49 protein-coding genes, 1 tRNA gene and 1 other RNA gene (1 of these 51 only partly in view) are annotated in these 57,671 nt (G+C 61.4%); 36 read left to right on the forward strand and 15 right to left on the reverse strand.

The window, feature by feature from the left end; translation table 11 throughout:
* Positions 1-634, reverse strand: partial view of a tyrosine-type recombinase/integrase gene (locus tag AC1RNA_RS08255; protein WP_492950766.1) — the 5' portion only. 8 nt of this gene lie to the left of the window's left edge; 634 of the gene's 642 nt are visible here — the first part of the coding sequence; it begins with the start codon at positions 632-634; its stop codon lies off the left edge, out of view.
* Positions 634-1,302: a site-specific integrase gene (locus tag AC1RNA_RS08260; RefSeq protein WP_492950767.1), complete on the reverse strand. Its 669-nt coding sequence runs from the start codon at positions 1,300-1,302 to the stop codon at positions 634-636. Before AC1RNA_RS08260 ends, AC1RNA_RS08255 begins: the two co-directional genes overlap by 1 nt.
* Before the next feature lie 849 nt (positions 1,303-2,151).
* Here AC1RNA_RS08260 and AC1RNA_RS08265 point away from each other — a divergent pair.
* From AC1RNA_RS08265 to AC1RNA_RS08275, 3 genes are all read left to right on the forward strand, one after another.
* Complete coding sequence (locus tag AC1RNA_RS08265; protein ID WP_492950768.1) at positions 2,152-3,279, forward strand: tetratricopeptide repeat protein; 1,128 nt, start codon at positions 2,152-2,154, stop codon at positions 3,277-3,279.
* A 125-nt stretch (positions 3,280-3,404) separates the two neighbouring features.
* On the forward strand, positions 3,405-4,361 hold the full coding sequence (locus tag AC1RNA_RS08270) for a tetratricopeptide repeat protein (RefSeq protein ID WP_492950769.1): 957 nt from the start codon (positions 3,405-3,407) through the stop codon (positions 4,359-4,361).
* Positions 4,362-4,774: 413 nt separating this feature from the next.
* On the forward strand, positions 4,775-5,431 hold the full coding sequence (locus AC1RNA_RS08275) for a hypothetical protein (protein ID WP_492950770.1): 657 nt from the start codon (positions 4,775-4,777) through the stop codon (positions 5,429-5,431).
* Between the two features lie 316 nt (positions 5,432-5,747).
* On the opposite strand, the gene AC1RNA_RS08280 is transcribed toward AC1RNA_RS08275, so the two are convergent.
* The 5 genes from AC1RNA_RS08280 to mnmA form a co-directional block, all read right to left on the reverse strand.
* A complete protein-coding gene (locus AC1RNA_RS08280) occupies positions 5,748-7,469 on the reverse strand; it encodes a site-specific integrase (RefSeq protein ID WP_492950771.1) in 1,722 nt (573 codons plus the stop codon).
* 276 nt (positions 7,470-7,745) lie between these two features.
* Positions 7,746-7,822 (reverse strand) — tRNA-Met (locus AC1RNA_RS08285).
* Between the two features lie 96 nt (positions 7,823-7,918).
* A complete protein-coding gene (locus AC1RNA_RS08290) occupies positions 7,919-8,281 on the reverse strand; it encodes a hypothetical protein (protein WP_492950772.1) in 363 nt (120 codons plus the stop codon).
* A 54-nt stretch (positions 8,282-8,335) separates the two neighbouring features.
* Entirely contained in the window at positions 8,336-8,974 is a 639-nt protein-coding gene (locus AC1RNA_RS08295) for a class I SAM-dependent methyltransferase (RefSeq protein WP_009337168.1), read from the reverse strand.
* Positions 8,975-8,989: 15 nt separating this feature from the next.
* Positions 8,990-10,171, reverse strand: a complete 1,182-nt coding sequence (gene mnmA / locus AC1RNA_RS08300; protein WP_492950773.1) for a tRNA 2-thiouridine(34) synthase MnmA — start codon at positions 10,169-10,171, stop codon at positions 8,990-8,992.
* A gap of 249 nt (positions 10,172-10,420) precedes the next feature.
* On the opposite strand from mnmA, the gene AC1RNA_RS08305 reads away from it, so the two are divergent.
* The 11 genes from AC1RNA_RS08305 (at position 10,421) to AC1RNA_RS08355 (ending at position 22,154) form a co-directional block, all read left to right on the forward strand.
* Complete coding sequence (locus AC1RNA_RS08305) at positions 10,421-12,046, forward strand: flagellar hook-length control protein FliK (RefSeq protein WP_492950774.1); 1,626 nt, start codon at positions 10,421-10,423, stop codon at positions 12,044-12,046.
* Between the two features lie 9 nt (positions 12,047-12,055).
* Positions 12,056-12,793: a flagellar hook assembly protein FlgD gene (locus AC1RNA_RS08310; protein ID WP_048755682.1), complete on the forward strand. Its 738-nt coding sequence runs from the start codon at positions 12,056-12,058 to the stop codon at positions 12,791-12,793.
* Positions 12,794-12,965: 172 nt separating this feature from the next.
* Positions 12,966-13,241, forward strand: coding sequence for a CtrA inhibitor SciP (gene sciP, locus AC1RNA_RS08315; protein ID WP_002714638.1), 276 nt, complete (start codon positions 12,966-12,968; stop codon positions 13,239-13,241).
* Between the two features lie 171 nt (positions 13,242-13,412).
* Positions 13,413-15,020, forward strand: coding sequence for a flagellar basal-body MS-ring/collar protein FliF (gene fliF, locus AC1RNA_RS08320; RefSeq protein WP_040297689.1), 1,608 nt, complete (start codon positions 13,413-13,415; stop codon positions 15,018-15,020).
* A 3-nt stretch (positions 15,021-15,023) separates the two neighbouring features.
* A complete protein-coding gene (gene fliG, locus AC1RNA_RS08325) occupies positions 15,024-16,115 on the forward strand; it encodes a flagellar motor switch protein FliG (RefSeq protein WP_009337163.1) in 1,092 nt (363 codons plus the stop codon).
* Positions 16,115-16,756 carry a FliH/SctL family protein gene (locus tag AC1RNA_RS08330; RefSeq protein ID WP_009337162.1) on the forward strand — a complete coding sequence of 214 codons (642 nt, stop codon included), beginning with the start codon at positions 16,115-16,117 and terminating at the stop codon, positions 16,754-16,756. The genes fliG and AC1RNA_RS08330 overlap by 1 nt, the downstream gene beginning before the upstream one ends.
* The gene (fliN, locus tag AC1RNA_RS08335; protein WP_009337161.1) at positions 16,753-17,112 is read left to right on the forward strand and encodes a flagellar motor switch protein FliN; all 360 of its coding nucleotides are present in this window, start codon (positions 16,753-16,755) and stop codon (positions 17,110-17,112) included. The genes AC1RNA_RS08330 and fliN overlap by 4 nt, the downstream gene beginning before the upstream one ends.
* A 58-nt stretch (positions 17,113-17,170) precedes the next feature.
* Positions 17,171-18,547, forward strand: a complete 1,377-nt coding sequence (gene flbD, locus AC1RNA_RS08340; protein WP_492950775.1) for a sigma-54-dependent transcriptional regulator FlbD — start codon at positions 17,171-17,173, stop codon at positions 18,545-18,547.
* A gap of 281 nt (positions 18,548-18,828) precedes the next feature.
* The gene (pabB, locus tag AC1RNA_RS08345) at positions 18,829-20,931 is read left to right on the forward strand and encodes an aminodeoxychorismate synthase component I (protein WP_492950776.1); all 2,103 of its coding nucleotides are present in this window, start codon (positions 18,829-18,831) and stop codon (positions 20,929-20,931) included.
* Positions 20,928-21,734, forward strand: a complete 807-nt coding sequence (locus tag AC1RNA_RS08350; protein WP_492950777.1) for an aminotransferase class IV — start codon at positions 20,928-20,930, stop codon at positions 21,732-21,734. The genes pabB and AC1RNA_RS08350 overlap by 4 nt, the downstream gene beginning before the upstream one ends.
* 18 nt (positions 21,735-21,752) lie before the next feature.
* On the forward strand, positions 21,753-22,154 hold the full coding sequence (locus tag AC1RNA_RS08355) for a carboxymuconolactone decarboxylase family protein (protein ID WP_492950778.1): 402 nt from the start codon (positions 21,753-21,755) through the stop codon (positions 22,152-22,154).
* A 58-nt stretch (positions 22,155-22,212) separates the two neighbouring features.
* On the opposite strand, the gene AC1RNA_RS08360 is transcribed toward AC1RNA_RS08355, so the two are convergent.
* Complete coding sequence (locus tag AC1RNA_RS08360; RefSeq protein WP_009337156.1) at positions 22,213-22,428, reverse strand: CsbD family protein; 216 nt, start codon at positions 22,426-22,428, stop codon at positions 22,213-22,215.
* Positions 22,429-22,802: 374 nt separating this feature from the next.
* On the opposite strand from AC1RNA_RS08360, the gene AC1RNA_RS08365 reads away from it, so the two are divergent.
* Genes AC1RNA_RS08365 through AC1RNA_RS08380 form a run of 4 tightly spaced genes read left to right on the forward strand, consistent with a single transcriptional unit; the run spans position 22,803 to position 28,901 of the window.
* On the forward strand, positions 22,803-25,067 hold the full coding sequence (locus AC1RNA_RS08365; protein ID WP_048756856.1) for an acyl-CoA dehydrogenase: 2,265 nt from the start codon (positions 22,803-22,805) through the stop codon (positions 25,065-25,067).
* Positions 25,067-26,350, forward strand: a complete 1,284-nt coding sequence (locus AC1RNA_RS08370) for an acetyl-CoA C-acetyltransferase (RefSeq protein ID WP_492950779.1) — start codon at positions 25,067-25,069, stop codon at positions 26,348-26,350. Before AC1RNA_RS08365 ends, AC1RNA_RS08370 begins: the two co-directional genes overlap by 1 nt.
* A 9-nt stretch (positions 26,351-26,359) precedes the next feature.
* Positions 26,360-28,441 (forward strand): 3-hydroxyacyl-CoA dehydrogenase NAD-binding domain-containing protein, encoded by a 2,082-nt coding sequence (locus AC1RNA_RS08375; RefSeq protein WP_492950780.1) that lies wholly within the window; start codon positions 26,360-26,362, stop codon positions 28,439-28,441.
* A gap of 22 nt (positions 28,442-28,463) precedes the next feature.
* The gene (locus AC1RNA_RS08380; protein ID WP_492950781.1) at positions 28,464-28,901 is read left to right on the forward strand and encodes an acyl-CoA thioesterase; all 438 of its coding nucleotides are present in this window, start codon (positions 28,464-28,466) and stop codon (positions 28,899-28,901) included.
* Between the two features lie 33 nt (positions 28,902-28,934).
* Here the strand turns inward: AC1RNA_RS08380 and AC1RNA_RS08385 are convergent, their stop codons facing one another.
* Both AC1RNA_RS08385 and AC1RNA_RS08390 read right to left on the reverse strand, forming a co-directional pair.
* Positions 28,935-29,456 carry a transglycosylase SLT domain-containing protein gene (locus AC1RNA_RS08385; protein ID WP_009337150.1) on the reverse strand — a complete coding sequence of 174 codons (522 nt, stop codon included), beginning with the start codon at positions 29,454-29,456 and terminating at the stop codon, positions 28,935-28,937.
* Positions 29,457-29,652: 196 nt separating this feature from the next.
* Complete coding sequence (locus AC1RNA_RS08390; RefSeq protein WP_492950782.1) at positions 29,653-31,203, reverse strand: DUF4403 family protein; 1,551 nt, start codon at positions 31,201-31,203, stop codon at positions 29,653-29,655.
* A gap of 124 nt (positions 31,204-31,327) precedes the next feature.
* Here AC1RNA_RS08390 and AC1RNA_RS08395 point away from each other — a divergent pair, with 124 nt between their 5' ends.
* On the forward strand, positions 31,328-32,536 hold the full coding sequence (locus tag AC1RNA_RS08395) for an extensin-like domain-containing protein (RefSeq protein ID WP_492950783.1): 1,209 nt from the start codon (positions 31,328-31,330) through the stop codon (positions 32,534-32,536).
* A gap of 6 nt (positions 32,537-32,542) precedes the next feature.
* On the opposite strand, the gene AC1RNA_RS08400 is transcribed toward AC1RNA_RS08395, so the two are convergent.
* Positions 32,543-32,710, reverse strand: a complete 168-nt coding sequence (locus tag AC1RNA_RS08400; protein ID WP_009337144.1) for a hypothetical protein — start codon at positions 32,708-32,710, stop codon at positions 32,543-32,545.
* Between the two features lie 137 nt (positions 32,711-32,847).
* Complete coding sequence (locus AC1RNA_RS08405) at positions 32,848-33,477, reverse strand: TetR/AcrR family transcriptional regulator (RefSeq protein WP_009337143.1); 630 nt, start codon at positions 33,475-33,477, stop codon at positions 32,848-32,850.
* 137 nt (positions 33,478-33,614) lie between these two features.
* On the opposite strand from AC1RNA_RS08405, the gene AC1RNA_RS08410 reads away from it, so the two are divergent.
* Positions 33,615-34,853, forward strand: coding sequence for an HlyD family secretion protein (locus AC1RNA_RS08410; protein ID WP_492950784.1), 1,239 nt, complete (start codon positions 33,615-33,617; stop codon positions 34,851-34,853).
* 18 nt (positions 34,854-34,871) lie between these two features.
* Complete coding sequence (locus AC1RNA_RS08415) at positions 34,872-36,458, forward strand: DHA2 family efflux MFS transporter permease subunit (protein ID WP_492950785.1); 1,587 nt, start codon at positions 34,872-34,874, stop codon at positions 36,456-36,458.
* Positions 36,459-36,521: 63 nt separating this feature from the next.
* Here the strand turns inward: AC1RNA_RS08415 and rnpB are convergent.
* Together rnpB and AC1RNA_RS08425 are read right to left on the reverse strand one after the other, a co-directional pair.
* An RNA gene (gene rnpB / locus AC1RNA_RS08420) (RNase P RNA component class A) lies at positions 36,522-36,946 on the reverse strand.
* 96 nt (positions 36,947-37,042) lie between these two features.
* Complete coding sequence (locus AC1RNA_RS08425) at positions 37,043-37,816, reverse strand: N-acetylmuramoyl-L-alanine amidase (protein ID WP_009337137.1); 774 nt, start codon at positions 37,814-37,816, stop codon at positions 37,043-37,045.
* A gap of 494 nt (positions 37,817-38,310) precedes the next feature.
* Between AC1RNA_RS08425 and rsmH the strand changes: the two genes are divergently transcribed.
* The 11 genes from rsmH to murB all read left to right on the forward strand — a co-directional run bounded on the left by rsmH (position 38,311) and on the right by murB (position 51,657).
* Entirely contained in the window at positions 38,311-39,312 is a 1,002-nt protein-coding gene (gene rsmH, locus AC1RNA_RS08430) for a 16S rRNA (cytosine(1402)-N(4))-methyltransferase RsmH (RefSeq protein WP_492950786.1), read from the forward strand.
* On the forward strand, positions 39,309-39,719 hold the full coding sequence (ftsL, locus tag AC1RNA_RS08435; protein ID WP_009337133.1) for a cell division protein FtsL: 411 nt from the start codon (positions 39,309-39,311) through the stop codon (positions 39,717-39,719). The genes rsmH and ftsL overlap by 4 nt, the downstream gene beginning before the upstream one ends.
* Positions 39,716-41,455, forward strand: coding sequence for a peptidoglycan D,D-transpeptidase FtsI family protein (locus tag AC1RNA_RS08440; RefSeq protein ID WP_009337130.1), 1,740 nt, complete (start codon positions 39,716-39,718; stop codon positions 41,453-41,455). Before ftsL ends, AC1RNA_RS08440 begins: the two co-directional genes overlap by 4 nt.
* A 76-nt stretch (positions 41,456-41,531) precedes the next feature.
* Entirely contained in the window at positions 41,532-42,974 is a 1,443-nt protein-coding gene (locus AC1RNA_RS08445; RefSeq protein ID WP_492950787.1) for a UDP-N-acetylmuramoyl-L-alanyl-D-glutamate--2,6-diaminopimelate ligase, read from the forward strand.
* Positions 42,971-44,407: a UDP-N-acetylmuramoylalanyl-D-glutamyl-2,6-diaminopimelate--D-alanyl-D-alanine ligase gene (locus AC1RNA_RS08450; RefSeq protein WP_492950788.1), complete on the forward strand. Its 1,437-nt coding sequence runs from the start codon at positions 42,971-42,973 to the stop codon at positions 44,405-44,407. The genes AC1RNA_RS08445 and AC1RNA_RS08450 overlap by 4 nt, the downstream gene beginning before the upstream one ends.
* Before the next feature lie 9 nt (positions 44,408-44,416).
* Complete coding sequence (gene mraY / locus AC1RNA_RS08455) at positions 44,417-45,502, forward strand: phospho-N-acetylmuramoyl-pentapeptide-transferase (protein WP_009337124.1); 1,086 nt, start codon at positions 44,417-44,419, stop codon at positions 45,500-45,502.
* Positions 45,503-45,506: 4 nt separating this feature from the next.
* Positions 45,507-46,904, forward strand: a complete 1,398-nt coding sequence (gene murD, locus AC1RNA_RS08460; protein ID WP_492950789.1) for a UDP-N-acetylmuramoyl-L-alanine--D-glutamate ligase — start codon at positions 45,507-45,509, stop codon at positions 46,902-46,904.
* A 78-nt stretch (positions 46,905-46,982) separates the two neighbouring features.
* Positions 46,983-48,134, forward strand: coding sequence for a putative lipid II flippase FtsW (gene ftsW / locus AC1RNA_RS08465; protein ID WP_009337122.1), 1,152 nt, complete (start codon positions 46,983-46,985; stop codon positions 48,132-48,134).
* Positions 48,135-48,156: 22 nt separating this feature from the next.
* Entirely contained in the window at positions 48,157-49,260 is a 1,104-nt protein-coding gene (murG, locus tag AC1RNA_RS08470; protein WP_492950790.1) for an undecaprenyldiphospho-muramoylpentapeptide beta-N-acetylglucosaminyltransferase, read from the forward strand.
* A gap of 76 nt (positions 49,261-49,336) precedes the next feature.
* Entirely contained in the window at positions 49,337-50,743 is a 1,407-nt protein-coding gene (murC, locus tag AC1RNA_RS08475) for a UDP-N-acetylmuramate--L-alanine ligase (protein WP_492950791.1), read from the forward strand.
* On the forward strand, positions 50,740-51,657 hold the full coding sequence (gene murB, locus AC1RNA_RS08480; RefSeq protein ID WP_492950792.1) for a UDP-N-acetylmuramate dehydrogenase: 918 nt from the start codon (positions 50,740-50,742) through the stop codon (positions 51,655-51,657). The genes murC and murB overlap by 4 nt, the downstream gene beginning before the upstream one ends.
* Positions 51,658-51,663: 6 nt before the next feature.
* On the opposite strand, the gene AC1RNA_RS08485 is transcribed toward murB, so the two are convergent.
* Positions 51,664-52,437 (reverse strand): bestrophin-like domain, encoded by a 774-nt coding sequence (locus AC1RNA_RS08485; protein WP_492950793.1) that lies wholly within the window; start codon positions 52,435-52,437, stop codon positions 51,664-51,666.
* A 161-nt stretch (positions 52,438-52,598) separates the two neighbouring features.
* On the opposite strand from AC1RNA_RS08485, the gene AC1RNA_RS08490 reads away from it, so the two are divergent.
* The 4 genes from AC1RNA_RS08490 (at position 52,599) to ftsZ (ending at position 57,630) form a co-directional block, all read left to right on the forward strand.
* Positions 52,599-53,525, forward strand: coding sequence for a D-alanine--D-alanine ligase (locus AC1RNA_RS08490; RefSeq protein ID WP_492950794.1), 927 nt, complete (start codon positions 52,599-52,601; stop codon positions 53,523-53,525).
* The gene (locus AC1RNA_RS08495; RefSeq protein WP_492950795.1) at positions 53,492-54,466 is read left to right on the forward strand and encodes a cell division protein FtsQ/DivIB; all 975 of its coding nucleotides are present in this window, start codon (positions 53,492-53,494) and stop codon (positions 54,464-54,466) included. The genes AC1RNA_RS08490 and AC1RNA_RS08495 overlap by 34 nt, the downstream gene beginning before the upstream one ends.
* Complete coding sequence (gene ftsA / locus AC1RNA_RS08500; RefSeq protein WP_009337115.1) at positions 54,463-55,785, forward strand: cell division protein FtsA; 1,323 nt, start codon at positions 54,463-54,465, stop codon at positions 55,783-55,785. The genes AC1RNA_RS08495 and ftsA overlap by 4 nt, the downstream gene beginning before the upstream one ends.
* Positions 55,786-55,866: 81 nt before the next feature.
* On the forward strand, positions 55,867-57,630 hold the full coding sequence (gene ftsZ, locus AC1RNA_RS08505) for a cell division protein FtsZ (protein WP_492950796.1): 1,764 nt from the start codon (positions 55,867-55,869) through the stop codon (positions 57,628-57,630).
* Positions 57,631-57,671 lie beyond the last annotated feature (41 nt).

Here is a 57,671-nt window from a genome sequence, read left to right on the forward strand (position 1 = left end):
TTGATTTTGTTGTCTTATGCGGGTTGAGCGGTTCGCTCATAACGGTCTGGTTGCAGGTTCGAGTCCTGCCGGGCCCACCAACAATTTCAATGGTTTGCGAGGTGTCTATGGTGGAAGCGTCCCGCTTCGCCAACGATACCGCCAACGAAACGTCCTGCCGACGATAACCGATCGACCTCGCGGCCTGTTTGAGGTGGCTTGGGTGGTGATGCCCATAAACGCGGTCGAGCATCTCGACCGACATACCGAGAAACCCAGCTGCCTCCCATTTGTCGATGCCGGCTTGCATCAGCCAGGTCGCGGCGGTGTGGCGCAAGGTGTGAGCGGTCACGTGGCCATCGAGGCCTGCCCGCGCGGCGGCGCTGTTAAACGCGGTCTTCACCGATGACCTGATCGGTTCGCCGTTCCACTCCACGACAAAATCACGAATGATGCGCTCGTCGCGCCAGCGGCGCAGATGCGCCAGCAGTCGGGGTGGAATGGGCACCGGCGGCTGTCGCTTCTTGGTCGCCTGCCGGCCTTCTGCCAGCCAGTAAAAGATGCCGTTGTCGAGATCGACGAATGACCGACTTTCGCCGCGCTTGATCGACGCTGTCATCACGGCGTTGGTGCGCGTGCCGGTATAAAGTGCCATCAGAATGAACCGCGCCAGATGTCGAAGTGGCCGTCGATCTGTCTCGACCAAGGTGCCTTTGTTGGGACCGCGGTGAACAGTCTGGTACTCGCGCGCGCGCCAGCATACGTCCAGCATACGTAAAGCAACCGGGCTACTTCATCGCGGGTTAGCCATCGGTCGCGAGCTTTGCCCTTCGGGGGCAAGACGACCCGAACGATCCCGCGGTGATACCCTTCTTTCGCATGATGATTGATGGCGGCGCGAAGGTCTTCAAGATCACGGCGTGCCCCACCTTCCGACCCGATGTGCCGCGCATATTCGCGGCAGGTCTCGCCGTTGATCTCGGAAAGTTTTTTGCCACCCCAGAACTCGTTAAGGCGTTCGAGACGACCGAATAACTTTGTAGCGGATGGATGATCAAGGAGCCTTCGATCATCGACGTAAATCGAGATCACGTCGGCGATGTCGATGTCTTCGATGTCGTTACGTTGCTGCTTTGGCTGGTGTTTCGCGGCGAGGTACGCCGCGAGGCATTTCTCTGCTTCTGCAGTTTGGCTCTCAGAGCATCTTGTGGCGAACTGCTTGCCTCGGTCAAGGATGACCCAAGTTGCTGGTCGAAGCGAGCCACCGCAGTCGCGATGCTCTGATCGCAGCCAGAGTCTTGGTCGTTGTGCTTTACGCGGCATAATTCTCTCATCCTCCGAACGTGATTTATCGTCGAGTAATCTTTCCCCGCGACCTGCTCGATGATGAGCCGTCCGCGAGCAGCTTCTCTGCGTAAGCCGGAAGGCGTCATCTGCCGTCAGGGAAGGTTAATGCGGCAAGGACCGACAGGCGCATAGGCGCATCTGGATCAGTCTGAGCCAAGGCTTCGCGATGATTACCGCTCGCTTTAGGCATCAGCGTCGTCCCCGCTGCGGGACTGGAGCATCCTTAGCGGCGTTGATGTCGAAACAGCGACTCCGAGACTTTCTGATGAGCCTAACGCGCGGTCAGTCGCCTTCAAGTCGTAATGCGACGTGCCGGAAATAAGGGGAGGCGTCCGGCCAAGTCGCACCCATTGGGAGAATGGGCTGGGGGACAACCCACAGTATGCCGCCGCTTGCGCGCGGGTCCGTAATCGGGGGCACTAAAAAATCAGCAGTAGATTGCTGCTATCCAATCCGCTCCACTGATAAACATTTAGGGAAAGGCTATCCAGTTTGCCACTAATAAGGAGGATGAATGGGTGCACGGCGAGCCGCGCATCTATCGTAGGCCGGTGACCAATGGTCGGTGACTGCAAGATCTACGCAATTTCTTACATATTATTCAGGTTGGTGACGCGCCATCCAATTAAACCTTTAAGAAAAATGCCTCGATTTCGGAAGCCTCGCCTCAATGGGAGTCTCGGTAAATAAGTATCGAAACTTCATTGAGATGGCAAAATGGGCTAGATGGCATCATACTTCGGAGGCGCTCGATCGAGCGAAACAAGAAGATTATTGTGCCTCGCGGCTCTCATCCCGCTGGTGGTATCGCTTCCGGTCGGGGAGTTGAAGGCTGAGACACCTGGCATTCAAGTAGCCGATTGCTCTATCCGTTCATTTGAGTACGGAGCTAAAGAGGCGGTCCAATCTTGCTCTAAGAAGCTTGAGCGTTCCGATCTTTCGGACAGCGAAAGAGCCGCGGCACTCAAAATAAGAGCTCGGTCGTTGCATAAATTAGGCCGCGTAGATGATGCCATCTCTGATTACGATCAGGCCATTAAATTGACCCCGGGCGACAAGGAATTGCTCGCTCGAAGAGGCTGGTGTGCTGTCGACAAACGGCAGCCGCTCCGAGCAATTCAGATGGCCAATGCGGCGCTCAAAATCGACTCCAATTACAGTGAAGCGTATGGCCTGATCGGTGCTGTCCTGGCTAGCCGTGGAAGAGATTCATTCAGTGAAGCGAAAAGCGCCTATGACCGAGCGATTGAATTAGATCGACTCAATGTGTTGGCGCACTTCAACAGGATGCAGTTATTCAAAGCCAATGGCATGCTGCCCGAAGCGCTGAAGGAGTCAGAGGAAATCTTGTCTCTGCCTGCTGAGGCGATAACAAAGCCAAACGTTGTCACTTACTATAAAAAGGGCACGACATTCCGTGTTTCTGTTTCGCTTGATCATGCCGGAATGCTCAGACAAGCAGGGCGTATCGCAGATGCTCGTGCGTCATATGATGAAGCTGTCCGAAAAGACCCGAGTGAGCTGACCTATTCGTGGCGAGCCAATTTCCTCTTGGAGAACTCAGAGCCCATAAAATCGGTGCAGGATGATTTGGATAAGGCGCTCGTTTACGATCCAAATTATTGGTTCGCTATTGAACAGCAGGCTCGCGTCTTTTTCTACACCCAACGCTACGATGACGCTCAAAGCGAGATGGCTAGGGCGATCAGTTTATTCCCAGAGAATGGCTTCATGCACTGGTCGAGAGCTCTTTCGCTAAAGAAGCTATCGAGGACAGAGGAGGCTTCGGCCGAAGCTGTTGCTGCGTTCAAAGTCGATCCAGGCTTCATGTTCAAAAAAATTAAGATGCTGAGGTCAAACGGGCTGCTTCCTGAAATTTCTGACGATCGAGATCCTCGTCCGCTTCTCTATGATGCAGCTCAAGCTTGTATGTTGGATGATCAATGCGGATGAAGAAAAGAGCCCGACATAACCTTGCGCAGTACGTCATAGTTACTTTGGCGGCGCTAATTATGCCGGCACATGCCGAGGCTCCCCCGAGCGCAGGGTATTTTTACTTTCGATCTACATCGTGCGTCATGGCGAAGTACAACCATACGCCGCCTTGCGAATTGCCGGTGCTTGCGGATGGTATGGACGCTTCCCAACGAGAAGCGGCAAGACGTAAGCGGATTGACTATTACATTGATCTCAACCAGTTCGGCGATGCGCTGAAGGAAGCATCTGAACTCTCAGTCGAAATGCCGAGTGATTCCAAGATTCACTTGCTGGTGGGACGACTTGCTATGTCGTCCGGGAATCTCGAACTTGCGCGAGTTGAATTGGAAAAGGCCGATTCGCTAGAGCCAAACGATGCAGACACACAAGCGTCTCTGGCTCTTCTATCAAGTCAGCTTCCGATGGAGGAATTGCGCGAGTTCGACAAGATTGTCGCTTCTCATCCGCAGCATACCTTTTCACGCTCGCAACGGGCCACGCTTCTGATGCAGGTAGGGCAATTTTCGGAAGCGGTCAAAGATTTAAACTATCTGTCTGCCAGAAACCCTAACGACATGGGGTTAATCGAGCGTCGTGCTATTGCGAATATGGGCAATGGGGATTCCGCAAAGGCAGTGGCTGATTTTCAAGTCGCGATAGGGCGAGAGCCCAATCGCTTCGATCTGAGATTAATGCTCGCCGCCGCATACGAGCGGATGGGTAAAGATGAAGCCGCCTTGGGGGAATATAATGCGGTATTGGAGACGGTGGACGGCCATCGCAAGTACGCGTTCAATGGGGACCAACTTTCGGGCCTCTATTTGAATAGAGCGCTCATACTACGCAAAATGAACCGCTTCGATGAAGCCGGCGATGATGCAGTGGAATCGGTAAAGCTAGCCAATAAACGCTCCATCCTGCGCATTCAGCTCTTGCTAAGAGATAACGGTTTTCCGGAAACGGCGCTTAACGGCCAACCATCGCTGGAGATGTCGCATAACATACACGCATGTTTTCGCCTGAACTCGTGCTTTGAGAAGTTGAGCGATCCTCTATGACGGAGCATTTGTTCAAACTAGCTAAGTATAGTAGCCAATAAACGAAGTGCGCTTCCTTCAAGCGCAAACTGTTTCGTCATCGAAAGTTGTTATTGGCGCGTATGTTTTTACGCTAACATACTGGTGATCGCCCGCGGCAGAGGACCGCACTGCGATTTTGCTGGCCGCAGATGGTGGGACGCCTGCTGTGTCGGCTTTTGGCGCTAGTTAGATGCTCTTGCCAGCCCATGAATCAACGATAGCCGTGATGGACGTCGGTTCAAATGCGAAACTGTTTCGCATTTGAATGATGGCAAGATGCACACTATCACCGAATCAGATCTGAGGATTTCGTTGAATACGTAGTTGATTTGATATTGCTCCAATGTGCGTAATTAGCTGGCGCATCGTGCTTCAGCACATTGGAATCTCGCATGATTGATGAGGACAGTTTCGACTATCGGACGATTCGAGAAGAAACGCGCGATGAACTTCGTCACTTGGCGACAAGATTGAGACTTGCGCTAAGAATGACGACGGAGCAGGCCGCAAAGATCGGTGGGATGCTGCGTGAAGCTAAAAATATTCTGCCCCATGGTCGGTTCGGGACCTTTTGTTCTGACGCGCTGGGTTTGGATCGGCGTCTGGCTCAAATATACATGAACTTGAACAGGTTCGTGGAGCGGGTCGGGCAGGATGTAGCGAGGGATTTGCCACTCGGCATTGCTCAAAGGCTCGCGGCGAGAAACGCTCCGGAAGCAACCGTATCAGCCGTCGTGGCGTCTGTGAAAAGTGGTCAGCGAGTGACGCAAGCTTCAGTGATGGCGCACATAAATGCTAGTCCGGATGCGGCTGACGCGGCTGAAGCTCAAGACCGAATTGAGAGGTTGATTGTAAGCCTTCGGGTAGTTGACAGAGACATTCGTATCGAACTCGCTGCATTCCTTGGCTCGGCGGGTCACGTGTCGATTGCCACCTTCGCTGAGCGCCTGGTTCAGGATTTAGTGGTCGAGAGTACATCTCTAGCGCCGATGGAATCCCAAGGTCGCCTGTTTCTCGAAGGAACCAACGATTGGGGCTCAAAACCATAAGGTCATAATGCTCGAATAAGAGCGCCGAGAGCGGCTTTCCAGAGCCAAGGAAAAACCTTCCGAAGCGCCTGCCACATTTCATCGCCGCCGCTCGCGTTTTGAAATTGCTCTGATATCGCGCGTTGAGTGGCGGCGGAGTTTGCAAGTTCTCCCCCCGTTACATCCCCCATTTTGAAACGTATTTCAGACGTTTTGTAACATTTTTCATAAGCCCAAAAAACCTTCAGACTTACGTTTCATGAGCTGAGATTCTTGTTTCAAAAGATCAGACAAAAGTTTCAAGGTTTTTGACGGGCTGGATGGCAGGTTCTCCAACTCAACTTGGCTGGCCTGTGAGCCACGGTTTCAGCACGATCAACTCGCCACGATCTGACTTTTCTTTGGCGGCCAGAAGGATTTCGCTGATTTTGCAGATAACCGGTGAATCGAGTGCAGCGATCAAGGCCTCCGACTGCTTTTCTGACAGAGAGTTCTTGCGCCCGTAACGCGAACTGGCAGGGCCAGCATGCCCCAGTATCCGATCGCGCGTGCGTTGTGCGATGGCTTCACTGTCCAGCGCCTCCGCCATCAGATGACGGGTGCTGTACAATGCAATGTCGGCGCGCGTGATTTCCAGAAGCGGTTTAACGTATTGCCATGATTTTGTGATGGGTTGCCCCCATCTCAGTTCGCCGGTCGATTTTTGATAAGGCTTCCATTCGGGAAACAGCCGGTCCGTACCTAGCGCAGATAATTCGTCGGCGCGCTGGAGCAGACCAAGGTCGATGAGGAGCGGATGAATCGGAACAATCCGGTCCGACGTGCGCGTTTTCAGCTGACGCAAATCTTTAATTGCGACGCGACCACTGCGCGGGTCGAATGGCCGTAAGTCGAAAAAATAGAGTCCGTCGATACACACGAGATCGTTGCAGCGGATCTGGCCGACTTCGCCGGCTCGCATGCCAGTCAAGGCGAGAATGAGGTAAGCCCAATACAAATGACTTTGAACAAAGTAGTTGCCTTTGGTCCAAATCCGGTGATTACCGCCGCAGCCGGTAAACAAAGCAAGGCGGAAGAGCCGGACCAATTCATCAGTGTCGAAGGCGTCGCGGCCGATCGATGCGAAATTTTCTGGACTAATGAACGCCATGTCGGGATTTGGACCTGTGTAGATGTTCTTAGACTTTGCCCACTTGAAGAAAGCTTCGATTTGCGCGTGATATTTTTCAATGCTCCTCGCAGTCAGGCGAGTCAGTTTCTCCCACCCGTGATCCCGGGCATAATTGTATCGCGCCAACAGGCTCTCAGTATGATCTTGAGGAATTTTGTTCCGCTTTGGAATATCGGGCAGCGCTTTTTCGATGCGATCGAAGTCATCTTCTGTAAGCGACCCGATCAAGGGGTCGTTTAGAAAGTCGATCATGAATGAAAGCACCGGACCATAGTTCCCGCGGGTGCGATCGTCCGGTTTTCGTTTTTTTTTGTATGCGTAAAATTTCTCGATGACTTCCGAGAGTCGTAGTGAAGACTGGATTTCAACTTCGTTGATGGCCAAGGGCGTTATTTCAACTTCCGAAGACTGCGCGGGTACTAACGCATGACTTTCCGCGCTCTCCGTAATGAATGGTTGAAGTTCGGGTGGAATATCCGGATAGCGCGATGATGCGGTGGGTACGGGTTCAATCGGTGTGCGAGGAGCGGTCGAGGTGGCAGCCCAGCCATTCGCCAAGGCTTCAGTCGCTTCGCTGCGGCCGCGCTCGTATTCGCGGCGCCGGGCAATGATGGCAAGTTGCGCCTCTGAAGCCTGGTTCTGACGAATGAATTCGCACCAGGCTTCGGCGAAGTCCGGAAAATTGTGACTGTAGAGGTATTGGCGTTCCCGGCAGCGGGTGATGAAAGTGCGCACTTGATGTTCGAACGCCTGACGATCGGCGAGGGTGCGCTCATCGTCGGGTTGACCAAGGCTGGTGAACCGATTTAACCGGCCCAGCAGAATAAATCCAAGAGAGTCGAGATCCGGCGCGTTAACGATCTCAATGGCCCACGCAAAGCTACTCATCAGACGCCTCTTTGCTTCCGCATACACTGACGTCTTCAATGAGGCCCGCAAAACAGAGCGCTCGTAAAGCTCGGATGCAAATCGGCCCAAACGTATCTGTAGATAATATCGGCCGCCCTCGCGGCGGGTGAGATAGGGAGCTCGCGCCATCGTGCTTTCGTCCTTTCGGGGCGCGATTGGCTGTGTGACATCACTGGGGGATGTCACACAGCGATCTCGAACCCCTGATTGGGCGAGTGCGATGAATTTCAAGGATTTTTGGAAAGCCGACGAAGGTGGTAGCGAGAGAGGGACTCGAACCCCCGACCCCAGGATTATGATTCCCGTGCTCTAACCAGCTGAGCTACCTCGCCAAAATCCGCATGGCCGATGTGACCGGCCACCCGCGAATGGCGCATATAAAGAGGGAGGCAAATGGCTGTCAAGCAAGAGAAAGCTCCGAAAACGCATCATTTCGGCCGCACGTTCGGATTGCCGCCCGGACTGCCGGGCGGAGGGATCACCGGCATGGAACTGCTGGGTGGGTTTGGAGTCGGCGCGTGCATCTCGGGGTCGACGCCAGCAGGAGGGCACAGCACCCCGTCTGATTGGGCGAGCGTGTCGCCGAGCGGTCTGCCAGTTTCGCTCTTCGGATTCGACGACTGGACACGGCCTTCTTTCGGCGAAATCTGAGTAGGTGCGCAGCCGGTCGTTGCACGATTAGGATGGGGCGGTGCCGTCTGCGCCGGCGGTGTCGCGGGTGCAGGTGCGGCCTGGGCAAACATGCGTGCAGGCATGGCCGCCAGCACACAGATCATCGCACCGAAAGTCATGGATATCCGCATGACGGCTGAACGATTCCGGCCCGCGGATGTTCCGGCGCGAAGTCAGAGCTTGCGGTAACGGATCAGGGAAAAATGCCCCATCGGCGGCATTGGTCGCCGCTCGATCAGATCGATGCCGCCGTGGCGGGCTGCCCAGTTGACGAGGCGTGCCCAGGGGAACTCGGGCCGCCAGCCCAGCCGCCGCGCCAGCGGCGCGAAGGCCAACTCGAAAAGTTTGCGAGGGCCGCCTTCCGCGCCGATGTGGTTGACGAGAATGAGCTCGCCGCCAGGCTTCAGCACGCGCACGAAATCATCGAGCGTGGCTTCGGGCTCGGGCACGGCGGTGACGACATATTGCGCGACCACGGCGTCGAAGGTGCCGTCCGCGAATGCCAGATGCTTGGCGTCCATCACCGACAGGGCTTCCACGTTGGTCAGGTTGAGCGTCCGGGCGCGTTCGCGAGCTTTGCGGAGCATAGGCTCCGAAATGTCGACGCCGCAGATTTTCGTGGTGCGCGAATAGTCGGTCAGCGACAGGCCGGTGCCGATACCGACATCGAGGATACGTCCGCCGATCTGGTCGGCCAGTGCGATCGTGGCTTTGCGTCCGGCATCGAAGACTTGCCCGAAGACGAGATCGTAGATCGGGGCCCAAGCGGCATAAGCCTTCGCCACTCCGGCGCGATCGATGTCGTTACCCACGATGGTTCGAAACCTCTAGATCGCGGCGGAGGCCGCAAGGTGCTGGAAATCCGTTTTGTCGCCGTGATTGAAAGCGTGCGTGATGAACCCGCCGCCGAGCACGCGCGCCTGCCCTGCCGGTGCATCGTAGAACACGCAAGCCTGTCCGGGCGAGATGCCTTCCTCGCCGGCGAGAAGTTCGACTTCGCAATGATCGCCATTCATCCGCAGATGGGCCGCCTGAGGCGGACGGGTCGAGCGCACCTTGATGTAGAGATCGCGACCTTCGGTTGCCGCGCGCTCGAATGAGCCGTCGCCGATCCAGTTGATATCGCGCAGGGTGATGACGCTTTTGCGCAGCGCGGCGCGCGGGCCGACGATGACTCTGCGCGATGCGGCGTCGAGCGCAACGACGTAAAGTGGCTCGGCGGCTGCAATGCCAATGCCGCGGCGCTGGCCGATCGTGAAGTTCACGATGCCCTGATGATGGCCGAGAACGCGGCCGCGCAGATCGACGATGTCGCCGGGCTGCAGAGCATTCGGCTTCATGCGCTCGATCACGTCGGTATAGCGGCCGGTCGGCACGAAGCAGATGTCCTGACTGTCGTGTTTCTCGGCGACCGGCAGATCGAAACGGCGCGCCAATTCGCGGGTCTGGGTCTTGGTCATGTCCCCGAGCGGGAAACGCAGATCGTTGAGCTGGTCCTGCGTCGTCGCAAACAGGAAATAACTCTGGTCGCGGTCGGCATCGGCGGCGCAGACCATGGCGCGCGAGCCGTCAGCCTGACGCCGCGAGGCGACGTAATGGCCGGTGGCCAGCGCCTTGGCGCCGAGTTCTCGCGCGGTGGTGAGCAGATCGCGGAATTTGACGGAACGGTTGCACTCGATGCACGGCACTGGCGTTTCGCCGAGGACGTAGCTCTCCGCGAAGCGGTCGATCACCGACTCCCGGAAGCGGCTCTCATAGTCGAGTACATAATGTGGAATGCCAATGCGTTCGGCGACATCGCGCGCGTCGTGAATGTCCTGTCCCGCGCAGCAGGCGCCTTTGCGGTGGGTCGCGGCGCCATGATCGTAAAGTTGCAGCGTGATGCCGATGACGTCATAGCCCTCGGCCTTCAGCAAGGCAGCCGTGGTCGAGGAGTCGACGCCACCGGACATGGCGACGACCACGCGCGTGCCGGACGGCGGTCCTTCGAGGTCGAGACTGTTGAGCATCGCATTGATCCAAGGGCGCGAAGGCCGCGTCCTGTCTGGTTACTTTATTATAGTTGGGGACGATGGGTGGCAATTAGAACGGTTTCGTCCGGCAAAACTTGCCGGAAGGCAGAAAAAGCATCCTGACAAGGCTCCGATGGAAGACTGTCCGGCAATTTAAGATATTGATTTTATTGTACATATTTAGAAACTGAGGCTGGCCCGGTCCTTGCTGAGAAAGCTGTAGGTACCTTTGCGAGAACCAGTCCCGTGTTGAACGTTGCGCACGATCCAGCCGTCAATTCCCAGATTTACAGCCACCGTACCCCGCCCAGGCAGGATCAGGGCGGGTCCGCGGACGATTTCGGTTCCCTGGTCGATAGCAATACATCGGCGGCCGATCGTGATCCTCCCGCGCCGTCTTCCCAGGACAATGCAGCTCAGCAGGCAAGTGGCAACGATCGCCCTGCCAAGCGCGATGACAGGAGCGATGCTGGCAATGCAGCGGATACGCAGCAGGCCACGCCGCGCACCGGCGTTTCCAGTCAAAAAGGAAAGAAGCCGTCCGCTCATGCGGGGTCGGCTACGGCGAAAACCGGCCTGACCGAGGGAAAATCCAAGCCCAAGCTGAAAGACGGCGCATCTGACGAGACATCGGCGGATACAGGCAAGACCCAGCAAACGGCGGCCGATCTGACAAATCCGAATGCGGTCGCAGTCGCGACTCCCGCGACGACGCCGGAGGCGGCTATCAAGCCAGATGGCAAATCATCCGATGGGTCGGGTGAGACTGAGACACCTGCTACAGGGGTCTCGGCGGTGGTCGCCGTTGCAGCAACTTCGGCCAAAGACGCCGCTGCCGGTACGGATGCAAAGGCAGTCGCAACGACAACCGCAGCCAAGCCGGGCACCGAGCCCGTGGCCGGACATTCGTCTTCCGAGAAATCGAAGACCGATCACGCGCAGGCATCTGCCGATGGTGCTGCGCCGGCAGCGACCGGTGATGGCGCGGATGCAACAGCGCTGTCCACCGGTATCGTCATGTCGCAGCAGGTTACGACAGCCGGTGCGACGCCAACTTCCACCGGTGTCGTGAAGACGGAGGCCGTCGCGGGCATCGGGAATGGCAAGTCGGCGAAAGCACAGGCCAAAACGGCCGATGCGGATGAGGTCGGCACAAAAACCGGAGCCGAGGCCAAGCCTTCCGGCGATAAGCCTGCCGCTTCTTCCTCCGATGACACGAATGCGGATAATGGCAAGAGTAATGCCGCTTCGACGAAAGCGGACAATGGGACTGCACCTACGGCTCCCGTGCATGATCGGCACGGCGCCGATATCCAGAGTTCGAAGCCGGATGTCAGCTTCCAGGCAGCCCTCGATCTGCAAGCGCCCGCCACACAACAGACTCAAACCCAACAGCAATTCACGGTGACGGCGGCGGGGCCAACGGCCTCCGCGCAGGCTGCCAGCGTTCCTGTGCCGGTCAATGGGCTCGCGGTCGACATCGCGACGCGCGCGGCAGCGGGCAATACTAGCTTCCAGATCCGTCTCGATCCCGCCGAACTTGGCCGCATCGATGTGCGGCTCGACGTCGACAAGCACGGCCGGGTGACCTCGCACCTCACGGTGGATCAACCCGCGACGCTCGACATGCTGCGCAAGGATGCGCCGCAATTGCAGCGCGCGCTGGAGGATGCCGGCCTCAAGACGGGCGATGGCGGGTTGCAGTTCAGCCTGCGCGATCAATCGCCGCAAGGAGGTCAGGGCGACAACGGGCAGGGGCGCCATTCGCAACGCCTGATCGTCTCCGAAGAGGTTTCAACCACGCCGCAGGCTGCGGGCGCGAGCTACGGCCGGTCTTCCGGTTCGAGCTCCGGCGTCGATATCAGCATTTGAGGACAAGCCATGTCGGTTGACGCGACAACAGCAACACCGGTGACATCGGCCCCCGCGTCGACGACGAATACAAGTTCGTCGTCGAGCAGCAGCAGTTCGAGTTCAAGCTCCACGGGCATCGCGGATAACTTCCAGACGTTTCTGACGCTGCTGACCACGCAGTTGCAGAATCAAAATCCACTCGACCCGCTCGATACCAACCAGTTCACCGCGCAGCTTGTGCAGTTCGCCCAGGTCGAGCAGCAGTTGAAGGCCAACGATCAATTGAGTTCGCTGGTGGCGCTACAGAAAACGGCGCAATCGACGCAAGCGCTGAGCTTCGTCGGCCAGACCATCTCGGTTGATGGTTCGACCGCCGCCTTTAATGGGTCGGCGACTTGGAATTTCAATGCGGCGGCCAACTGCAACGCCGTCGTGACGATTTCAGCTCCGAATGGCGAAACTGCCTATACCGGCAGCTATTCGTTGACGGCGGGCAATGCGAGCTTTGTGTGGGACGGCAAGGGCAATGACGGGACGCAATGGCCGGCCGGCAATTACAAGCTGACGGTGACCGGCAAGGACACTTCGGGCAAGGATGTTACGGTGACGACCGAAGTGCAGGGCGTGGTGGATTCCGTGGACATGACGGCGAGCCCGGCGCTGCTCTCGATGGGTGGCAACAATTACACGATCGACCAGATCAAGCGGGTGGTTCGCAGCGGCACGTCCGACACCGGAAGCGGCACGGGCGACAGCAGCACCTAAGTACCGTTATCTGATTGTTTAAGAATTCCTACCCCGTCTCTCAGGAGGCGGGGTTAGTCGTTGAGAGAGGCGGGTTTCAGGAGAACTGCATTCGACGCTTAGGCTTAGGCAAATTTTAAGCGGCGCGGGGTACCTTGTTCCCACGAGTGCAGTTTGAGTTTGTGAGTACGCCATGACAGAACCCCACCGCCCGAGGGTAAAGTATGTCATCGGGCCTGATGGTAGCCCGTTGACGATTGCTGATCTTCCGGCTCCTGGTACCAAACGGTGGGTTATCCGCCGCAAGGCCGAAGTTGTCGCAGCCGTCCGTGGCGGCCTTCTTTCCCTGGAAGAAGCCTGCAGCCGCTATACGCTGACGGTGGACGAATTCCTGTCCTGGCAGTTTTCGATCGACCAGCACGGTCTGGCCGGGCTGCGCACCACCCGAATCCAGCAATATCGCCAATAACACCAACGGCCCGCAGCCGGGATTTTCCGAAAATCCGCTTCATTCCATGAAGCGGAGCTTGAGGATGTCTCAATTTCTGCCAGGCTGTTAACCGGCGTTAACCATCTAGAAACCATCCCTAGGCAAATTCTGCCCAGTCGGTCCGATTTGGCCGAATCTTTGGGGTGGTCTTTGCAAGGGCTGGTTTCATTCCTTCGGGGTATGGGTGCAGGGCGGCTCGCGGCGATGTTGGCCGTGACCATGGCCTTGCTTGGCTTTTTTGGGTTCGTCATCCTGCGGGTGACGGCTCCGCAGATGGTCACCCTTTATACCGATCTGAGCTACGACGACGCGTCCGGCGTCATGAAGGAGCTCGACCGGCAGGGCATCCCTTACGAGCTGAAGAACGACGGCGCCATCATCATGGTGCCGAAAGACAAGGTCACCCGTCTGCGGATGAAGCTCGCCGAAGGCGGCCTGCCGAAGGGCGGCGGCGTCGGCTACGAGATCTTCGACAAGTCCGATACGCTGGGTTCGACCAGTTTCGTCCAGAACGTCAATCATCTGCGCGCGCTCGAAGGCGAGCTTGCCCGCACCATTAAGTCCATCGACCGCATCCAGGCGGTGCGGGTGCATCTGGTGCTGCCGGACCGGCCCCTGTTCTCGCGCGAGAAACCGGAGCCTTCAGCGGCGATCGTGGTTCGTGTCCGCGGGGCGCTCGAGCCGCAGCAGGTTCGCGCCATCCGCCATCTCGTCGCATCGTCCGTCAATGGCCTGAAGCCGCAGCGCGTCTCGATCGTCGACGAGAATGGCCAATTGCTCGCGGACGGGTCGGGTGATGCCAACGGGATGGGCGATGTCGGCGCGGACGAGCGGCGTATCGCCTATGAGAACCGGCTACGCAAGCAGATCGAAAGCATCGTTACCTCGGTGGTTGGCGCCGGCCGCGCGCGTGTCCAGCTCTCGGCTGATTTCGATTACAACAAGGTCACCGAGACATCCGACAAGTTCGACCCCGAAGGGCGCGTGCTGCGCTCCAGCCAGACGCGCGAGGAATCGTCCGCGACGTCGAACGGGCAGAACGGTCAGGTCACCGTCAATAACGAAATGCCCGGCAACCAGCAGCAGAATGCAGCCAATGCGGGCAAGGACCAGAGCAAGAAGAGCGAGGAAATCAACAATTACGAGATTTCCCGCACCACCAAGACGGAAGTGACCGAAGCAGGGCGCGTGCAGCGCGTGTCGGTCGCCGTGCTGGTGGACGGCACTTATTCCAAGAACGAAAAAGGCGACATGGTCTATGCGCCGCGCAGCAAGGAAGACCTCGAGCGCATCGCTACACTGGTGCGCTCGGCGATCGGCTTTGAAAAGAATCGCGGCGATCAGGTCGATGTCGTCAATCTGCGCTTCGCCGAGGCGCCTGCGGCCGTGCCGCTGCCGGAGCCGACCGGCTGGCTGAGCGTATTCCAGTTCACCAAGGACGATGTGATGTATTTCATCGAGCTCGGCGTGATGTCGCTGCTCGCCATCGTGGTCGTGTTCATGGTTGTTCGCCCGCTCGTCAAGCGCGTGTTGGCCGAAGACCCGCCACCCGCTTCGGTGCCGGCGCTGCCCGAAGCCGAGCCCGCCGCCGTCGCAGGGCCCGTTCATACCGCCGCCACCGCGCAGATGATCGATGTCGCGCAGGTGCAGGGACAGGTCCACGCGCAATCCGTTCATCGTGTTGGCGAACTGGCTGACCGCAATCCAAACGAGACTGTTTCCATCATCCGTCAATGGCTGACAGAGCAACCGGCATAAAACATGGCATCCCTTCCGGCTCAACAGAAACCAGAAGATATCGCCAGTGTCGTCGCGACGCTTGCGAGCCGTCAGAGCGGGCGTACGGGGCCGGCAGCAGCGCCGTTGAGCGGTCCCAAGCGCGCGGCGATCATGATGCTGGCGCTGGGCGAGCAATATGGCAGCAAGGTCTGGTCGCTGCTGGACGATGATGAAGTGCGTGAACTCTCCGCAGTGATGTCTTCGCTCGGGACCATCGAGGCCAATGTGGTCGAGGATTTGCTGCTCGAATTCGTCTCGCGGATGTCCGCTTCGGGCGCGCTGATGGGCAATTTCGATGCGACAGAACGCCTGTTGCAGCAATACCTGCCGTCCGAACGCGTCACCGGCATCATGGATGAAATCCGCGGCCCGGCCGGCCGTAACATGTGGGAGAAACTCTCCAACGTGCAGGAAGAGGTTCTCGCCAACTATCTCAAGAACGAATATCCGCAGACGGTCGCGGTGGTGCTGTCGAAGCTGAAACCGGAACATGCCGCGCGCGTGCTGGCGATCCTGCCCGAAGATATGGCGCTCGATGTCGTAAACCGGATGCTGCGCATGGAAGCGGTGCAGAAGGAAGTTATCGAGCGTGTCGAAAGTACGCTGCGCACCGAATTCATGTCCAATCTGTCGCAGACTCGCCGCCGTGACGCCCATGAGGTGATGGCTGAAATCTTCAACAATTTCGACCGCCAGACCGAAACCCGCTTCCTCACCGCGTTGGAGGAGGAAAGCCGCGAGGCGGCCGAGCGCATCAAGTCGCTGATGTTCACGTTCGACGACCTCGTCAAGCTCGATGCGGGTTCTGCGCAAACACTGATGCGCCATGTCGACAAGGACAAGCTCGGCGTCGCGCTGAAGGGGGCCAACGATGCCGTGCGCGAATTCTTCATGGGCAACATGTCGAGCCGCGCGGCGAAGATGCTGCAGGACGACATGGCTGCTGCCGGCCCGGTACGGTTGCGTGACGTGGATGAAGCCCAGGCGCTTCTGGTGAATCTTGCCAAGGATCTCGCCGCCAAGGGTGAGATCATGCTGCAAAAGAATCGTGCCGACGATGAATTGGTGTACTGATGAGCGCGCCCGCGAAATTCCTGTTCGACATGGACTTTGCCGCTCCGGCGAATACCGAGCGGCAGGCCTCGCGCGCGGAAATTGCCCAACTGGTCGCCGATGCCGAGGCGCGCGCTTTCCGCGATGGATTTCAGGCCGCGCAGAAAGAGGCGAGCGTGGAGAGCGACCGCCGTTCGGCGTTGGCCATGGAGGAAATTGCCATCGCCATGCGTTCGCTTGCCGGGAATTTCAAGAGAGTCGAAGGGCGGGTCGAGACCGAGGCCGTGGATGTGGCGGTGGCGGTGGCGCGTAAACTGTGCAGCGAGCTTGTCGCAGCCGAACCGCTTGCGGAGATGACGGCGCTGATTACTGATTGCCTGCGGCACCTGACGTCGACGCCTCATATCGCGATCCGGGTGAACGACGCGCTGTACGATCGCGCGCGTACACGGATCGAGGATCTGGCGCGCCGCAGCGGGTTCGAGGGGCGGCTGGTGATTCTGGCGGAGCCGGACATCGATATTTCGGACTGCAAGATCGAATGGGCGGACGGTGGTTGCACGCTCGATCGTGCCGCGACGGATACTAGGATCGGTGAATTGGTGGAGCGCTACATGGCGGCTCGCAATCAGGCCGAAGATACGGCCGGGAGAAACTCATGAGTGATACTGATGGACAGGGGCAGGTGCCGTTGCCGGACCTGAACGAGACCGAAGCTCCGCCGCTCGATCAGGCGGCCTATTCGGAGGAGGAAGAGCGCAGCGCACGCATCGCCTCCGATCTGGAAGCGGTATTTGATGTTCCGGTGCAGGTGTCGGCGGTGCTTGGCCGCTCGAAAATGGATGTCAGCGATCTTCTGAAGCTCGGTCCGGGCACGGTGCTCGAATTGGATCGCCGCGTCGGCGAGGCGATCGATATTTACGTCAACAACCGTCTGGTGGCGCGTGGCGAAGTGGTTCTCGTGGAAGACAAGCTCGGCGTGACCATGACGGAAATCATCAAGGCGGAACGCGCGTAGACCGCGCGGAAAATCAAACCGAACGCCGCAAATGGCGCGATACTGACAGGAGCAAATCATGCGGCTTCTCATCGTCGGAACCCTGAAGGGGCAACTGACAACCGCAACCAAGATCGCGATGGACAACGGCGCGACCGTGACGCACGCCGAGGACATCGAACTGGCGATGCGGGTGGTGCGCGGCGGCAAGGGCGCTGACCTGCTGCTGGTGGATGTGGCCATTGACATCCGGGATTTGGTGATGCGGCTCGAGGCCGAACACATCCATGTGCCGATCGTCGCTTGCGGCATCACCAATGATGCCCGCGCCGCGGTTGCCGCGATCCATGCCGGTGCGAAGGAATACATCCCGCTGCCGCCGGAGCCGGAACTCATTGCGGCGGTGCTGGCCGCGGTGGCCAACGACTCGCGCGATCTGATCTATCGCGACGATGCGATGGTGAGAGTGGTCAAGCTCGCGCAGCAGATCGCGGGCTCCGATGCCTCGGTGATGATCACCGGCGAGTCCGGCACCGGCAAGGAAGTGCTGGCGCGGTATGTCCACAGCCGTTCGGCACGGGCGAAGAAGCCGTTCATCTCGATCAACTGCGCGGCCATTCCGGAGCATCTTCTGGAATCCGAGTTGTTCGGGCACGAAAAGGGGTCGTTCACCGGCGCCATCGCACGCCGCATCGGCAAGTTCGAGGAAGCGACCGGCGGCACGCTGCTGCTCGATGAAATCTCGGAAATGGACGTGCGGCTGCAATCGAAGCTGCTGCGCGCGATCCAGGAGCGCGTGATCGATCGCGTCGGCGGCACCAAGCCGGTGCCGGTCGATATCCGCATCATCGCCACCTCGAACCGCAACCTCGCGGATGCGGTGAAGGAGGGTACGTTCCGCGAAGACCTGCTGTTCCGGCTCAACGTCGTGAACCTGAAAATCCCGTCGCTGCGCGAGCGACCGGCGGATATTCTGGAACTGTCGCAGCATTTCGCGCAGAAATACGCCAACGCCAACGGCGTGCCGGTGCGCCCGCTGTCGGCCGAGGCGAAGAACGTGCTTACGGCGAACCGCTGGCAAGGTAACGTGCGCGAGCTTGAGAACACCATCCATCGTTCGGTGTTGATGGCGCAGGGCGACGAGATCGGCCCCGAGGCGATCCTGTCGCCGGATGGAGACCGGCTCGATCTTGCCAAGACCGCGCCCGTGGTCGCGCATGCGACGTTCGCCGCCGAGCAGGTGACGCGTGCGCTGGTCGGGCGCACCGTGGCCGATGTCGAACGCGACCTTATTCTTGAGACGCTCAAGCATTGCCTTGGCAACCGCACCCATGCGGCGAACATTCTTGGCATCTCGATCCGCACGTTGCGCAACAAGCTCAACGAATATGCCGACGAAGGGCAGCCGATCCCGCCACCGGGGAATGGCGAAATGCGCGGCGTGGCTGCGGCCTGAATGCCGCTCCCGATATTCTCAACCGGTTCAAAATGGCGGCTGTGGGCCGCCATTTTTCTTATGGACATGACAGGAAATGGGCCGCGTCCCATGGGAGCAGGCCTACCGCCGTGTTGCGGAGGGTTGTGGATTTGGCGCATAATTGCCGCGATCTTGGGTGGTCTTTCCGGCGGTCATGATGCCGCGCCGGCCTGCCGGAGATAGCTGATCCGACCATTATATAAGCCATGGTCAGGATCGGGTGCGGCGGAAACCACAATGGCAGTTTTGCCTCGGCGGCGATGAAAACCCTCATCATCGATAACTACGACTCTTTCACCTATAACCTCGCCGACCTGATTGCGGACATCAATCAGTCCGCGCCGGTGGTGGTGAAGAATGACGCCACGACGTGGGACGAAATTTCGAGAGAGCCGTTCGGCAATATCGTGATCTCGCCGGGTCCCGGCCGTCCGGATCGCGCCTCTGATTTTGGCCTGTCGCGCGATGCGTTACTGAAGGCGAATGTTCCGGTGCTCGGCGTGTGTCTCGGCTTTCAGGGATTGGCGATGGAGGCAGGCGGAAGACTCGCGTATGCGCCGTCGCTGGTGCATGGTGAGGCGTCGCTGGTGCGCCATGATGGCGATCCGATATTTGCGGGCGTGCCATCACCTTTCGCGGCGGGACGCTATCATTCCTTCATGATCGAGCTACCGTTGCCGTCGCATCTGAAAGAGATCGCATGGACCGAGGACGGTCTGCTGATGGCAATCGCGCATCGCGAGAAGCCGCAATGGGGTGTGCAGTTTCATCCCGAATCGATTCTGACCGAGCATGGGCGGCGCTTGCTGGAAAATTTCCGGGATTTGTCCGGCAGTGCGGGTGTTGTGCGGCGTTCGGCGAGACGACCTCGCGACGTGCCACAGCCTTCCAGCACGTGGAAGGCCTTCTGGCGCGAACTGCCGCGCGCGCTCGATACGGAGGCGGCGTTCTGCTCGTTGTTCGCCACGTCGCCCCATGCTTTCTGGCTCGACAGCAGCCTTGTTGAACCCGGCCTGTCGCGATGGTCGTATCTTGGCGACGCATCGGGGCCGAACGCGGAAATCGTCAGCTATGATTGCGCGGATGGGTTTGTTGAGGTGGAGCGTGGCGGCGAACGCTTCCGTCATGGCGGCAACATTTTCGATTATCTGAAAATGCAGCCACAGGCGTCGCCGCAAACGCCGCCGCCGTGCCCGTTCACGGGCGGGTATGTAGGCTGGTTCGGTTATGAATTGCAGCAGGATTGCGGATCGCGGGTTCGTCGCCAAGCGTCAACGCCCGACAGCTTGCTGGTCCGCGCCGATCGGTTCATCGCCGTCGACCACGTTGACGGCAAAAGTTATCTGATTGCTATCGATGCGCCGGAGCACGAACTTCGCGCGCGGCAATGGCTGGATGAGATGGAATCCGTCATCGCGTGTTTGCAAGCGCCGCCTTCTGTCGTCCCTCATGGCACAAGGCCGCTCGATGTCGTCATGGCGAAAGGCGAGCGAGACTATCGCGCCAGCGTCGAGGAATGCCTGCATGCGATCCGGGAAGGCGAGAGCTATCAGGTCTGCCTGACCAACGAACTGTCATGCGAGGCCGACCTTGATCCGCTTGATGTCTATCGCGTGATGCGCAGGATCAACCCGGCGCCATTCGCAGCGTTTGTGCGCTGGCCGGGTGGCGCGGTGCTGAGTGCCTCGCCGGAACGGTTTTTGTCGGCCGATACAAAAGGCGAGGCCGAAACCAAGCCGATCAAGGGCACGGCGCGGCGCGATCATGATCCACGCCGCGACCAAGAGCTTCGCGAGGGGCTGCGTCAGAGTCGCAAGGACCGCGCCGAGAACGCGATGATCGTTGATCTTCTACGCAATGATTTGTCGCGCTGTTGTGAGCCCGGCACCGTGCACGTCAGTGAATTGTTCGGCGTGGAAAGTTACGAGACTGTTCATCAACTTGTCAGCACGGTGCGCGGTACGTTGCGGCCCGATTGCGCAGTGGTCGATCTGTTGCAGGCGGCTTTCCCCGGTGGATCGATGACGGGTGCACCGAAACTGCGGACACTGGAAATCATCGACCGGCTGGAAAGCCGCGCGCGCGGAATTTATTCGGGCGCGCTGGGATGGATCGGTGACGATGGTGCAGCCGACCTGTCCATCGTCATCCGGACCATCGTTGTGGAGCAAGGCCGCTTCACCATCGGTGTTGGCGGCGGTGTTGTGGCGGCATCAATACCGCAGGCGGAATACGCCGAAATGCTGCTGAAAGCGCAGGCATCGATCCAGGCACTGGTCGTGGCCGCGTTCGGCCGGTTTGATGAAGGCCTGTATCGGCTCTCGGATCGCGCACAGGCCCGGATCGAGGAGCACGCCTCGTGACGCAGGTCTGGCTCAACGGAGCATTTCTCGACGAGAAGGATGCGTGGCTGTCGATTGCGGATCGTGGTTTCACGCTGGCGGATGGCATTTTCGAGACGCTGCTCGGGGTCGGTGAAAAACCTGTCTGGCTTCCTGAGCATCTGCGCCGTCTGCGCGAAGGTGCGTCCGTGCTTGCTCTCTCTGTGGACTTTGATGATCGGGCGCTTGAATCAGCCGTCACCGGGCTGTTGCGCGAAAACAGATTTCCACGAAGTGCAGTTCGCATCACTCTGACCCGGGGCCCGGCGATAAAGCGCGGGCTCTGGGTTGCAGAGAAGGTGATGCCGACGCTGCTGATGACCTGCGCCCCCACAGCTACGCTCGGAGCGCCGCAACGGGTAGTGATTGCGCGATCGACCAAGCGTAACGAATACTCACCGCTATCACAGATCAAGTCACTTAATTACGGGGACAATATTCTGGCGCGGCGTGAGGCTTTGGTGCGCGGTGCAACCGATGCGTTGATGCTAAACACGCGTAGCCACGCCGTTTGCGCCACGGTCGGAAACCTGTTCGCGCGGGTTGCAGGCGAGTGGGTCACGCCGCCTGTGAACGATGGAATTCTTCCCGGTATCGCGCGCGCAAAAATTCTCGGGCAGATAAGCGCAAGGGAGGCCTCGCTTACAGAGACCGATCTGCGTTCTGTCGATGCCGCGTTCATCAGCAACAGTCTTGGATGTTACGACATCATCGAGATCGAAGGCAGAAAGCTTCCGCCATGCATCGATGAAGAGCCCGTTGCTGCACTTTATGAGACACCATAATTAATCGGGAGATGATGAATGGCACGGAGTGAGAAGTTCGATCGCGGGCTAAAGGTCCGGCGCGAGGTGCTGGGCGCCGATTATGTCGATGGCAGCCTCGCGCGTGCCGACGATTTCATGATGGCCTTCCAGACCATTACGACTGAATGGTGTTGGGGTCATGCCTGGGCCCGGCCTGGCCTGTCGCGTAAAACGCGCAGTATGATCAACATCGCGATGCTGACGGCGTTGAACAAGCCGGCCGAGTTGCGGCTGCATGTCAAAGGCGCGCTCAACAATGGCGTGACGGTGGATGAGATCAAGGAAATCCTGATCCACGCCACCACCTATTGCGGCGTGCCGGCGGGCCTTGAGGCCTTCAAGACGGCGCACGAGGTGCTGAAAGAAACAGGTGCGCTGCCGTCAGGCGAGGGGAAATAACAACGAGCAAAATAAAGCCGGCCCGAAGGCCGGCTTTATCGTCAGGTTGATCGCGCGATCAGAGGTTGCGCTTGGCCGCGGCGGCGGCCTTGTCCACGGCCTCCTTGGCTGCGTCCTTCGCATCGCCGACCGCTTTCTGGACGTGGCCCTTGGCTTCCTGCATCGCGCCTTCGCCCTGCAGGCGATCCGAGCCGGTGGCTTCGCCGATTCCCTGCTTGGCCTTGCCGATGGCTTCGTTGGCGTTGCCCTTAATCTTGTCGGTGGTGCTACCCATTGCAAACTCCTTGCTTGAGGTTCGTGGGGGAAACACCGGGGCGCCGTGCACGTTCCTGCCTAACAATCTGAAATAAATGAAAAATCGGGGGAACATGAAAAGCAATGGCCGAATTTTGCATGCACGGTATAGGACGCGTGGGCCGGCAGAAAACGTACCTCTGCTGCAGGTGGGGAAGATCACCTGAAAGCATCTCCGACTTCGTATAATCTCATTCACGATGTTGAGATTCGATGCCGCGCGGGGATCAATTCAGGATCGATGGTGAGAATTTGTAAGGAGAGTGCAGTCCAGGCTCATATTGTTGATATTTCAAAGTCCCGCCTTCTTGTCCGCCGATGGGCTATTCTGCCCGTACCGAAAAGGACGCCTCCATGAGCTTCTCCTTCCGCCGCGATGTTCTGACGCGTCCGATCTTTGCGTGGGCTCACAAAGTTCTTCCGGCGATGTCCGACACCGAGCGCGAGGCTCTGGAAGCGGGCGATGTATGGTGGGATGCGGACCTGTTCACCGGCAACCCGGACTGGTCGAAGCTCCTGGCCAATGCACCGGCGAAATTGACGGATGAGGAGCAGGCGTTTCTCGCGGGTCCGGTCGAAGAACTCTGCGCCATGGTGGACGACTGGAAGGTCAACTGGGAATGGCGCGATCTGCCGCCCGAAGTCTGGGCCTTCATCAAGGCCAACAAGTTTCTCGGCATGATCATCCCGAAGGAATTCGGAGGGTTGGGCTTCTCGCCCTTCGCGCATTCGGAAGTGATCCGGAAAATCTCCTCGCGTTCCATTGCCGCCGCCGTCACCGTGATGGTGCCGAATTCGCTCGGGCCGGGCGAATTGCTGATGAAATTCGGCACCCGCGCGCAGCAGGATAAATGGTTGCCGGGCTTGGCGGCTGGCCGCGAAATTCCCTGCTTCGGCCTCACCAGCCCGGAGGCGGGTTCGGATGCCGCGTCGATGACCGACACCGGCGTCGTGTGCAAGGGCACGTTCGAGGGACAGGAGGTGATCGGCCTTCGGCTCAACTGGCACAAGCGCTACATTACGCTGGGCCCCGTCTCGACGCTGCTCGGTCTTGCTTTCAAGGCGCGCGATCCCGACCACCTTCTGGGCGGAGCGGAGGACCTTGGCATCACCGTCGCGCTGATCCCGACGAATTTGCCCGGCGTCACCATCGGCCATCGTCATCTGCCTGCGATGCAGGTGTTTCAGAATGGCCCAAACTGGGGCAAGGACGTTTTCATTCCGATGGACTACGTCATCGGCGGGCAGGCGCGGATCGGCCAGGGCTGGAAGATGCTGATGAGCGCGCTGGCGGCGGGGCGCGGCATTTCGTTGCCATCGCAGTCGGCTTCGGGGGCGGCTTACTGCGCACGCAATGCGGGCGCCTACGCGCGCGTCCGCGAACAGTTCAAGGTGCCGATCGGCAAGTTCGAGGGCATCGAGGAGCCGCTCGCGCGTATCGCGGGCACGGCCTATCAGCTTGATGCCGCGCGGCGGCTGACCTGCGCGGCGCTCAATCAGGGTAAGCATCCCGCCGTCATTTCCGGCATCATGAAGCTGCATGCGACCGAGCGGCTGCGGATCGTCGTCGATGACGCGATGGACATTCATGGCGGCAAGGCGATCATTGAAGGCCCGCAGAACTACATGGGCAACCTTTACCGTTCGGTGCCGGTGGCGATTACGGTGGAAGGTGCCAACATTCTCACGCGGAATCTGATCGTGTTTGGGCAGGGCGCGACGCGCGCGCATCCCTATCTGCTTCAAGAGATCAACGCGATCGGCAACCCGGATCAGCAGGCCGGGCTGGACGCGTTCGATCAATCGTTCTGGAAGCATGTCGGCCACGCCTTCACAAACCTGTTCCGGGCCTGGGGCCGAAGCTGGACCGGCGGCCTGTTCGCGCCGGCACCCGATGCAGGAGCCGCGACCGGTTATTATCGCCAGCTCTCGCGCTATTCCTCCGCGTTCGCGCTGTGCGCTGATATGGCTCTTCTCACGCTCGGCGGCGCGCTGAAGCGCAAGGAAATGCTGTCGGCGCGGTTCGGCGACATTCTCTCCGAGCTTTATCTGTTGTCGGCCGCCCTGAAGCGCTGGGAAGACGAAGGGCGTCAGGACGCCGATCTGCCCGCGCTGCGCTGGGTAATGGCGAACGGCATCCGCACCATGGAGCTGCGTTTCGCCGAAGTGCTGGCGAACCTGCCGAACCGGCCCGTGGCGTGGCTCTTGAAATTTGTTGTGCAGCCGCTCGGATCGAACGCGTTGGGCCCGTCCGACAAGGTCGTGCATCAGTGCGCGCAGATGATCCTGTCGCCCTCGCCGGAGCGCGATCGCCTCACGGCGGGCCTTTATCATGCTGGCGCGAACGACGACGGGCCGCTGGCACGGCTGGAGCGCGCTTTCCTGCTCGTCACCGCCAATGAGCCAATTGAAAAGAAAATGCGTGCCGCTCATATTCGCGACTGGCAGGAGGCCGCTTCGCGCGGCATCATCACGGCGGCGGATGTGGAAGCAATCAAGACAGCGCAAGAAGCCGTGGCGAAGGTGATCGAGGTCGATGACTTCGCGCCGGAAGCCCTGTCTCCGATCTACCGTCAGAACCATCCTGCCACCGCAACGGCGGAAAGGGCCGCAAGCTGATGTCCCGTCCTGTCTATATTATCGATGGCAGCCGTACGCCGTTCTTGAAGGCGCAGGGCGGTCCGGGTCCGTTCACGCCAGTTGATCTGGCGGTGCAGGCCGGGCGGCCGCTTCTTGCTCGCCAGCCTTTCAAATCCTCCGAATTCGATCAGGTCATTATTGGCTGCGTCAGCCCCATCGCCGACGAGGTCAACCCGGCGCGTGTCGCGGCGCTGCGGCTCGGCATGGGCGAGGACATGGTCGCCTTCGGCGTGCAGATCAATTGCGGCTCCGGCATGCAGTCGATCGACACCGCCTACCGCTATATTCAAGCCGGGCAGGCCGACATGATTCTTACGGGTGGCACGGAAGCGTTGAGCTATTCGCCGCTGGTGTTTCCGCAGACGGGTGTGCGCTGGTTCGCAGGCATGGCTTCGGCGCGCACCACGCTCGCGAAACTCGCGGCATTCTTCAAATTGCGGCCGTCTTACTTCAAGCCGATCATCGGGCTGGAACGTGGATTGACCGATCCCGTGACCGACCTGAATATGGGGCAGACTGCGGAAGTGATCGCGCATCTGATGGGCATCACGCGCCAGCAGGCCGATGCCTATTCGGTGGAAAGCCACAAGCGGCTCGCCAACGCGCAGGCGCAGGGTTATCTCAAGGGCGAAGTCGAAACCGCCTTTGACCGCAAGGGCAAGTTCTACGATCACGACGATGGCGTGCGGCCCGATTCCTCGGTGGAGAAGCTCGCCAAGCTGAAGCCTGCATTCGAGCGGCCGTGGGGACAGGTGACGGCGGGCAATTCCTCGCAGATCACCGACGGCGCTTGCTGGACCATTCTGGCTTCGGAAGATGCGGTCAATAAATACGGGCTGAAGCCGAAAGCGCGCATCGTTGACAGCGCCTGGTCGGGGCTCGATCCAACCGTGATGGGCTTCGGCCCGGTGCTGTCGTCAAACCGGCTGCTTAAGCGTAACAACATGACGATTCAGGACGTCGAGACTTGGGAGATCAACGAGGCGTTCGCCTCGCAGGTGCTCGCCTGTCTCGCGGCCTGGAAGGACGACAAATTCTGCCGCGACATCCTCGGCCTCGACGGTGCCGCGGGCGAAATCGATCAGGCAAAGCTCAATGTGGATGGGGGCGCAATCAGTCTCGGCCATCCGGTTGGCACGAGCGGCAACCGCATCGTGCTGCATCTGGTCAATGCGATGCACCGGCTTGGCACCAAGCGGGGCGTTGCGACGGAATGCATCGGTGGCGGCCTCGGCGGCGCCATGTTGATCGAGACGGTTTAGGAAACGGCGATGGACAGCAAAATCCTCAATGTGATGAAGGACCACGTCCTTGAGCTCGGCCCCCAGCCGTCATCCGGGCCCTATCGTCATTTCAAGCTGACGCGCGACGAAGACGGCATTGCGTGGCTGTTGTTCGATCGCGAAGGGGCGAGTGCGAATACGCTGTCGACCGAAGTGCTGGAGGAATTCTCACAAATTCTTACCGCGCTGGAGAATGAGCGTCCCGCCGGACTCGTCATCCGCTCGGCGAAGCGTTCCGGGTTTATTGCGGGCGCGGACATTACTGAATTTCGCGGTCTGTCCGATCCGGCCCTTGTCGAACAGCAACTCGGGCGTGGCCATGAAATCCTGAACCGGCTTGAGAATATCAAGCTGCCGACGGTAGCTGTCATCCATGGCTTCTGCCTCGGCGGCGGACTGGAAGTCGTGCTCGCCTGCAACATGCGGATCGCGATCGATGGCGCGCGCTTCGGCTTCCCCGAAGTGTTGCTCGGCCTGCATCCTGGCTTTGGCGGCACGGCGCGCTCGACGCATCTGTTCAGCCCGCTCGAGGCCATGACCATGATGCTGACGGGCAAGAATGTCGATGCCCGCAAGGCGAAATCGCTCGGTCTTGTCGATGCAGTGACGCAAGAGCGCCATGTGCGTGGTGCGGTGAAGGATGCGATCTTCGGCCGCCTGAAGCGCAATCGTTCGATGCTGCCCAAGGTGATGAACTTCGGCCCGGTTCGTGGCCTGCTGGCCTCTCGCATGCGCTCCGAGACGCGCAAGAAGGCGCCGCAGGAGAATTATCCGGCACCCTACGCGTTGATCGATCTGTGGGAAAAGCACGGCGGCAATCGCGCGGACATGTTGTTGGCCGAAAAGCCGTCTTTTGCGAAATTGATGGTGACGCCGACCGCGCAAAATCTCATCCGCGTGTTCTTCCTGCGCGACGAGATGAAGAAGCTTGCGGGCGGCAAGAGCCAGATCAAGCATGTTCATGTCATCGGTGCGGGCGCGATGGGGGGCGACATCGCCTCGTGGTGCGCGCATCAGGGATTGCGCGTTACGCTGGCCGACATGCAGTCGGCGGCAATCGCTGGCGCGATGAAGCGCGCGTCCGATCTGTTCTCAAAAATCACCCGCAGCCGTATCGGCCAACGTGACGAACTGGATCGCCTGATCCCGGATATGACAGGTGAGGGCGCCAAACACGCCGATCTCATTATCGAGGCGGTGCCGGAAAAGCTGCAGCTCAAGCAGTCGATCTACGCCGGGCTCGAGAAGGTGATGAAGCCGGAGGCCATTCTGGCGACCAACACATCGAGCATTCCGCTGGAGGAACTGCGTACCTCGCTGCAACGGCCGGAGCGGCTGCTAGGCATCCACTTCTTCAATCCGGTCTCGCGGCTGCAACTTGTCGAGGTCATCAGTCACGATCAGGTGGACCGTGAAGCGCTCGCGAATGCCATGAAATTCGTCGGCAGTATCGATCGCCTGCCGTTGCCCGTGAAAAGCTCTCCGGGCTTCCTCGTCAATCGCGCGCTGATGCCATACCTGATGGAAGCGCTGCTGATGCTCGACGAAAAGATCGACAAGCTCACCATCGACGAGGCGGCAGAAAAGTTCGGCATGCCGATGGGACCTATCGAGCTCGCCGATCAGGTCGGTCTCGACATCTGCCTTGCGGTCGGCGACGAGTTGCGCGCCAAGCTCGGCGATTCCATTCCGTCCGCCCCGGAATGGCTGCGTGAAAAGGTCGCCAAGGGCGAACTTGGCCGCAAGACCGGACGTGGTTTCTACGAATGGAAGGATGGCCGTGTGCAGAAGGGGCATGCGCATGTTCATCCGACGCCCGACATGACCGACCGTCTGGTGCTGCCGATGTCGAATGTCTGCGTCGCATGCTTGCGCGAGGGTATCGTCGATAATCCGGATACGGTGGACGGCGCGATGATCTTCGGCACCGGCTATGCGCCGTTCCGCGGCGGACCGCTGAATTATGCGCGTGAGCGAGGTCCGGAGAATGTCGCCAATGCGCTTTCGGCACTGGCGGCGAAATATGGAGAACGCTTCAAGCCGGATGCCGGCTGGGCAACATTCCGCTGATCTTCAAGGAATAGAGTATCACATGACAGAAACCCCTGTGACGGGTCATGAAATCAGATCGATCGTATTGGACGACTCGGCGCCCCAAGGTGAACTGTGTGTCCGCACCATCGCGATGCCGGCCGACACCAACCAGAACGGTGATATTTTCGGTGGCTGGCTGTTGAGCCAGATGGACCTTGCGGGCAGCGTGTTCGCCTACAAGACGACGCTGGCGCGCAATGTCACGGTCGCCATTGAGGCGATGACGTTCCGCAAGCCGGTGTTTGTGGGAGATTTGGTGTCGGTGTACGGCACGCAGGTCCGCGTAGGGCGCACTTCGATCACCGTGCACATCGAAGCATGGGTGCAGCGGCGCAACGAGATGGGCATCATTCTGGTGACCGATGGCAATTTCACCTACGTCGCCATTGACGAAAAGGGACAGCCGCAGCCGATCGCGCGGCATAAGCCTGTTTGAAACAGTCCGGTTATGCTGATCGGCTGTTGTCGGTCAGCGATGGTGACGGTGATGGCGATGACGCCGGTGATCAACGTACCGCACCGGCGTGGCATATTGCGGCGGTGTAATGTCCAGCGCAGGCGCAAGCCCGGAATTCGGTAGCATGGCTGCGTTCGCTTCCATCAAGCGCTGACGCTTGGCGGCATAATAATATCCGCCGGCATAGTAGGCGACGGCGCGGTTGTGGTTGCCATGCGCGGCGCGATAGGCGCCGGCGAGATATTTCACCGCATAAGTGAGGTTTGTTTCAGGATCGAGCAGGCCTTGCGCCGTTCCGGTGTAGCCGAGGCCGCGTGCAGTCTGCAGCTTGATCTGCATCATGCCGTAATTTCCCGCATGAACGGCGCGGGGATTGTATCGGCTCTCGCGCATAATGACCCGATGAACGAGTTCTGCCGGAACACCCTCGGCGGCGGCATGGCTTTCCACCATGGCGCGATAGGATTCGCCTTCGGCATGAGCAAACGGAATCGCCGACAACGCCGCAACCGCGGCGAGCGCAAATCTTTTCATGTCAAAAATCCTTGGGTTCGATGAATTTGGTTCGGCAGGCCCATGGCCAGATGCGCGAACGATTGCGTCCCTCAGGGGCGACGCGCGGATGCGGCCTGATTGCTCCGATAATGTGGAGATATCATGTCATCGAAAGATGGCTGCGGAACCAGTCATTTGGCCCATCCATTACAATGGAACCCGCACAGGAAGGCGCTTACAGCGAGGGTAATTGGGTCACGGTGACGTTGAGCGTTCCTGTCGCCTCGGCGATCACGCGCAGCGTTGAGGAGTCGAACGAGACTTCACCGAGTCTCACACTGCTCACGCTGGCGTTGACCCTGGCGCCGTTCTGCTCGGTCTTGAGGCCGTCGATGATACCGGCGAGCTTTTGCTGTGCGCCGGATGATATCTGTTTTAGATCGATCGTCGCATGCTCCTGCAATGCCTGCTGCAGATAAGGCGCGGCGCGTTGCGCGAGCGCACCGAACAGGCCGAAGGCGGCATCGGATGTGACGGCGACCGACAAATCGGTCAGGCGAAGAACCTGAGCGTCGGCATCGAGCACGGGACGGCACCAGATTCGCACGGTGGCGTCGGCGCCAAGCCCGAACCAGCTTGCCTTTTCCTTCACATGGACCAGCAGCGACACCAGAAGGCGGTTGCCGCTGGCATCGATGTCGACGCTCTTGATGCGGGCAGCGATTGCGCCGCTGCCATCTTCCGGAAAGGTGCGGCCCTTGAGTTCGGCCTCGGCGATCTTGCCGAGTTGGACGAATGGGATATCGATTGGAACGCCGATGTTGACGTGCCCCTCATTGAGCGCTGGCTGGATGTCGAGTGTTTGCGGGAAGGGGCATTGCGGGGTTGTCGGCTTGTCGACGATCCGTGTTTCGGCCTGCAGGCCGACCGCGAGTTTGACTGCGGCGCTATCGATCTGCGGTTGCGCCGCCATGGCCTTGATCGGCCGCATTTCCAGGAACAGCGGCGGCGCGCCCGGCGCGGGCGAAGGCAGCGCGATCGATTTGCAGGCGCGTGCCCATTGCTGCTGCATTGCGCGGCGGAAACCCTCGTCGTTGCGTAGCCGCTGTTGCAGGCGCACCACTTGTTCGTTCACGGTCTTGTCGATGACCGGCTTGATCTGGGCGGGGACGGCGACCTTTGCGCCGGCAACAGAGAGGCTGTTGTTGGCGAGGGCCACCTGCGCGGTGAGTTGCGGATCGACATGCCAATCGGGTGTGAGGCGGGGGCGCGCGGTCGCGGTCGCGGTGCCGTTGATCGCGGCGCTTGCGTTCAGCGACTTGATGGAAATGTTGCCGAGCTTCTGCGCGTTTTTCGCGCCGAACAGACTGCCGAGCGTGTTGTTGAGTGGCGAGCCTGCGGCGGTGGAGAGTGATCCGGTTACGGTGAGCTTTCCATTGAGCGGGGTGGATACGGTCAGCGCGTTCTGTTCGCCGCTCGCGGTGATGCTGCCGCGCGTGATGTGCCAGTTGAGGTCGGCATCGGTCAGAATCTGGCTGGCCGGATTGTCGGCCTTGCCGCTGAAATCGCGCGGCGCGGCACGATCGAGCGCCGAAGCGATCACACCAAGCGGAATGGTGATCGGCGCCACGAATTCGGATTTACGAGTTGCAGATGGCAGCGGCGGCAGCTTGACGAGCGCAGGCTTCGATGCGCGCGGCGGCCATATCCAGTCCATCACCTCGAGGCTGATGAAGAAAGAGCCGGCCAGGATCAGGATCGCAGCCGCGAGGGGTTTGAAGCGCATAATGTCCGTTGTTGATTGAGATGATTTGCCCGCAGCGGGGCCCGAACGCGCCCATCGTGGTTAAAAGAATCTGAAAAGCAAGTCGTTGATAAGTCTTTAAGTTTATTCGCGGACTCTCCCGCGCATGGCGCGTGGAGTGAGTTTGTATCTCGTCGGCTCCCTTGCCCTTGTCTCCCTGGCGGGTTGCGGTCGCGGTTTTTTCCAAACCGCAGAGCGCGAACCCTGGCGAGCCGAGGCGGAACAGGCATGCCTGAAGACCGGAGAGGTCAAGGAAAGCGCCGAGGTTGTGCGCATCAGTCCGATTTCCGGGCCGGGGGTTTGCGGCGCGGAATTTCCGCTGAAGGTCAGCGCGCTCGGTGAAAGCAACAGTTCGCTCGGTTATGCCGACGATCTGCGGCCGCCGGGCTCGATCGCGGGCCAGCCGCGCTGGCCGGTTGCCCAGCCTTCACCGTCGTATCAGCAGCCGTCTTCGTATCAGCGCCCGGCCTATTCATCCGCGCCTACTGGTTATGTGCCGTCCGGCGAGCCGGTGCCATTGAATATTCAGGCAACATCACCGGCCGATGGTGAAGACGACATGGCGCATGAAGAAGCCGTGCAAAGCCGTCCGGGTGGTTCGCCCGCACCTTATCAAAGCGCGCCTTATCGAAATGCGCCGTACCAGCAGGGGGCGCAGCAACCGCCGCCGTATTCGCAGCAACGGCTTGGCCCTGTTGGCAATCCGGTGTCGTCTTTCGGATATGTCACTTTGAAGCCGACTGCGACGCTCGCATGTCCCATTGTCTCCGCGCTCGATCGCTGGATAACGGAAGCCATCCAGCCTGCGGCGATGCGCTGGTTCGGCGCGCGTGTCGTGGAGATCAAGCAGATCTCGGCCTATTCATGCCGCGGCATGAACGGGAATCCCAACGCGCACATTTCGGAACATGCGTTCGGCAACGCGCTCGATGTCGCGGGATTCACGCTGGCTGATGGACGCTATATCTCGGTGCAGCATGGCTGGAAGGGATTGCCGGAGGAGCAGGGCTTTCTGCGCGACGTTGAGGGCGCCGCCTGTCAGCGGTTCAACACCGTGCTCGCGCCGGGCGCCAACGTCTATCACTACAATCACATTCACGTCGATCTGATGCGCCGCGCGAGCGGGCGCATCATCTGCAAGCCGGCGGCCGTGTCGGGCGAGGAGGTTGCTGCGCGCGCGGGGGGGCGCAGCTATGCCAATCGCGATCCTGGAATTACGGGATCCATTGGACAGAAGGTGCGCCGCGCGTTCGCCCATGGGCCGCTGTCGAAAGAAGACCGCGACTCGATCGAGGACGAAAGCCGCATTCGGTAGCGGCTCTCAGGGGCCGAGCTGTGTGGTCTTGTCGAGCATGATGGGCGCAAACAGCGGCTCGTTATGCGCCATTCGCGCCTGTGAGTAGCTTCCCCACAGCAGGTTGAGCGAGACGGCGGTGACGAACGCAGCCACGAAGATCGCCAGGAATTCGGACCATGTCAGCGGTTTCATCCCCGATCTCCTTGCGAAGGTCTGTGAGCCGCACACTAGACTAATCCAATTTCACAGCCGTTTGCAGGCGGTCGCGCGCGAGAATTTTTGAAAATTCCTGGAACCAGATCAGAAATAGACGAGCGGAGCAGGGCGGCTCAGGATTGCCGGCGGTAGGCGGCGAGGAACATCCGGGTCCCGCTGGCCACCACCTCGGCGATCCGCTCGCTGCTCGGCGCGGGCGTCACCTGAAAGATGAATGGCAGAAACAGGCTGGCCTGGCAGGACAGCATGAATTGCGCGGCCGCCAGATCGCAATCCTCGATGACAAGCGTCCCATTCGCCACCCGCGTCTTCAGGTATTCCGCCAGCTTGCCGAGCCACGACGCGGGGACATGCTCGTAATAGCGCCGGCCAAGCTCAGGCATACGTTCGGCGATCGCCATCATGGTGCGGATGGTGGAGCCGCCGGTCGGGCGGCACAGCATTTCCATGTAGCTCTGGCCGAACTTTCTGAGGGTCGTTTCAACGTCCTCGGTCGGATCAATGACGAGTTTGTTGATGCCCTGATCGCGCAGCTCGCAGGTGACGATGGCGCCGAACAGCGCGAGCTTGTCCGCGAAATAGACGTAGAGCGTGCCCTTGGAGACGCCGGCCGCCTTGGCGATCTCGCCCATGCTGGCGGCGTCAAAACCGAGTTCCCGGAATACCTTGCGCGCACCCTCGACGATCTGGCGGCGCTTGGCGCTGTCCTCGTCATTGGCGGGAAGGGGCTGGGTAGGAATCATAGGTGCAGTTTGATCCATCAAGGGGGATTTCGCTCGCAAAAATTTGTTCCCCTGTGCCTTTCTTACTATTGACCGAACGGTTCGGTCAATAGTAAATAGGGTTGACCGAACCGTTTGGTCAATGAAAGGCTCCACCGATGGCCCCGCGTGAGCAATCTGCCGTCCGCAAGGCTGATGTTGACGAAAATGGCGATGTTTCGTCGCCTTCCGGTTCTCCGCCCCGCCCCCGGTTGGAGGATGTGACCGCACGCCGCACAACGGAAAGCCCCGACACCGTAGCCGATGCCCCGGCTGCGGCGGGCTCCCGCTGGGCGCGGCTTGGCCGCCGCCAGAAAATTTTCGCAGGGCTCGGAGCGGTGGCCGCGATCGCGCTGGCCGTGTTCGGCATCCACTATTTTCTGGTCGGCCGCTACATGGTGTCGACCGACGACGCCTATGTCCGCGCCAACAATACAATGCTTGGCGCGCGCGCCTCCGGCTATCTCGCGAAGATCGCGGTCGGTGACAACACCGAGGTGAAGGCGGGCGATCTTTTGTTCCAGATCGACGATGGTGATTACAAGATCGCGGTCGACAACGCTCGCGCCAAGATCGCGACACAGGAAGCCACCATCCAACGCATTGGCCGTCAGGCAAAAGCGCAGGAAAGTGCGGTCGAGCAGGCGCAAGCCCAACTCGAGTCCGCGCAGGCTGCGGCCAAGCGCGCCGAAGCTGATTTCGTCCGCCAGAGCCAGTTAAGCGAGAAGGGTTTTGCCTCGAAGGCGACCTTCGACCAGTCGCAGGCGACCCGCGACCAGAGCAATGCCTCGGTGCAGGGCGCCCAGGCCAATCTCGACGCCGCGCAGGCGCAGATCGACGTCATCAAGGCGCAGCAGACTGAAGCCGAAGGACAGCTCGGCGAATTGAAGACTGCGCTTGCCAAGGCTGAGCGCGACCTGTCCTTCACCACCATTCGCGCGCCGATCGACGGCGTGTTCTCCAATCGCCTCGTCAACGAAGGCGACAATATTTCAGTGGGCCAGCGTCTCGCCAATGTCGTGCCGCTGGATGACGTGTTCATCGACGCCAATTTCAAGGAAACCCAGCTCGCACGCATTCGTCCCGGCCAGCCGGTTTACATCAGCGTTGACGCTGTGAAGGGCCGCGACATCGTCGGCACCGTCGAGAGCCTGTCGCCCGCGTCGGGTTCTGTGTTCACGCTGCTGCCGCCGGACAACGCCACCGGCAACTTCACCAAGATCGTGCAGCGCCTGCCGGTTCGCGTGCGCGTCCCGAAAGCCGTCGCGCGTGAGAATCTTCTCCGCGCGGGCATGTCGGTCGAGGTTGAAGTCGATACGCGGAAGTCCTCCAAACAAGCTCTTGCCAAAGCAGAGTAGCACTCGCGGAGTTCGCGCATGAGCGCAGCATCCGGCACCATAGGATCGATACCAGCCGCCACGCCTGCTTGGGAGAGCGTGGCGCCGCGCCGCATGATCGCGTTCCTGATCATGATCTTCGGCATGTTCATGTCGATCCTGGACATCCAGATCGTGTCGGCGTCGCTGTCCGAAATTCAGGCCGGCCTGTCGGCGTCCGCGACCGAAGTATCGTGGGTGCAGACCGCGTATCTGATCGCGGAAGTGATCGCGATCCCGCTCTCGGGCTTCCTGTCGCGCGCATTCGGCACGAGGCTGTTGTTCGCGATCTCCGCGGCGGGCTTCACCATCTCGAGCTTCATGTGCGGCCTGACCTCGACCATCGACGAGATGATCCTGTGGCGCGCGGTGCAGGGCTTTCTTGGCGCGGGCATGATCCCCACGGTGTTTGCTTCTGCCTACACCGTGTTTCCGCGCAGCAAGCTGTCGATCGTCACGCCCGCGATCGGCCTTGTCGCAACCCTTGCGCCGACGATCGGTCCTACGGTAGGCGGCTACATCACGGATGCCGCGTCGTGGCACTGGCTGTTCTTCATCAACGTGGTGCCGGGCATCCTTGTGACGCTCGGCGTGCTGGCGCTGGTCGATTTCGATCAGCCGAACTTCGCCTTGCTGGATCATTTCGACTGGTTCGGTTTCGCAGCGATGGCGGGCTTTCTCGGCTCGCTCGAATACGTCCTGGAAGAGGGGCCGCAATACCAGTGGTTCGAAGACGAGTCGGTCGCGATCATGGGCGTCGTCTGCGCCATCTCGACCGTGGCATTCTTCTATCGGGTGCTCACAGCGAAAGAGCCGATCGTCGACATCCGCGCCTTTACCGATCGTAATTTTGCGATCGGCAGCATCTTCTCTTTCTGCGTCGGTATCGGCCTTTATGGCATGACGTATATTTATCCGCGCTATCTTGCCGAGATCCGCGGCTATAACCCGCTAATGATCGGCGAGACGATGTTCGTCTCCGGTCTTGCGATGTTCATGACGGCCCCGCTCGTCGGCCGCCTGATGAACAAGGTCGATCCGCGCTACATGATCGGTGTCGGCCTGCTCGTCTTCGCGCTCAGCACATGGCAGATGACGTGGATCACGTCGCAGTATGACTTCTATGAATTGTTGTGGCCGCAGATTTTCCGCGGGCTCGGCATCATGCTGGCGATGATCCCGGTCAACAACATTGCGCTCGGTACGCTGGCGCCGGAGCGGATGAAGAACGCCTCCGGACTGTTCAACCTGACCCGCAACATGGGTGGCGCGGTCGGACTTGCGCTCATCAATACGGTTCTGAACGATCGCACCGATCTTCACATCTCCCGTCTTCATGACGTGGTGAATTGGGGTAACGCGAGCGCGGTCGAGATGCTGAATACGTTGACGCAGCGTTTTCAGGGGCAGGGCGATGCGCAGTTGATGGCATTGAAGGTGTTGTGGCAGCGGGTGCATCAGCAGGCGGCGGTGATGGGATACGCGGACGCCTTCTATCTGCTGACGGTGTTTTATATCGGCCTCAGCTTGCTCGTTGTCGTGGTGAAGCGGCCGAAGCCCGGCGCTGGGGCAGGCGCGGGGCACTGATGTGGTGAAGGGCCCGGCGCGGTTGCGCCGGACCCTTCATAGACCATCGCTTGTCGCGATGCGGATGTCAGCCAGCCTGTAAGCCGGGTTCTGTAGGGCCTGAATGGTTTGCACCACGCAGACGTGACGGCCATTCCTCTGGGACGTGGATTGCTCCGCGCCTCTAGCAACCTACCCGGATGGCGGGCTCGACATCGCCCCGCGGAGTTATCGCCCTGAGGCGAACTTTCCACTGTGCCATCCCTATTCGGTCTTGCTCCCGGTGGGGTTTGCCATGCCGTCGCCGTTGCCGGAAACGCGGTGCGCTCTTACCGCACCTTTTCACCCTTACCGCGCGCTCCTTGCGGAGGCGAGGCGGTTCGTTCTCTGTGGCACTTTCCCTGAAGTCGCCTTCGCCGGACGTTATCCGGCACCGTATGTCGATGGAGCCCGGACTTTCCTCCCTTGCGACCTTTCGATCCTGCAAGAGCGGCCGTCCGGCCGACTGACGCTGACCACATGGCGGTTTCGCTTCCCGGCGTCAAGCCGAGCGAGGGCTATCGCGATCCGACCGATGGGAGAGGTTAGGAGGTGCGAAGGCCAGATCAGGCGACTTTGGAGGCGTCTGGCAGGGTTTCGAGCAGGCTCGTGAGCGTCGTCAGCGTCGACTGGTCCGCGATGCCGTCGACCCGCTCGGGGCGGAAATGACGCTGGAATGCCGCCACCGCGTCCATCGTCACGCCGTCATACTGGCCGCTCGGCAGGACAGGGTAGCCGTAACGGACCAGTGCGCGCTGCAGCGCCATGATCTCGTCGCTGGTGGTTCCCAGAAACTTGCGGTCGCTATGCGTAAGCGGGGCAGGCTCGACCCAGTGCCCGACGCCGGAATCGGCCAGAAGCCGCCAGGGAAATTTCTCGCCCGGATCCTTCTTGCGCGCGGGGGCGACATCGGAGTGCGCCAGCACGCGATGCTTCGGCACTTTTCGCCGTAGCATGATGCCTTTGCACAGCGCGATCACCGCTGCGACCTGGCGTAAGGGAAAATCCGGATAGCCCAGATCGTGGCCGGGATTGACGATCTCAATGCCGATCGAGGCGGAATTGACGTCACTGTCGCCGTCCCATGACGATGTGCCGGCATGCCAGGCGCGGTGGGATTCCCGGACGCACTGGATGATGTTGCCGTCTTCCATCACGACATAATGCGCGGAGACTTCGGTGCCGGCGGTGCACAGCCGCTTCAGCGCGCTCGAAGCATCGGACATGCCCGTGTAATGCAGCACGATCATGTCGGGCTGGCGCCCGGCCTTGCGCTCATTGAAGTTCGGAGACGGTCGTACGTCGAAGACGACGGACGAATCCGGAGTAAAGCTCACCATGTCGTCTTGCGATCCGAGGGGGGATGCCAACCGTTCGCGGTGTGCGGCGAATCCAGCAGATGCGAACGACTCAAACGACATGTGACAACCAAACGAGGCAAGACCACGACGTACTCAACGGTACCGTCAGTATCGCGCTCCCGGAACGCGCGGCGCAATCAGCAGGTTCCCTTTATCCACATCCGGTCTGAATCGGTGGCCGGGCACTGATTGAGGGCCATCCCGGGGGTCATCAACCATTCCTTAACGATAATTACCGCTACTGAAGGGTGAAGAACCGCGCCCGATTTGTACCCAATCGCGGTTCCCCGGTGCGCTCGACCCATGGCAAGACTCTTGGCAGACCCTCGCCATACAGACGGAACTCCGCTCATGACGACAATTTGCCTGCGCGGGCTTCCGGCAGGCAAGCCATCGCGTGTGCGCATGGAAACGCGTGATGGGCACGGCTGTTATTATGGAGGAGCCAAAGGGTTCCGGGTGAGGAGTGCGGCATGAGCACAGCCTCTTCCCGCCATATCTCCGTTCTCGGCCGCGAGGCGGTGGAGTTTCTCGCACCGCACGCGGGCGGCATCTACGTCGACGCGACCTTCGGCGCGGGCGGCTACAGCAAACGTATTCTCGAAGTCGCCGGCACCCGCGTCATCGGCATCGACCGCGACCGCACCGCTGTGGCGGAGGCGTTCGATCTGATCGAGCGCGCGGGGGGCCGCCTGACGGTGGTGCAGGACAGGTTTTCCTATCTCGCCGAGGTTTGCGCGGCGGAAGGGGCGCCGCAGGTCGATGGCATCGTAATGGATATCGGCGTGTCGTCGATGCAGCTCGACCGGGCGGAGCGCGGCTTTTCGTTCCGCCATGACGGCCCGCTCGACATGCGCATGGGGCAGGAGGGTGCGAGTGCCGCCGATGTGGTCGCGGTGGCCTCGGAGAAGGATCTCGCCAACATCATCTACATTTTCGGCGAGGAGCGGCACTCCCGCGCCGTGGCGCGCGCCATCGTCAAGGCGCGGCAGGACAATCCGATCGTCACCACCAAGGCGCTGGCCGACATCGTGTCGAGCGTCGTGCGGGCGCGCCCCAACGAGATTCATCCTGCGACCCGCACGTTTCAGGCGCTGCGGATTTTCATCAACGAAGAACTCGACGAATTGCAGACCGCGCTGCACGCCTCCGAGCGTGCGCTCAAGCCGGGCGGCAGGCTGGTGGTCGTGTCATTCCACTCGCTGGAGGACCGCATCGTCAAGAATTTCCTCGCCAGCCGCGCGAAGCAGGGTGGCGGTTCGCGCCATCTGCCGGAGGTCGAGCAGATCGCGCCGAGCTTCGAGATCCTGACCAAGCGCCCCGTGGTGGCCAATGACAACGAGACGGCTGTCAATCCGCGCGCGCGTTCCGCCAAGCTGCGCGCGGCACAGCGCACCGCCAACCCCTCGCATCATGAAGACATGAGCTTTGACTGGCCGACCCTGCGTTCGGTGATGAAGGGGGGACGGTCTTGAGGATCATCCATTTCCTTGTCATCTGCGCGCTGGTGATCTCGGCGGCCTATGTCTATCGCATCAAGATGGACTCGACGGTGCGCACCGAGCGCGTGTTGCGGCTGCGTGCCGATATTCGCGAGGAGCGCAATAAGATTGCGGCGTTGCGTGCGGAATGGGCCAAGCTGTCCTCGCCCGCGCGGTTGCAGGGGCTGGTGGAGCGCCATCTCCAGCTTCGGCCGATCGATGCCAACCAGTTTGACTCCCTGAAGAACCTGCCGTCGCGACCGCCGAGCTACATCAAGCCGAACGACCCCGATCCGATCGGTGCGATGATCGATGTCGTCAGCCCGGATGAAGCGACTGGCTCGATTCCTGCGCCTGCACCGGCGCCATCTTCATCCGCAGTCACGGGAGGCGCGCAATGAGCGACGGCGTTTCCGTGACCCCGGCTGAGCCGCTGCGTCAGCGGCTGATCCGTAAGTTGCTGTATGGCAATGTCGACCGCGCCGCCAAGGCGCGCGCGCGCGTCGGGCTTGCGATGCTGGCGTTCTCGGCGGTCTTTGCAGTCATCGCGCTGCGGCTCGTGATGTACGGGGTGATGGGTGATACCCATAACGGGCGCCGTGGCGGTGCGCAGGACGCGGTCGCGACCGCGCGACCCGATATTCTGGATCGCAACGGCGAAATCCTCGCGACGGACATCAAAGCGGCCTCGCTTTATGCCGAACCGCGCAAGCTCATCGACAAGGATGAGGCGATCGAGCTTCTGACGGCGACGCTGCCCGATCTCGATCCCGGCGAAGTGCGCGACCGGCTGTCGTCTCGCAAGGGCTTCGTCTGGCTCAAGCGCGAACTGACGCCGAAGCAGCAGCGCGACGTGTTCAAGCTCGGCCTGCCGGGCGTGGGCTTCCTGCGCGAGAACAAGCGCGTCTACCCGACCGGCCGCGACGTCTCTCACCTGATCGGTCTCGTCAATATCGACAATCAGGGCATCGCGGGCATGGAGAAGTGGCTCGACGGCAACGGCCTCGCCGATCTGCATCGGGCGGGCTTCGCCACCGACCGCCAGCAGGAGCCGATCGAGCTGGCCGTCGATCTGCGTGTCGAGCACGCGCTGCGCGACGAACTGGTGAAGGCCAAGGAGAAATTCCACGCCAAGGCGGCGTCCGGCATCGTTAGCAATGTTCATACCGGCGAAATCGTCGCGATGGTGTCGCTGCCGGATTTCGATCCGAACAACCCGAAGGAAGCCAACGATCCCGACCGCATCAACCGCCTGACTACCGGCGTGTATGAAATGGGTTCGACCTTCAAGGCGTTCACCCTGGCGATGGCGCTGGATTCCGGCAAGACCACGCTGAATTCGATGTGGGATGTGCGCACGCCGCTGCAATATGGCCGCTTCCGGATTCACGACGATCACCCGCTCGGCCGCGCGATCAACACCAAGGAGGTCTTTACCTATTCCTCCAACATCGGTGCGGCGCGCATTGCGCTGTCGCAGGGCATCGAGGCGCACAAGGCGTTTCTTGCCAAAATGGGGCAGTTGACGCGGCTGCGTACCGAACTGCCGGAAAGCGCCTCGCCGATCCTGCCGCGGCACTGGGGTGAACTGAACACCGTGACCATTGCCTTCGGTCACGGCATCGCGGTGGCGCCCTTGCAGGCGGTGATGGGCATCGACGCGCTGGTGAATGGGGGCTACCTCATTCCGCCGACCTTCCTCAAGCGCAGCGAGGCGGATGCGATGAAACTCGCCAAGCGCGTCATCAAGCCGGAAACCAGCGACAAGATGCGTTTCCTGATGCGGCTGAATGCCGAGGTCGGAACCGCCCGCAAGGCAGACGTGCCGGGCTATTATATCGGCGGCAAGACCGGCACCGCCGAGAAGGTCATCAACGGCCGCTATGCCAAGAAGAAGGTGCTGAACGCCTTCACAGCGATCATGCCCGCCGATAATCCGCAATATCAGTTGCTTGTGATGCTGGATGAGCCGCAGGCGCTGCCCGAGACCCATGGGTTCATCACTTCTGGCTGGAACGCCGTGCCGACCGGTGGCAAGGTGATCGCGCGGATAGCGCCGCTTCTGGGGATCAAGCCGCGCTTCGATTTGCCGCCGTCCGAGCGCCTTATTCTTGCGACATCGAGGGAGAATCGGTAAGCGCAACGGGTTGCCGCCCGCCTTCGGCTAGGGAAGTGGATTTGGACATCCGCGACCCTTGGACCACCAGGACCCCATGAATCTACGCGAACTTTTCAGCGGTGATGCCACTTTCGACCCGCAAACAAGTGAGCTTGCGGTGGCGGGACTTGCCGTGGACAGCCGTGCGGTGAAGCCGGGAGACGTGTTCTTTGCGCTCGGCGGCAGCAAGACCGACGGCACGCGCTTCATCGGCGCGGCCATTGAGGCTGGCGCCGTGGCGGTCGTCGCGGATCACGCTCATTCCGTCTCCGTGCCTGTCATCGTCACGTCAAATCCGCGCCGGGCGCTGGCGCTTGCCGCCGCCGCCTTTTATCCGCGCCAGCCGCAGACCATCGCCGCCGTCACCGGCACCAGCGGCAAGACCTCGGTCGCGGCGTTCACGCGGCAATTGTGGGACAGCCTCGGTTACGACGCGGCGAGTCTGGGCACCATCGGCATCGTCTCGCGTCACCGTAACGTCTACGGCTCCCTGACGACGCCAGATCCCGTCGCGCTGCATCGTGCGCTCGATGAACTGGCGGGCGATGGCGTAACGCATCTCGCGCTGGAAGCATCCTCGCATGGCCTCGACCAGCATCGGCTCGATGGCGTGCGGATCGCGGCGGCGGCTTTCACCAATCTCTCGCGCGACCACATGGATTATCATCCGACCGTCGAACATTATCTCGCGGCCAAGCTGCGGCTGTTCACCGACCTTGCGCCCGAAGGCGCGCCCGCGGTGATCGCCGCCGATCATGAGCATTCCGCCGCGGTGATCGCCGCGGCCCGTGCGCGCAAGCTGGATGTCATCACGATTGGACGGAAGGGTGAGGGCATTCGGCTTGTCGATGCCACGATTGACGGGTTCGGGCAGAAGATGGCGATCCAACATCGCGGGCAGACCCATCGGTTGCGCCTGCCGCTGGTCGGCGAATTCCAGATCGAGAACGCGCTGGTTGCAGCAGGTCTTGTGATCGCCACGGGGGGCGATGCGACGAAAACATTTTCAGCGCTGGAACAACTCGAAGGCGCCAAGGGGCGTCTCGAACTGATCGGCGATTGCCGCGGCGCGCCGGTGTTTGTCGATTACGCGCACAAGCCTGATGCGCTGATGAAGGCGCTCGAGGCGTTGCGGCCTTACGCGAAGGGGCGACTGGTCGTGGTGTTCGGCGCGGGCGGCGACCGCGATGCGGGCAAGCGGCCTCTGATGGGCGCCATCGCCATGCAGTACGCCGATGCGGTGATCGTTACCGACGACAACCCGCGCAGCGAAAGGCCTGCCACGATCCGCGCAGAAATTCTGGCGGCGGCAAAAGGGGCAAAAGAAATTGGCGACCGGACGGAAGCGATCCGTTCCGCTGTGGCCTCCCTTCAGCCCGGCGATGTGCTGCTGATCGCGGGCAAGGGTCATGAGACCGGGCAAATCGTCGGAGATAAAGTGTTGCCGTTCAGCGATCACGAAGCGGCCTCGGCCGCGCTCGCGGAGCATGCCGCATGACCGGACAGCTCTGGACGATCGCCGCGATGGCGGAAGCGATGAGCGCGGAACGCGTCGGCGCGTTGCCCGAAGGCGTGACCGGCATCTCCATCGACAGCCGCACCATCGCGCCGGGCGAGGCGTATTTCGCGATCAAGGGTGACGTGCACGACGGCCACGCCTTTGTCGAGGCGGCGCTGAAGAACGGCGGCGGTGTCGCCGTGATCGCGCAGTCGCATCGCGCAGAATTCCCCGATGATCTGCCGCTGTTGGTGGTGCCGGACGTGCTCGCGGGTCTTGTCGATCTCGCAAAAGCCTCGCGCGCGCGCGCGCATGCGAAAATCATCGCGGTGACGGGATCGGTCGGCAAGACCTCGACCAAGGAGGCGCTGCGTACGGTGTTGCAGGCGCAGGGCGAGACTCATGCATCGGCGGCGTCCTTCAACAATCACTGGGGCGTGCCGCTGTCGCTCGCGCGCTGCCCTTCAAGTGCGCGGTTCGCGATCTTCGAGATTGGCATGAACCATGCGGGCGAAATCGAGCCGCTGGTGAAACTGGTGCGTCCGCATCTGGCGATCATCACCACGGTGGAGCCGGTGCATCTCGAATTCTTCTCCGGCATCGAGGCGATTGCCGATGCCAAGGCGGAAATCTTCACCGGGCTTGAGCCGGATGGCGCGGCGATCCTCAACATCGACAATGCGCAGTTCGCGCGCCTGGAGAACAAGGCCAAGGCAAGCGGCGTTTCTCGCATCGTGACGTTCGGGGAGAATGCAAAAGCGGATGCGCGTCTGCTTGACGTTGCGCTTCATGGTGAGTGTTCCGCAGTCCATGCCGACCTGCTCCATCATGATGTGACGTACAAGGTTGGTGTTCCGGGGCGGCACATGGCGATGAATTCGCTCGCGGTACTTGCGGCAACGACATTGGCGGGAGCCGACCTCGCGCTGTCGGCGCTGGCGCTCGCGGAATTTCGGCCCGCAGCGGGGCGGGGCGTCCGCCAGATGCTCGAACTCCCGGGCGGGACGGTGACGCTGATCGACGAAAGCTATAATGCCAATCCGGCTTCCATGACGGCGGCCATGAACGTGCTGGGCCAGACCGCGATCGGCCCGCGGGGCCGCCGTATCGCGGTTCTGGGCGATATGCTCGAGCTTGGCCCGAAGGGGCGGGAGCTTCATGGCGGTCTGGCCGCCTCGGTTGCGGCCAATAAAATCGATCTGGTATTTTGTTGCGGTCCTTTAATGCGTGCGTTGTGGGATGCCCTTCCCTCGGCGAAGAAGGGGGGCTATGCCGAAGACTCGGCAAAGCTGGAATCACAGCTCGTCGCGGGAATTCGCGCGGGCGATGCGATCATGGTCAAGGGATCGCTCGGCTCGCGCATGAAATTGATTGTAGCCGCGCTTGAGAAGAATTTTCCGAGCGGCGCGGATGCGGACGATCTCACGGTATAGGCGGTTTGCATGTTTTATTGGTTGACCGATCTCGCAGGTACGATTCCGGGCATCAACGTCTTTCGCTACATCACCTTCCGCACCGGCGGCGCGATGGTGACGGGTGCGTTGTTCGTGTTCATGTTTGGACCCTGGATCATCGACCATCTGCGACTCGCGCAAGGCAAGGGCCAGCCGATCCGCGCTGATGGGCCGCCGACGCATCTCGTCACCAAGAAGGGCACGCCCACCATGGGCGGGCTGATGATCCTGTCCGGCCTCGTGGTGGCGACGCTGTTGTGGGCCAACCTGCGCAACCCCTATGTGTGGGTCGTGCTGATGGTCACGCTCGGTTTCGGTTTCGTCGGCTTCTATGACGACTATCTGAAAGTCACCAAGCAGACCCATGCCGGATTCTCGGGAAAGTCGCGGCTCGCGGTCGAGGGGCTGATCGCGCTGCTTGCCTGTGCGGCGATTGTCTGGTCGGCGCGCGATTCTGCCGTGACTCAACTCGGCATTCCCTTCGTCAAGGATTTTGCCATCAACCTCGGCTGGTTCTACGTGATCTTCGGCGGCTTTATCATCGTCGGCGCGGGCAATGCGGTGAACCTGACCGACGGCCTCGACGGCTTGGCCATCGTCCCGGTGATGATCGCCGCCGCGAGCTTCGGCATGATCTCCTATCTCGTCGGCAACGCGGTGTTCTCCGAATATCTGCAGATCCGCTACGTCGCGGGCACCGGCGAACTTGCGGTGCTGTGCGGCGCAGTGCTCGGCGCTGGCCTGGGCTTTCTGTGGTTCAATGCGCCGCCCGCTTCGATCTTCATGGGCGACACCGGCTCGCTCGCGCTGGGCGGCATGATCGGCAGCATCGCGGTTGCGGTGAAGCACGAGATCGTGCTGGCGGTGATCGGCGGGCTGTTCGTGTTCGAGGCGCTGTCGGTGATCGTGCAGGTCGCGTCCTTCAAGCTGACCGGCAAGCGCATCTTCCGCATGGCGCCGATCCATCATCATTACGAACAGAAGGGCTGGACCGAACCGCAGATCGTGATCCGCTTCTGGATCATCGCGGTGATGCTGGCGCTCGCCGGTTTGTCGACACTGAAATTGCGGTGAGCCTATGATTCCCGTCACCTGTTTCGAAGGACAGACCGTCGCCGTATTCGGTCTCGGTGGCTCTGGTCTGGCCAGTTGCCATGCACTGAAAGCGGGCGGCGCGGAAGTCATCGCCGGCGATGACAGCGCCGAGCGGTTGGCGCAGGCCGCGAAGGCGGGTTTCATCACCGCCGACCTGCGCACCGTGTCGTGGGAGAATTTCGCTGCGCTTATTCTCACGCCGGGCGTGCCGCTGACCCATCCGGCGCCGCACTGGAGCGTCGAGATGGCGCACAAGGCTGGCATCGAAGTCATCGGCGATGTCGAGTTGTTCTGCCGCGAGCGGCGGCGGCATGCGCCGAGCGCGCCGTTCGTCGCCATCACCGGCACCAATGGCAAGTCCACCACCACCGCACTGACCGCGCATCTGATGCGTCAGGCAGGCTTCGATGTGCAGATGGGCGGCAATATCGGTACCGCCATCCTGTCGCTGGAGCCGCCTGCCGCGCGGCGCGTGCACGTCATCGAGATGTCGTCCTACCAGATCGATCTGACACCATCGCTCGATCCCAGCGTCGGCATTCTGCTCAATGTCACGGAAGATCACATCGATCGTCATGGCAGCATCGAGAATTATGCCGAGGTGAAAGAGCGCCTTGTGGTCGGCGTGCAGCGTGGCGGCACGGCGATCGTTGGCGTCGACGACGATTTCAGCGCCAAGGCGGCGCGCAATGCGGAACTGGCGGGCAAGCATGTCGTCACGGTTTCGGTGCAGCGCCGGCTGGACAATGGCGTGTTTCTCGAAGGCGAAACCATCGTGCGCGGCGCGGCTGGCGGCACTGCGAAGCTGGTTGATCTGCGCGGCATCGGTTCGCTACGCGGCCGTCACAACGCACAAAACGCGGCTTGTGCCGCGAGCGCGGCACTTGCGCTCGGTGTGCCGTTCGACGTAGTGCAGCGGGGCCTGCGCAGCTTTCCGGGGCTGGCGCATCGGATGGAGCAGGTCGGGCGCAAGGGTGAGGTGCTGTTCGTCAACGACTCCAAGGGCACCAATGCCGATGCGGCGGGCCGCGCGCTGTCGTCCTTCAGCGATATCTACTGGATCGCGGGCGGCAAGCCGAAAAGCGGCGGCATTGAATCGCTGCGTGAGTTCTTCCCGCGCATCCGCAGGGCCTACCTGATCGGCGAGGCGGCGGAGGAGTTCTCCAAGACCCTCGAAGGTGTGCCGCAGGAAATGTCCGGCACGCTCGACGTCGCCGTGCCGCATGCGGCGCGTGACGCGGAGGCGGCGGGCGGGCAGGCCGTGGTGCTGCTGTCGCCGGCTTGCGCCTCGTTCGACCAGTTCCCGAATTTCGAGGTGCGGGGCGATCATTTCCGCAAGCTGGTGATGGCGCTTCCGGGCGTCGCGCCGGTGAAGCCGTAAAAGTTTTTACATCTCGTTAACTCTCCCGAAACCATGATCGGCGACCAATGGCGGATAGCCGCCTGAAGGACCGCCGCCATGATGTCACGCGAACAACGCACGCCGCTGAGCGAGTGGTGGTGGACCGTCGACAAGCTCCTGCTTGCGGCGATCATGGCGTTGATCCTGGCGGGCGTGATCCTGTCGCTGGCGGCGAGCCCGCCGGTCGCGACCCGCATCGGGCTCGATCCGTTTCATTTCTTCAATCGCCACGTGCTGTTCCTGGTGCCGTCGATCATCGTGATGATCGGGACATCGTTCCTGTCGCCGAAGCATGTTCGCCGCAGCGCCTTGATCGTGCTGGCGATCAGCATGGCGTTGATCGTGGCGACGCTTCTGTTCGGCCCGGAGGTGAAGGGCGCAAGGCGCTGGATCACCATCATCGGCGTCAACATTCAGGCCTCGGAAGCCGCCAAGCCTGCGTTCGTCGTGGTGGTGTCGTGGCTGTTCGCGGAATCGACGCGGCGTCCGGAAATGCCCGCGACCTCGATGGCGCTTGTTCTCCTCGGCATGCTGATCACGTTGCTGGTGCTTGAGCCGGATTTCGGCCAGACCATGTTGATGCTCACCGTCTGGGGTGCGCTGTTCTTCATCGCGGGCATGCGGATGGTGTGGGTGTTCGGCCTCGCGGGCGTATCGGCGGTCGGGCTGTTTACGGCCTATCTCACGGTGCCGCATGTGGCGGCGCGTATTCAGCGATTCATGAACCCAGCGTCTGGCGACACTTTCCAGGTCGATCTCGCCGCCGATTCTTTCATGCGGGGCGGATGGTTCGGGCAGGGGCCGGGCGAGGGCACCGTGAAACGGTTGCTGCCTGACAGCCACACCGACTTTGTGTTCGCGGTCGGCGCGGAGGAATTCGGCATCGTGCTGTGCCTCGCGCTGCTCGCGCTGTTCGCCTTCATCGTGCTGCGCTCGCTGTCACGCGCCTATGCGAGCGAGGACCTGTTCACGCGCTTTGCGGCCTCCGGCCTCGCCATCATGTTCGGCACTCAGGCCTGCATCAACATGGCGGTGAACCTGCACCTGATGCCCGCCAAGGGTATGACGTTGCCGTTCATCTCCTATGGCGGTTCGTCGATGGTATCGCTGGCCTACGGCATCGGCATGCTGCTGGCGCTGACGCGGCAGCGGCCGAGCGTCGAAATGGATTCAATGGGTGCCGCCAACGCGGCGCGCGCCTACGCCTGAGCGCACGATATGATATGATGGCGTGATGACGGACGCTCCCCTCGTATTGTTGGCGGCTGGCGGTACCGGCGGACACCTGTTTCCTGCCGAGGCGCTTGGCGCTGTGCTGATGAACCGCGGCTATCGCGTGCGGCTCGTCACCGACGACCGCGCCGTGCGCTACAGTGGCCTGTTTTCCAACGACATGATCGACGTGGTGCCGAGCGAAACCGTGCGCGGCCGTAATCCGCTGTCGCTGGCGCGCACCGCGGCGATGCTGTCGGCGGGTGCCGCCAAGGCGGTGCTGTTGATTCGCAAGCTGAAGCCTGCCGTGGTGGTCGGCTTCGGCGGCTACCCGACGCTGCCGCCGTTGATGGCGGCGAAGCTGCTCGGCGTGCCCTCCCTCATTCACGATTCCAACGCGGTGCTCGGCCGCGCCAATCGGCTGTTATCGTCGCGCGTCAATGCGATTGCGACCTCGCTGCCCGGCGTGCTGGATCGCGATCCTGCGCTCGCGTCCAAGGCGACGACTACCGGCACGCCGATGCGCTCGAATATTCTGGCCGCGGCTGCTGTTCCGTTCAAGGCACCGGAGGCGGCGGGGCCGTTCCGTCTGCTGGTGGTTGGTGGCAGCCAGGGCGCGCGCGTGATGTCGGATATCGTGCCCGGCGCCATCGAACAATTGGAGCCTGCGCTGTGGAACAGGCTGTCGCTGATCCAGCAGGTACGCGAGGAAGACATGCCGCGCGTTCGCGCGATTTATGAGCGCCTCAAGGTTCAGGCTGAACTGGCACCGTTCTTCAGCGATCTTCCGGCGCGGCTTGCTGCGAGCCATCTTGTCGTGTCGCGCTCGGGCGCGGGCACCGTGGCTGAACTCGCTGCCATCGGGCGGCCTTCGATCCTGGTGCCGCTGCCGGGCGCCATCGATCAGGACCAGTTCGCCAATGCGGGCGTGCTGGTGGATGCGGGCGGCGCGATCCGGATTCCGCAATCCGAATTCACGCCGCATCGGCTGGCATCTGAGATTTCCGCCTTGGCGGCCGAGCCGCAGCGGCTCGCGGACATGGCCGCGAATGCCCGCAAGGCGGGGAGGCTCGATGCCGCCGACCGGCTGGCCGATCTGGTCGTGAAAGTCGCCGGAATCTAACGTCTTGAGACTGATTTAGCCCTTGTCAGGGACCGCCGAAGCGAGGCATCCAATAGGGCATGACAAGGATATTTGCATGAGACTGCCGCGCGAAATCGGACCCATTCACTTCGTCGGTATCGGCGGTATCGGCATGAGTGGCATCGCCGAGGTGCTGTGCAATCTCGGTTACACCGTGCAAGGGTCGGACGTTGCCGAGAACGCCAATGTCGTGCGGTTGCGCGACAAGGGCATCAAGGTTTCGGTCGGCCACAAGGCGGAGAACGTCAACGGCGCCGATGTGCTGGTCGTCTCCACCGCGATCAAGCGTGACAATCCGGAGCTGATGGCGGCGCGCGCGCAGCGTATTCCTGTCGTGCGCCGGGCGGAAATGCTCGCCGAACTGATGCGGCTGAAAAGCTGCATCGCCATCGCCGGAACTCACGGCAAGACCACCACGACCTCGATGGTTGCGACGCTGCTCGATGCGGGTGCCCTCGACCCGACCGTCATCAACGGCGGCATCATCAATGCTTACGGCACTAACGCGCGACTCGGCGCAGGCGACTGGATGGTGGTCGAGGCGGACGAGAGCGACGGCACCTTCCTGAAGCTGCCCGTCGATGTCGCCATTGTCACCAATGTCGACCCCGAGCATCTCGATCATTTCAAGACGTTCGAGGCGGTGCAGGAAGCGTTCCGGCATTTCGTGGAAGGCGTGCCATTCTACGGTTTCGCGGTGATGTGCATCGATCACGCCGTGGTGCAGGCGCTGGTCGGCAAGATCGAGGATCGCCGCATCATCACCTACGGCGAGAACCCGCAGGCCGATGCGCGGCTGGTCGATCTGCAGCCGTTCACGGGCGGCTCGAAGTTCAAGGTTGAGATTCGCCATCGTAAGGCGGGTGCGGCGCATGTCATTTCCGATCTCGTGTTGCCAATGCCGGGTCGCCACAATGCGCTCAATGCGACGGCCGCGATTGCGGTCGCGTATGAGGTCGGCATGTCGGATGAGGCCATCCGCAAGGCGCTGGCGGGCTTCGGCGGCGTCAAGCGGCGTTTCACGCGCACCGGCGAATGGAACAGCGTCACCGTCATCGACGATTACGGCCATCATCCGGTTGAGATCGCGGCGGTGCTGAAGGCAGCGCGTGATTCGACCAAGGGCAGGGTGATCGCGGTGGTGCAGCCGCATCGTTACACCCGGCTGCAATCGCTGTTCGAGGAATTCTGCACCTGCTTCAATGACGCCGATACCGTGGTGGTGGCCGACGTCTATCCCGCGGGCGAAGCGCCGATCCCCGGCATCGATCGCGATTCCTTCGTCCTCGGTCTGCGTGCGCACGGCCACCGCGAGGTGATCCCGCTGGAAGGCGCGTCGCAACTGGCCTCCATCGTCCGCCGGATTGCGCAGCCGGGCGATTTCGTCGTCTGTCTTGGTGCAGGCAGCATCTCGCAATGGGCCTATGCGCTGCCGAGCGAATTGAAGGCGCTCGACAAGTGAGCTTTCCCGATATCAGCGCCGACCTGAAAGCCGCGATGCCGCAATTGCGCGGACGGGTGCTTGCGAATGAGCCGCTGGGACCGCTGACATGGTTTCGCGTCGGCGGTCCAGCGCAGATTCTGTTCACGCCTGCCGACGAGGATGACCTCGCTTATTTCCTGAAGCATCTTCCGACAGACATTCCGGTCTACGTCATCGGTGTCGGCTCGAACCTGATCGTCCGTGACGGCGGCGTGGAGGGTGTCGTCATCCGTCTGTCACCGCGCGGCTTCGGTTCGGTGGTGGCAGAGGGCGATACGGTGCGCGCGGGCACGGCGGCGCTCGACAAGCGCGTGGCGGAGGCTGCTGCTGCCGCCAACATCGGTGGTCTTGAGTTTTATTTCGGCATTCCGGGTTCGATCGGTGGCGCGTTGCGCATGAACGCGGGCGCCAATGGCGGCGAGACCAAGGATGTCTTGGTTGAAGCCCGTGGCGTTACGCGCAATGGCGACAAGGTGACGTTCAGCAACGCGGAGATGAAGTTCGTCTATCGCAGCCATGGCGTCGATCCGTCGATCATCTTCACCTCGGCGCTGTATCGCGGCGTCGTGACGGAGACTGAAAAAATCCGCGCGCGTATGAACGAGGTGCAGCAGCATCGCGAAACCGCGCAGCCGATCCGCGAGAAGACCGGCGGCTCGACCTTCAAGAATCCGCCCGGCCACAGTTCATGGAAGCTGATCGATGCGGCGGGCCTGCGCGGCTTTCGGGTCGGCGGTGCGCAGGTGTCGGAGATGCACTGTAATTTCCTCATCAACACCGGCGATGCCACGGCCCATGACATCGAGACGCTGGGCGAGACGGTGCGCGAGCGCGTCAAGGCGCAGTCCGGCATTGAGCTGCACTGGGAAATCAAGCGGATCGGCGTTCCGTAGTTTTTCTCAGCCATTCAGCGCGCGGATCGCCTCGATCGGCGCGGGCGAGAGACGGAATGCGCCGTAGAACGGGTATTCCTGAAATGCCACCAGAGTGAGCGTGATAACGGCGGCGCTCGCGAAAACGATGAGGGCGGCCGTCATGGCGCGCGGCCGCTCGATATGAACCAGCGCGATCGAGATTTCCGTAATCAAGCCGAGCACGATCACCACGATCCAAGTCAGATCGTTGGTGTGGTCGGACGCTATCGCGAGCCGTTCGGTGCGCGCATTGCCCGCCCGCACCGCCGCATTCAGGAGTGCCGCGTGAACGGCGTTGCCGGAAGTGCGCGCGATACCGGGATCGCTGATCTTGCGCAGCAGTTCGTCATAGGCGGCGGTGGTTCGGGGCGAACTGTGGCCTTCCATCATTGTGGGCCATTCGTCGGCGATCACAGAGCCGACATAGGTTTTCAGCGCGTCGCGGATCGCTGCCATGTCGGCCACCGCCGCAACGCTCAGGGTGTGGACGTTGCGCAGTTCGCCCGCTTCGGCCTGTATCGCGCGATTGGCCTGGCGGCCGCGGTCGGCGATGTCGTTGGCGAGAAAGCCCGCGAGCAGGGCGAACAGGATGGCGGAGGCATTGAAGAACGGGGCCACGATGCCGTTCAGCGATTGCATCGGGCAGCGGAACGGCGGGCAGAAGGACAAGATGCGCAGCACGATGACCATGCCGAAATACAGCGCGATCAGCGTCAGAAAAATGCCCATCGGCGGTAGTTCGAGCCAGGTTCTGATCATGACGAAAACCGGTATCCGGTCAGTTGTGTCGTGGCCTGCAAGGCGGAGTCGGATAACCCAAATCTACATGCAGAATGCGGGCGCGCGAACCCCTCGCGTCTGTTTCCGCCCCTTGGTCGCTTCGGCAAATCAGCGTAGTTAGGGCGGATCAAGGAGTGACAATGGCTGCATCCAAACACGTCGCCGTCCTGATGGGCGGATGGTCCTCGGAGCGGGAAGTCTCATTGCGATCCGGCGCGGCCTGTGCCGCGGCGCTTGAGAGCAGGGGATACCGCGTGACGCGCGTCGACGTGCAGCGTGACATTGCCACCGTGCTTGCCGCGCTGAAGCCGGATGTCGCCTTCATGGCGCTGCATGGGCGGCCCGGCGAAGACGGTACCATTCAGGGCGTGCTGGAGACGATCGGGATTCCCTACACCCATTCCGGCGTGCTGGCGTCGTCGCTTGCCATGCAGAAGGATCTCGCCAAGACGGTGATGGCGACGGCGGGCGTGCCGGTTGCGGCAGGATTGACGCTGTCGCGCACGGACATCGCCAAGGCGCATCCCATGGAGCCGCCTTACGTCATCAAACCGGTCGCGGACGGCTCCAGCGTCGGGGTGTTCATCGTCACCGAGGAGCATGCCCACCCGCCGCAGGAACTGTTTCGGGACGACTGGTCTTATGGCGAGCGCCTGCTGGTGGAAAAATACGTCGCCGGCCGTGAATTGACCTGCGCCGTCATCAAGGGGGAGGCCAGCGAGGTCACGGAAATTGTTCCTCTGCTAAAATTCTATGATTACGAGGCAAAGTATTCAAAAGGCGCATCAAAACACGTTCTGCCCGCACCTATTTTACCCTTTGTTTACCAGGAAGTCCGAAGGTTGACGCTGGCCGCGCATGTGTCGCTTGGCTGCCGGGGTGTGAGTAGGGCGGATTTCCGCTACGACGATCGCATCGAGGGGACGGGGGGACTCGTCTGTCTTGAGGTGAATACCCAACCCGGCATGACCGAGACGTCACTTGTTCCAGAGCTTGCAGGATATGCGGGCGTTGCATTTGACGAGTTGGTTCAATGGATGGTGGAGGACGCCTCTCTCGATCGGTGAGACAGACGCAATCGCGTTCTGCCCCGGCCCGGAAGGCTGCTGCCACGTCCCGTGACGCCATGGTCTCGACGCGCCGCTATGTGTTCGAGCCGGAGCGCGAGGAAAATCCCAACGGCTTTTTTGCCAAGCTGGAACGCCGCCTGCCGCGCGGTCTCGGCGTCGCGGCGACCGTGGTTCTGCTGGTCGGCGCGGGTCTGTTCGGTGCCGTCAAAGGCGGTCATGCCGACAATGTCGTCACCGCTTTCCAGGATACCCGCAACGCGCTGGCCAATGCCGTCGGCTTCCGTATCACCTCAGTGGCCATTTCCGGCCGCAAGCAATTGACCCAGGACGAAATTCTCGCGGTCGGCGGCGTCAATGGCCGCTCATCGCTCTTGTTCCTTGATGCCGCGACGGTCCGCGACCGCCTGAAGGGTGATCCGTGGATCGCGGATGCGACCGTACAGAAGCTTTATCCCGGCCGTCTCCAGATCGACATCACCGAACGCAAGCCCTACGCGCTGTGGCAGCAGGAGGGTCGCCTCTCCGTGATCGCGGAAGACGGCACCGTGCTTGAGCCGTATGTTGCCAACCGCTTTAACCTCCTGCCGCTGGTGGTGGGCGAAGGCGCGCAGGAGCGCGCCCATGCGTTCCTCGACCTGCTGGCGAATTATCCGAACATCCGCAACCAGACCCGCGCCATCATCCTCGTCGGCGATCGGCGCTGGAATCTGCGCCTGACCAACGGTATGGACGTGCGGCTGCCGGAGACCGGCACCGAGGCGGCGCTCGCCACGCTGGTCAAGCTCGACAGCGACGAGCAACTGCTGTCCCGCGACATCACCTCCATCGACCTGCGCCTGCCCGACCGGGTGACGGTGCGGCTGTCGGAAGACGCCGCCAAGGCCCGCGCGGACGCGATTGCGGCCAGCAAGCCGAAGCGCAAGGCAGGTGACGCATGAGCGGCTTCGATCATGGCCAGACTCCGAAGACGCGCCAGATGCCGCCGAACAAGACGGCGCTGGTGGCTGCCCTCGATATCGGATCGAGCAAGATCGCCTGCCTGATCGCGCGGCTGAAGCCCTGCCCGCCGAGCGAGACGCTGCGCGGCCGGACCCATGCGATCGAGCTGATCGGCATGAGCCACATCCAGTCGCGCGGCATCAAGGCCGGCGCGGTGTCTGACCTCAACGAATGCGAGCATGCGGTCCGTCATGCGGTCGCGCTCGCCGAACGGATGGCGCGGGTTCGCGTCGAATCAGTTCTGCTGTCGATGTCGTCCGGCCGCCTCAGCGGACAGTTGATGGAAGCGGCTGCGGAATTACGTCAGGGCGCGGTCACGCAATCGGATATCGACCGGATCGTCTGCGCCGGCATGCATCACGCAACCGGGGAGGGGCGGACCGTCCTCCATACCCTGCCGGTGGGCTATTCGCTCGACGGCGTGAGGGGCGTGCGCGATCCGCGCGGCATGGTCGCCCGTCATTTCGGCGTCGATATGAACGTCGTGACCGCCGACGTCTCGGCGGCGCGTAACCTGATGCTGGTCGTCGAGCGTTGCCACCTCAATGTCGAGGCCATGGCGGCGGCGCCTTACGTCGCGGGCCTGGCCGTGTTGACCGATGACGAGGCCGATCTTGGCGCCGCGGTGGTCGATATGGGGGCCGGTACGACAACCATTGCGACCTATTCCGGCGGGCAGTTCGTGCATGCGTCCGGCTTCGCGCTCGGTGGTCAGCACGTCACCATGGATCTGGCGCGCGGACTGGGGGTCTGCATTGCGGATGCCGAGCGAATCAAGACGTTATATGGCACGGTGCTGACCGGTGGCGTCGACGCGCGCGAGACGCTGAGTGTTCCGGCTGCGGACGACTACGAGCGCGATGCGCCGCAGATTGTCACCCGTGCGACGATCGCGAACATCGTCAAGCAGCGGGTCGAGGAGATTTTCGAGATGGTCCGCGATCGGCTGGCCCAGTCCCCGTTTGCAGGCGAACCGCGCGCCCAGATCGTGCTGACCGGCGGTGCGTCGCAACTCACCGGCCTTCCGGATCTCGCAAGCCGCATCCTTGGCCGCCCCGTGCGCATCGGCCGCCCTCTCGGTTTCGGCAAGGTGCCGGGCGAGGCGAAGAGCGCGTCGTTCGCGGTACCGGCGGGACTGCTGGTTTATCCGCAATTCGCACAACTCGAATACATCGAACCGCGGCACACGCGGCATCTTATGACAGGGACCAATGGTTATTTCGGAAAGGTCGGACGATGGCTTCGCGAGGGCTTCTGATGACACCGAACGACTTCCTTCCACCAACGTCTTCGGCGCTGCGCCGAAGTGACAGCGCGCACGCGTAACGAGAGGCATCCCATGACCATCAATCTTCAAAAACCCGACATTCGCGAGCTGAAGCCGCGAATCACCGTGTTCGGCGTCGGCGGCGCGGGTGGCAACGCCGTCAACAACATGATCACGGCAGGCCTTGAGGGCGTCGACTTCGTCGTCGCCAACACCGACGCTCAGGCGCTGACGATGTCGAAGGCTGAACGCCTCGTGCAGATGGGCACGCAGGTGACGCAGGGCCTCGGCGCAGGTTCGCAGCCGGATGTCGGCGCGGCTGCGGCGCAGGAAGTGATCGACGAGATCAAGGATCATCTCTCGGGCGCAAACATGGTGTTCGTCACCGCCGGCATGGGCGGCGGCACCGGCACCGGCGCTGCCCCCGTAATCGCTGCGACCGCGCGCGAGATGGGCATCCTCACCGTCGGCGTCGTCACCAAGCCGTTCCACTTCGAAGGCCAGCGCCGCATGCGCACGGCCGAGCAGGGCATCATCGAGCTGCAGAAGGTGGTGGATACGCTTCTCATCATCCCAAACCAGAATCTGTTCCGGGTGGCCAACGAAAAGACCACCTTCGCTGACGCCTTCGCGATGGCCGATCAGGTGCTGTATTCGGGCGTTGCCTGCATCACCGACCTGATGGTCAAGGAAGGCCTCATCAACCTCGACTTCGCCGACGTTCGCGCGGTGATGAAGGAGATGGGCAAGGCGATGATGGGCACCGGCGAATCGACCGGCGAGAAGCGCGCGCTGGCCGCCGCCGAAGCCGCGATTGCCAATCCGCTAATCGACGATTCTTCGATGAAGGGCGCGCGTGGCCTTCTCGTCTCGATCACCGGCGGCAAGGACCTTACGCTGTTCGAAGTCGATGAAGCCGCGACCCGCATCCGCGAGGAAGTGGATGCCGACGCCAACATCATCGTCGGCGCGACCTTCGACGAGCAGCTCGACGGCCTGATCCGCGTCTCGGTGGTCGCCACCGGCATCGACAAGGAAGTCGCGACCAAGGCGGTGCCTGCCGCAGCTCCCGCGGCTACGGCTTCGTCTAGCAGCCCGGAAAACCGCCTCGCCGAGCTCACCGCCCGCCTGCGTGCCGACAACCTGCGCGTCGCCGAGCGGATGCAGAAGATCGAAACTGCGGCTGCTCCGGTTGCTGCGCACGCCCCGGCCGCCCGCCCGACGGCCGAACAGATTGACCGCGCCGCGCTCGCCGCGATTGCCGAAGCCGTGTCGCCTGCGCCGCCCGCCGCTCCGGCGGCTGCGTCCTATGGCGACGTCAGCATCCGTCCGATCCCGCCGAGGCCCTCGCTGTTCCCCGAAAAGGAAGAGCCGATGGAGCTGAACGAGCCGGCACCGGCGGCGGCGTTTATTCCGCCGTCGGCTGAACGGGTGCCGCTGCGTGCGCCGCGCATGCCAAATTTCGATGAGTTGCCGATGCCGGCCCAGAACGAGATTCGCAAGGCGCGCGGCGACATGAAGGAGGAGCATCCGCAGAAGACCCGGACTTCGCTGCTGCAGCGCCTCGCCAATGTCGGCCTTGGCCGTCGCGACGAGGAGCATGAGGCTCCGATCGCAGCCCGCGCCTCCGGTCCCGCCATGCCGCAGATGCCGCCGCTGCCCGAGCGCAAGCCGCAGCGCTCGAATCCGGCGAACATGGGCGAGCCGGTGTCCGAGTACGGACGCCGCCCGGCGCCCCAGGGTCTCGACCAGCACGGGCGTCCGGCTCAGGCCGCTCCCGCTTCTGTGGACGACCACCTGGATATCCCGGCGTTTCTGCGGCGCCAGGCCAACTGATCCTTGTAACAATCTGTATCTGCGAATGCCCCGGCTCACCG

This window comes from Afipia sp. GW821-FHT14H12, from assembly GCF_058803465.1.

Coding starts and splice junctions, on each gene's coding strand:
- AC1RNA_RS08330 (WP_009337162.1), top strand. CDS start 16,115: ATGAGCGCGCCCGCGAAATTCCTGTTCGACATGGACTTTGCCGCTCCG.
- ftsA (WP_009337115.1), top strand. CDS start 54,463: ATGAGCGGCTTCGATCATGGCCAGACTCCGAAGACGCGCCAGATGCCG.
- AC1RNA_RS08485 (WP_492950793.1), bottom strand. CDS start 52,437: ATGATCAGAACCTGGCTCGAACTACCGCCGATGGGCATTTTTCTGACG.
- AC1RNA_RS08260 (WP_492950767.1), bottom strand. CDS start 1,302: ATGCCGCGTAAAGCACAACGACCAAGACTCTGGCTGCGATCAGAGCAT.
- ftsW (WP_009337122.1), top strand. CDS start 46,983: ATGATGTCACGCGAACAACGCACGCCGCTGAGCGAGTGGTGGTGGACC.
- AC1RNA_RS08375 (WP_492950780.1), top strand. CDS start 26,360: ATGGACAGCAAAATCCTCAATGTGATGAAGGACCACGTCCTTGAGCTC.
- AC1RNA_RS08355 (WP_492950778.1), top strand. CDS start 21,753: ATGGCACGGAGTGAGAAGTTCGATCGCGGGCTAAAGGTCCGGCGCGAG.
- AC1RNA_RS08440 (WP_009337130.1), top strand. CDS start 39,716: ATGAGCGACGGCGTTTCCGTGACCCCGGCTGAGCCGCTGCGTCAGCGG.
- AC1RNA_RS08425 (WP_009337137.1), bottom strand. CDS start 37,816: ATGGTGAGCTTTACTCCGGATTCGTCCGTCGTCTTCGACGTACGACCG.
- AC1RNA_RS08415 (WP_492950785.1), top strand. CDS start 34,872: ATGAGCGCAGCATCCGGCACCATAGGATCGATACCAGCCGCCACGCCT.
- AC1RNA_RS08395 (WP_492950783.1), top strand. CDS start 31,328: ATGGCGCGTGGAGTGAGTTTGTATCTCGTCGGCTCCCTTGCCCTTGTC.
- fliN (WP_009337161.1), top strand. CDS start 16,753: ATGAGTGATACTGATGGACAGGGGCAGGTGCCGTTGCCGGACCTGAAC.
- rsmH (WP_492950786.1), top strand. CDS start 38,311: ATGAGCACAGCCTCTTCCCGCCATATCTCCGTTCTCGGCCGCGAGGCG.
- AC1RNA_RS08380 (WP_492950781.1), top strand. CDS start 28,464: ATGACAGAAACCCCTGTGACGGGTCATGAAATCAGATCGATCGTATTG.
- ftsZ (WP_492950796.1), top strand. CDS start 55,867: ATGACCATCAATCTTCAAAAACCCGACATTCGCGAGCTGAAGCCGCGA.
- AC1RNA_RS08390 (WP_492950782.1), bottom strand. CDS start 31,203: ATGCGCTTCAAACCCCTCGCGGCTGCGATCCTGATCCTGGCCGGCTCT.
- AC1RNA_RS08400 (WP_009337144.1), bottom strand. CDS start 32,710: ATGAAACCGCTGACATGGTCCGAATTCCTGGCGATCTTCGTGGCTGCG.
- AC1RNA_RS08410 (WP_492950784.1), top strand. CDS start 33,615: ATGGCCCCGCGTGAGCAATCTGCCGTCCGCAAGGCTGATGTTGACGAA.
- AC1RNA_RS08290 (WP_492950772.1), bottom strand. CDS start 8,281: ATGACTTTCGGTGCGATGATCTGTGTGCTGGCGGCCATGCCTGCACGC.
- AC1RNA_RS08275 (WP_492950770.1), top strand. CDS start 4,775: ATGATTGATGAGGACAGTTTCGACTATCGGACGATTCGAGAAGAAACG.
- AC1RNA_RS08495 (WP_492950795.1), top strand. CDS start 53,492: ATGGATGGTGGAGGACGCCTCTCTCGATCGGTGAGACAGACGCAATCG.
- AC1RNA_RS08370 (WP_492950779.1), top strand. CDS start 25,067: ATGTCCCGTCCTGTCTATATTATCGATGGCAGCCGTACGCCGTTCTTG.
- AC1RNA_RS08365 (WP_048756856.1), top strand. CDS start 22,803: ATGAGCTTCTCCTTCCGCCGCGATGTTCTGACGCGTCCGATCTTTGCG.
- AC1RNA_RS08280 (WP_492950771.1), bottom strand. CDS start 7,469: ATGAGTAGCTTTGCGTGGGCCATTGAGATCGTTAACGCGCCGGATCTC.
- AC1RNA_RS08270 (WP_492950769.1), top strand. CDS start 3,405: ATGGCGAAGTACAACCATACGCCGCCTTGCGAATTGCCGGTGCTTGCG.
- flbD (WP_492950775.1), top strand. CDS start 17,171: ATGCGGCTTCTCATCGTCGGAACCCTGAAGGGGCAACTGACAACCGCA.
- AC1RNA_RS08385 (WP_009337150.1), bottom strand. CDS start 29,456: ATGAAAAGATTTGCGCTCGCCGCGGTTGCGGCGTTGTCGGCGATTCCG.
- sciP (WP_002714638.1), top strand. CDS start 12,966: ATGACAGAACCCCACCGCCCGAGGGTAAAGTATGTCATCGGGCCTGAT.
- AC1RNA_RS08450 (WP_492950788.1), top strand. CDS start 42,971: ATGACCGGACAGCTCTGGACGATCGCCGCGATGGCGGAAGCGATGAGC.
- pabB (WP_492950776.1), top strand. CDS start 18,829: ATGAAAACCCTCATCATCGATAACTACGACTCTTTCACCTATAACCTC.
- fliG (WP_009337163.1), top strand. CDS start 15,024: ATGGCATCCCTTCCGGCTCAACAGAAACCAGAAGATATCGCCAGTGTC.
- murD (WP_492950789.1), top strand. CDS start 45,507: ATGATTCCCGTCACCTGTTTCGAAGGACAGACCGTCGCCGTATTCGGT.
- murC (WP_492950791.1), top strand. CDS start 49,337: ATGAGACTGCCGCGCGAAATCGGACCCATTCACTTCGTCGGTATCGGC.
- AC1RNA_RS08360 (WP_009337156.1), bottom strand. CDS start 22,428: ATGGGTAGCACCACCGACAAGATTAAGGGCAACGCCAACGAAGCCATC.
- AC1RNA_RS08445 (WP_492950787.1), top strand. CDS start 41,532: ATGAATCTACGCGAACTTTTCAGCGGTGATGCCACTTTCGACCCGCAA.
- mnmA (WP_492950773.1), bottom strand. CDS start 10,171: ATGCTCAACAGTCTCGACCTCGAAGGACCGCCGTCCGGCACGCGCGTG.
- AC1RNA_RS08405 (WP_009337143.1), bottom strand. CDS start 33,477: ATGATTCCTACCCAGCCCCTTCCCGCCAATGACGAGGACAGCGCCAAG.
- AC1RNA_RS08490 (WP_492950794.1), top strand. CDS start 52,599: ATGGCTGCATCCAAACACGTCGCCGTCCTGATGGGCGGATGGTCCTCG.
- mraY (WP_009337124.1), top strand. CDS start 44,417: ATGTTTTATTGGTTGACCGATCTCGCAGGTACGATTCCGGGCATCAAC.
- AC1RNA_RS08310 (WP_048755682.1), top strand. CDS start 12,056: ATGTCGGTTGACGCGACAACAGCAACACCGGTGACATCGGCCCCCGCG.